The organism is Edwardsiella hoshinae NBRC 105699 = ATCC 33379 (genome assembly GCF_000474215.1).
Lineage (GTDB): Bacteria > Pseudomonadota > Gammaproteobacteria > Enterobacterales > Enterobacteriaceae > Edwardsiella > Edwardsiella hoshinae.
In genome coordinates this window covers 1-57200 of the sequence record NZ_BAUC01000034.1, presented here as the reverse complement: position 1 = coordinate 57200, position 57200 = coordinate 1, and the positions used below count along the sequence as shown (strand labels likewise).

Annotated in this window: 52 protein-coding genes and 1 tRNA gene (1 of these 53 running past the window's edge); 16 read left to right on the top strand and 37 right to left on the bottom strand. The window is 57.5% G+C overall.

From position 1 onward, the window contains the following. A protein-coding gene (locus tag EHO01S_RS13935) for a peptide ABC transporter substrate-binding protein (RefSeq protein ID WP_024524533.1) crosses the window boundary here: on the top strand, window positions 1-796 show its final stretch. Its footprint begins 836 nt before the window's first position; the window shows 796 of its 1632 coding nt (coding positions 837-1632); its start codon lies off the left edge, out of view; its stop codon occupies window positions 794-796. Window positions 797-847: 51 nt separating this feature from the next. On the opposite strand, the gene hemW is transcribed toward EHO01S_RS13935, so the two are convergent. The 11 genes from hemW to EHO01S_RS13880 form a co-directional block, all read right to left on the bottom strand. Beyond that, window positions 848-1978, bottom strand: coding sequence for a radical SAM family heme chaperone HemW (gene hemW / locus EHO01S_RS13930; RefSeq protein ID WP_024524532.1), 1131 nt, complete (start codon window positions 1976-1978; stop codon window positions 848-850). Beyond that, the gene (locus EHO01S_RS13925; protein ID WP_024524531.1) at window positions 1971-2564 is read right to left on the bottom strand and encodes an XTP/dITP diphosphatase; all 594 of its coding nucleotides are present in this window, start codon (window positions 2562-2564) and stop codon (window positions 1971-1973) included. Before EHO01S_RS13925 ends, hemW begins: the two co-directional genes overlap by 8 nt. A gap of 85 nt (window positions 2565-2649) precedes the next feature. After that, window positions 2650-2940, bottom strand: coding sequence for a DUF167 family protein YggU (gene yggU / locus EHO01S_RS13920; RefSeq protein ID WP_024524530.1), 291 nt, complete (start codon window positions 2938-2940; stop codon window positions 2650-2652). Further along, a complete protein-coding gene (locus tag EHO01S_RS13915) occupies window positions 2937-3491 on the bottom strand; it encodes a YggT family protein (protein WP_005296070.1) in 555 nt (184 codons plus the stop codon). The genes yggU and EHO01S_RS13915 overlap by 4 nt, the downstream gene beginning before the upstream one ends. 102 nt (window positions 3492-3593) lie before the next feature. Next, window positions 3594-4304 carry a YggS family pyridoxal phosphate-dependent enzyme gene (locus EHO01S_RS13910; protein WP_024524529.1) on the bottom strand — a complete coding sequence of 237 codons (711 nt, stop codon included), beginning with the start codon at window positions 4302-4304 and terminating at the stop codon, window positions 3594-3596. A gap of 194 nt (window positions 4305-4498) precedes the next feature. After that, entirely contained in the window at window positions 4499-4921 is a 423-nt protein-coding gene (gene ruvX / locus EHO01S_RS13905; RefSeq protein ID WP_024524528.1) for a Holliday junction resolvase RuvX, read from the bottom strand. Continuing rightward, on the bottom strand, window positions 4921-5484 hold the full coding sequence (locus EHO01S_RS13900) for a YqgE/AlgH family protein (RefSeq protein WP_024524527.1): 564 nt from the start codon (window positions 5482-5484) through the stop codon (window positions 4921-4923). Before EHO01S_RS13900 ends, ruvX begins: the two co-directional genes overlap by 1 nt. A 211-nt stretch (window positions 5485-5695) precedes the next feature. Next, window positions 5696-6646, bottom strand: a complete 951-nt coding sequence (gene gshB, locus EHO01S_RS13895) for a glutathione synthase (RefSeq protein WP_024524526.1) — start codon at window positions 6644-6646, stop codon at window positions 5696-5698. Between the two features lie 32 nt (window positions 6647-6678). Further along, window positions 6679-7410, bottom strand: a complete 732-nt coding sequence (rsmE, locus tag EHO01S_RS13890; RefSeq protein ID WP_024524525.1) for a 16S rRNA (uracil(1498)-N(3))-methyltransferase — start codon at window positions 7408-7410, stop codon at window positions 6679-6681. Window positions 7411-7516: 106 nt separating this feature from the next. Next, on the bottom strand, window positions 7517-8236 hold the full coding sequence (gene endA / locus EHO01S_RS13885) for a deoxyribonuclease I (RefSeq protein ID WP_024524524.1): 720 nt from the start codon (window positions 8234-8236) through the stop codon (window positions 7517-7519). Between the two features lie 119 nt (window positions 8237-8355). Next, window positions 8356-8871, bottom strand: coding sequence for a SprT family zinc-dependent metalloprotease (locus EHO01S_RS13880; protein ID WP_024524523.1), 516 nt, complete (start codon window positions 8869-8871; stop codon window positions 8356-8358). Between the two features lie 399 nt (window positions 8872-9270). Here EHO01S_RS13880 and cadB point away from each other — a divergent pair, with 399 nt between their 5' ends. Together cadB and EHO01S_RS13870 are read left to right on the top strand one after the other, a co-directional pair. After that, the gene (gene cadB / locus EHO01S_RS13875; RefSeq protein ID WP_024524522.1) at window positions 9271-10590 is read left to right on the top strand and encodes a cadaverine/lysine antiporter; all 1320 of its coding nucleotides are present in this window, start codon (window positions 9271-9273) and stop codon (window positions 10588-10590) included. 73 nt (window positions 10591-10663) lie between these two features. After that, complete coding sequence (locus EHO01S_RS13870) at window positions 10664-12814, top strand: lysine decarboxylase CadA (RefSeq protein WP_024524521.1); 2151 nt, start codon at window positions 10664-10666, stop codon at window positions 12812-12814. A 112-nt stretch (window positions 12815-12926) separates the two neighbouring features. Here EHO01S_RS13870 and EHO01S_RS13865 read toward each other — a convergent pair whose 3' ends face one another. The 8 genes from EHO01S_RS13865 to EHO01S_RS18935 all read right to left on the bottom strand — a co-directional run bounded on the left by EHO01S_RS13865 (window position 12927) and on the right by EHO01S_RS18935 (window position 21298). Beyond that, the gene (locus EHO01S_RS13865) at window positions 12927-14087 is read right to left on the bottom strand and encodes a glutathionylspermidine synthase family protein (protein ID WP_024524520.1); all 1161 of its coding nucleotides are present in this window, start codon (window positions 14085-14087) and stop codon (window positions 12927-12929) included. 3 nt (window positions 14088-14090) lie between these two features. Continuing rightward, window positions 14091-14762 carry a DUF1190 family protein gene (locus EHO01S_RS13860; protein ID WP_024524519.1) on the bottom strand — a complete coding sequence of 224 codons (672 nt, stop codon included), beginning with the start codon at window positions 14760-14762 and terminating at the stop codon, window positions 14091-14093. 207 nt (window positions 14763-14969) lie between these two features. Further along, window positions 14970-15707, bottom strand: coding sequence for an L-fucose operon activator (fucR, locus tag EHO01S_RS13855; protein WP_024524518.1), 738 nt, complete (start codon window positions 15705-15707; stop codon window positions 14970-14972). 54 nt (window positions 15708-15761) lie between these two features. After that, window positions 15762-16184 carry an L-fucose mutarotase gene (gene fucU / locus EHO01S_RS13850; RefSeq protein ID WP_024524517.1) on the bottom strand — a complete coding sequence of 141 codons (423 nt, stop codon included), beginning with the start codon at window positions 16182-16184 and terminating at the stop codon, window positions 15762-15764. Then, a complete protein-coding gene (gene fucK, locus EHO01S_RS13845) occupies window positions 16178-17641 on the bottom strand; it encodes an L-fuculokinase (RefSeq protein WP_024524516.1) in 1464 nt (487 codons plus the stop codon). Before fucK ends, fucU begins: the two co-directional genes overlap by 7 nt. A gap of 47 nt (window positions 17642-17688) precedes the next feature. Beyond that, window positions 17689-19470 (bottom strand): L-fucose isomerase, encoded by a 1782-nt coding sequence (gene fucI, locus EHO01S_RS13840; RefSeq protein ID WP_024524515.1) that lies wholly within the window; start codon window positions 19468-19470, stop codon window positions 17689-17691. 83 nt (window positions 19471-19553) lie between these two features. Further along, entirely contained in the window at window positions 19554-20858 is a 1305-nt protein-coding gene (gene fucP / locus EHO01S_RS13835; RefSeq protein WP_024524514.1) for an L-fucose:H+ symporter permease, read from the bottom strand. Window positions 20859-20917: 59 nt separating this feature from the next. After that, window positions 20918-21298 carry a hypothetical protein gene (locus EHO01S_RS18935; protein WP_148707563.1) on the bottom strand — a complete coding sequence of 127 codons (381 nt, stop codon included), beginning with the start codon at window positions 21296-21298 and terminating at the stop codon, window positions 20918-20920. Window positions 21299-21874: 576 nt separating this feature from the next. Between EHO01S_RS18935 and fucA the strand changes: the two genes are divergently transcribed. Both fucA and fucO read left to right on the top strand, forming a co-directional pair. Then, entirely contained in the window at window positions 21875-22522 is a 648-nt protein-coding gene (fucA, locus tag EHO01S_RS13830; protein WP_024524513.1) for an L-fuculose-phosphate aldolase, read from the top strand. Between the two features lie 10 nt (window positions 22523-22532). After that, window positions 22533-23681 carry a lactaldehyde reductase gene (fucO, locus tag EHO01S_RS13825; protein WP_024524512.1) on the top strand — a complete coding sequence of 383 codons (1149 nt, stop codon included), beginning with the start codon at window positions 22533-22535 and terminating at the stop codon, window positions 23679-23681. Between the two features lie 61 nt (window positions 23682-23742). Here the strand turns inward: fucO and EHO01S_RS13820 are convergent, their stop codons facing one another. Beyond that, on the bottom strand, window positions 23743-24312 hold the full coding sequence (locus tag EHO01S_RS13820) for an HdeD family acid-resistance protein (RefSeq protein WP_024524511.1): 570 nt from the start codon (window positions 24310-24312) through the stop codon (window positions 23743-23745). A gap of 506 nt (window positions 24313-24818) precedes the next feature. On the opposite strand from EHO01S_RS13820, the gene EHO01S_RS13815 reads away from it, so the two are divergent. Further along, window positions 24819-25736, top strand: coding sequence for a bestrophin family protein (locus tag EHO01S_RS13815; RefSeq protein ID WP_024524510.1), 918 nt, complete (start codon window positions 24819-24821; stop codon window positions 25734-25736). 189 nt (window positions 25737-25925) lie between these two features. On the opposite strand, the gene torD is transcribed toward EHO01S_RS13815, so the two are convergent. Genes torD through torC form a run of 3 tightly spaced genes read right to left on the bottom strand, consistent with a single transcriptional unit; the run spans window position 25926 to window position 30324 of the window. After that, entirely contained in the window at window positions 25926-26609 is a 684-nt protein-coding gene (gene torD, locus EHO01S_RS13810; protein ID WP_035370656.1) for a molecular chaperone TorD, read from the bottom strand. Next, on the bottom strand, window positions 26606-29152 hold the full coding sequence (gene torA / locus EHO01S_RS13805) for a trimethylamine-N-oxide reductase TorA (RefSeq protein ID WP_024524508.1): 2547 nt from the start codon (window positions 29150-29152) through the stop codon (window positions 26606-26608). Before torA ends, torD begins: the two co-directional genes overlap by 4 nt. Before the next feature lie 14 nt (window positions 29153-29166). Further along, window positions 29167-30324: a pentaheme c-type cytochrome TorC gene (gene torC / locus EHO01S_RS13800; RefSeq protein ID WP_024524507.1), complete on the bottom strand. Its 1158-nt coding sequence runs from the start codon at window positions 30322-30324 to the stop codon at window positions 29167-29169. Window positions 30325-30461: 137 nt separating this feature from the next. On the opposite strand from torC, the gene torR reads away from it, so the two are divergent. Further along, window positions 30462-31151 carry a two-component system response regulator TorR gene (torR, locus tag EHO01S_RS13795; RefSeq protein WP_024524506.1) on the top strand — a complete coding sequence of 230 codons (690 nt, stop codon included), beginning with the start codon at window positions 30462-30464 and terminating at the stop codon, window positions 31149-31151. Here the strand turns inward: torR and torT are convergent. Then, window positions 31148-32206: a TMAO reductase system periplasmic protein TorT gene (gene torT, locus EHO01S_RS13790; RefSeq protein ID WP_024524505.1), complete on the bottom strand. Its 1059-nt coding sequence runs from the start codon at window positions 32204-32206 to the stop codon at window positions 31148-31150. The two genes, torR and torT, sit on opposite strands and share 4 nt — an antisense overlap. Window positions 32207-32286: 80 nt before the next feature. Between torT and torS the strand changes: the two genes are divergently transcribed. Together torS and EHO01S_RS18930 are read left to right on the top strand one after the other, a co-directional pair. Next, the gene (torS, locus tag EHO01S_RS13785; protein ID WP_024524504.1) at window positions 32287-35085 is read left to right on the top strand and encodes a TMAO reductase system sensor histidine kinase/response regulator TorS; all 2799 of its coding nucleotides are present in this window, start codon (window positions 32287-32289) and stop codon (window positions 35083-35085) included. 118 nt (window positions 35086-35203) lie between these two features. Then, window positions 35204-35344, top strand: a complete 141-nt coding sequence (locus tag EHO01S_RS18930; protein WP_155964361.1) for a hypothetical protein — start codon at window positions 35204-35206, stop codon at window positions 35342-35344. Between the two features lie 124 nt (window positions 35345-35468). On the opposite strand, the gene EHO01S_RS13775 is transcribed toward EHO01S_RS18930, so the two are convergent. The 3 genes from EHO01S_RS13775 to EHO01S_RS13760 form a co-directional block, all read right to left on the bottom strand. Beyond that, window positions 35469-37121, bottom strand: a complete 1653-nt coding sequence (locus EHO01S_RS13775; RefSeq protein WP_035370655.1) for an alpha-keto acid decarboxylase family protein — start codon at window positions 37119-37121, stop codon at window positions 35469-35471. A 626-nt stretch (window positions 37122-37747) separates the two neighbouring features. Next, the gene (locus tag EHO01S_RS13770) at window positions 37748-39085 is read right to left on the bottom strand and encodes a uracil-xanthine permease family protein (protein WP_024524502.1); all 1338 of its coding nucleotides are present in this window, start codon (window positions 39083-39085) and stop codon (window positions 37748-37750) included. A gap of 486 nt (window positions 39086-39571) precedes the next feature. Continuing rightward, window positions 39572-39647, bottom strand: a tRNA-Phe gene (locus EHO01S_RS13760). Between the two features lie 482 nt (window positions 39648-40129). Between EHO01S_RS13760 and EHO01S_RS13755 the strand changes: the two genes are divergently transcribed. Further along, window positions 40130-40771, top strand: a complete 642-nt coding sequence (locus tag EHO01S_RS13755; RefSeq protein ID WP_024524501.1) for a YfdX family protein — start codon at window positions 40130-40132, stop codon at window positions 40769-40771. A 73-nt stretch (window positions 40772-40844) separates the two neighbouring features. On the opposite strand, the gene dicD is transcribed toward EHO01S_RS13755, so the two are convergent. The 5 genes from dicD to aspA all read right to left on the bottom strand — a co-directional run bounded on the left by dicD (window position 40845) and on the right by aspA (window position 46501). Beyond that, the gene (dicD, locus tag EHO01S_RS13750) at window positions 40845-41420 is read right to left on the bottom strand and encodes a division control transcriptional repressor DicD (RefSeq protein WP_024524500.1); all 576 of its coding nucleotides are present in this window, start codon (window positions 41418-41420) and stop codon (window positions 40845-40847) included. 14 nt (window positions 41421-41434) lie between these two features. Continuing rightward, window positions 41435-43180 (bottom strand): protein-disulfide reductase DsbD, encoded by a 1746-nt coding sequence (locus EHO01S_RS13745; protein WP_024524499.1) that lies wholly within the window; start codon window positions 43178-43180, stop codon window positions 41435-41437. Then, window positions 43156-43524: a divalent cation tolerance protein CutA gene (gene cutA, locus EHO01S_RS13740; protein WP_024524498.1), complete on the bottom strand. Its 369-nt coding sequence runs from the start codon at window positions 43522-43524 to the stop codon at window positions 43156-43158. Before cutA ends, EHO01S_RS13745 begins: the two co-directional genes overlap by 25 nt. A 125-nt stretch (window positions 43525-43649) precedes the next feature. Beyond that, window positions 43650-44951: an anaerobic C4-dicarboxylate transporter gene (locus EHO01S_RS13735; RefSeq protein ID WP_024524497.1), complete on the bottom strand. Its 1302-nt coding sequence runs from the start codon at window positions 44949-44951 to the stop codon at window positions 43650-43652. Window positions 44952-45064: 113 nt separating this feature from the next. Next, window positions 45065-46501: an aspartate ammonia-lyase gene (aspA, locus tag EHO01S_RS13730; RefSeq protein ID WP_024524496.1), complete on the bottom strand. Its 1437-nt coding sequence runs from the start codon at window positions 46499-46501 to the stop codon at window positions 45065-45067. A 364-nt stretch (window positions 46502-46865) separates the two neighbouring features. On the opposite strand from aspA, the gene EHO01S_RS13725 reads away from it, so the two are divergent. The 4 genes from EHO01S_RS13725 to EHO01S_RS13710 all read left to right on the top strand — a co-directional run bounded on the left by EHO01S_RS13725 (window position 46866) and on the right by EHO01S_RS13710 (window position 50188). Continuing rightward, window positions 46866-47333, top strand: coding sequence for an FxsA family protein (locus EHO01S_RS13725; RefSeq protein ID WP_024524495.1), 468 nt, complete (start codon window positions 46866-46868; stop codon window positions 47331-47333). A 252-nt stretch (window positions 47334-47585) separates the two neighbouring features. Continuing rightward, a complete protein-coding gene (locus EHO01S_RS13720) occupies window positions 47586-47879 on the top strand; it encodes a co-chaperone GroES (protein WP_005296032.1) in 294 nt (97 codons plus the stop codon). Window positions 47880-47944: 65 nt separating this feature from the next. Further along, entirely contained in the window at window positions 47945-49588 is a 1644-nt protein-coding gene (gene groL / locus EHO01S_RS13715) for a chaperonin GroEL (protein WP_024524494.1), read from the top strand. Window positions 49589-49840: 252 nt separating this feature from the next. Further along, window positions 49841-50188: a DUF4156 domain-containing protein gene (locus tag EHO01S_RS13710; protein ID WP_024524493.1), complete on the top strand. Its 348-nt coding sequence runs from the start codon at window positions 49841-49843 to the stop codon at window positions 50186-50188. Between the two features lie 120 nt (window positions 50189-50308). Here EHO01S_RS13710 and EHO01S_RS13705 read toward each other — a convergent pair whose 3' ends face one another. The 5 genes from EHO01S_RS13705 to epmB all read right to left on the bottom strand — a co-directional run bounded on the left by EHO01S_RS13705 (window position 50309) and on the right by epmB (window position 56067). Then, complete coding sequence (locus EHO01S_RS13705) at window positions 50309-51004, bottom strand: LutC/YkgG family protein (protein ID WP_024524492.1); 696 nt, start codon at window positions 51002-51004, stop codon at window positions 50309-50311. Continuing rightward, window positions 51004-52425 (bottom strand): LutB/LldF family L-lactate oxidation iron-sulfur protein, encoded by a 1422-nt coding sequence (locus tag EHO01S_RS13700; RefSeq protein WP_024524491.1) that lies wholly within the window; start codon window positions 52423-52425, stop codon window positions 51004-51006. Before EHO01S_RS13700 ends, EHO01S_RS13705 begins: the two co-directional genes overlap by 1 nt. Before the next feature lie 10 nt (window positions 52426-52435). Continuing rightward, the gene (locus EHO01S_RS13695; protein WP_024524490.1) at window positions 52436-53155 is read right to left on the bottom strand and encodes a (Fe-S)-binding protein; all 720 of its coding nucleotides are present in this window, start codon (window positions 53153-53155) and stop codon (window positions 52436-52438) included. A 48-nt stretch (window positions 53156-53203) separates the two neighbouring features. Then, window positions 53204-54757 carry an L-lactate permease gene (locus EHO01S_RS13690; protein ID WP_024524489.1) on the bottom strand — a complete coding sequence of 518 codons (1554 nt, stop codon included), beginning with the start codon at window positions 54755-54757 and terminating at the stop codon, window positions 53204-53206. 281 nt (window positions 54758-55038) lie between these two features. Then, the gene (gene epmB, locus EHO01S_RS13685) at window positions 55039-56067 is read right to left on the bottom strand and encodes an EF-P beta-lysylation protein EpmB (protein ID WP_024524488.1); all 1029 of its coding nucleotides are present in this window, start codon (window positions 56065-56067) and stop codon (window positions 55039-55041) included. A 42-nt stretch (window positions 56068-56109) separates the two neighbouring features. On the opposite strand from epmB, the gene efp reads away from it, so the two are divergent. Both efp and sugE read left to right on the top strand, forming a co-directional pair. Continuing rightward, window positions 56110-56676, top strand: a complete 567-nt coding sequence (gene efp / locus EHO01S_RS13680; RefSeq protein WP_024524487.1) for an elongation factor P — start codon at window positions 56110-56112, stop codon at window positions 56674-56676. Window positions 56677-56857: 181 nt separating this feature from the next. Then, window positions 56858-57175 carry a quaternary ammonium compound efflux SMR transporter SugE gene (gene sugE, locus EHO01S_RS13675; RefSeq protein ID WP_024524486.1) on the top strand — a complete coding sequence of 106 codons (318 nt, stop codon included), beginning with the start codon at window positions 56858-56860 and terminating at the stop codon, window positions 57173-57175. Window positions 57176-57200: the final 25 nt, after the last annotated feature.

Here is a 57200-nt window from a genome sequence, read left to right as displayed (position 1 = left end):
GTTCGCCGCCCTGCGTAAGACGTTGGGCGACGAGATCCGTATCGCCGACAAACTCGGCACCTATTATTACCACTTTAACACTCGCAAGGCGCCGTTCGACGATGCACGAGTGCGCTTGGCGCTCAATCTGGGGTTGGACAAGGCGGTCATCGCCGAAAAGGTGCTGGGTCAGGGGCAGCGCCCCGCCTGGCTGGTCAGCGCCGAGCACATCGGCGGAATGACGTTCCACGGCCCGGATTACGCCAACTGGCCGCGTGAGAAACGCTTCGCGCGCGCCAAGGCATTGCTGACCGAGGCGGGGTTCGGGCCGGATAATCCGTTGCGCTTCTCGCTGCTGTATAACACCTCCGAGGGGCACCAACGCATCGCCATCGCCGCCGCCTCGATGTGGAAGAAGAATCTGGGCGTTGAGGCCACGCTAAATAATCAAGAGTGGAAGACTATGCTGGATACCATGCGTAACGGCAACTTTGAGCTGGTACGATCCGCCTGGATCGCCGACTACGACGATCCGGCGTCGATGCTGAGTGGTTTTCGCAGCGGCGATAGCAACAACACCCCGCAGTACAGTAACCCCCGTTTCGATGCATTGCTGACGCAGGCGGCGGCCAGTCAGGATCAGGCGGAGCGTCAGCGGTTGTTCCAACAGGCCGAGGCGATCCTGGCTGAGGATGTTCCGGCGATCCCTCTCTATCACTACGTCAGCGTGCGGCTGGTGAAGCCTTATGTCGGCGGGTTTAATCCCGGCAATATGGATTATATCTACAGTAAGGATATGTATATCCGCGCCCACTGAGGGTGAGGGCGGCGGCCCGGTGTATGACGGGGCCGCCGGCAGAGAGGATGCTTAGAGGAACAGTTCCAGCAGTGAGTTGAGGAACAGCTTACCATGCGGCGTGATTTGCCAGTGATGGGGGCTTTCAGTGATGTAGCCCTGCGCCAGCGCTGCTTCCAACTGCGGGCGGATGGTCGTTTCGTCCACACCGGTATAGGCGGTAAAGTCGGCGCGCGGTGCCGGCTCCAGCAGACGGAAACGGTTCATGAAAAACTCGAATGGCCGATCCGCTAGCGCCACCTGCTGCTGCTGATCCAGGTAGTTGCCCTGCATATAGCCGCGCGGGTGGCGCGTCTTGGCGCGCCGCTCGATACGTCCATCGGCGAAAGTCAGCTTGCCGTGCGCTCCGCAGCCGATCCCCAGATAGTCGCCGAAGCGCCAGTAGTTGAGGTTATGCTGGCACTGGCGTCCCGCTAAGGCATAGGCCGAGGTTTCATACTGGTGGTAACCGGACTCACGCAGCAGACGATCGCCTTGCTCGAAGATCGCCCACAGGGCATCGTCGTCTGGTAGACGCGGCGGGCGCGAGCCGAATAGGGTATTCGGCTCGATGGTCAGTTGATACCAGGACAGATGCGGCGGATTCAGGGCGATGGCCTGGCGCAGATCGTCCAGCGCCTCCGCTTGGCTCTGGTGTGGCAGGCCATGCATCAGATCCAGGTTAAAGCTGCGTAGCCCCAGCTCGGCCGCCAGTCGGGCTGCGGCGATGGCTTCCTGCGGGCCGTGGATACGTCCCAGACGTTGGAGCTTGTCGGCACTGAAGCTCTGTACGCCGATGGAGATACGGTTGACCCCGGCGCGCTGATAGGCGCTGAAACGCTCGGACTCCACCGTGCCCGGATTGGCCTCTAGGGTGATCTCGGCATCGATCGCCAGGGGCAGGCGCGCGCGCACTCCGTCTAGTAGCTGTTGCAGTGCCGCACCGCTGAACAGGCTGGGAGTGCCGCCGCCGATGAACACACTGCGCAGAGTGCGTCCGGCGACGCGCGGCAACTCCTGATCCAGATCGGCCAGCAGGTGCTCGATATAAGCCTGTTGAGGGATCGTCCCTTTCTGCGCATGGGAGTTAAAGTCACAGTAGGGGCACTTCTGCACGCACCAGGGGATATGGATATACAGACTGAGCGGCGGCAGCTTAAGCATGGCGCATTTGATCCAGCAACTGTTGCAGCGCCTGGCCACGGTGTGAGATGGCCTGCTTTTGCTCGCGGCTCAGCTGAGCCGCGGTGCAGCTCAGGGCTGGGATGAAGAAGATAGGATCGTAGCCGAAGCCGCCTTCGCCGTAGGGCGCCGCCGCGATCTCGCCCTGCCAGACGCCATGACACACCAGCGGGGTGGGATCGTCGGCGTGGCGCAGGTAGACCAGCACACAGTGAAAGCGTGCTTGGCGCTGGCCGGCGGGGATGTCGCGCAGGGCGTGCAACAGTTTCTCCACGTTGGCGCGGTCGTTGGCATCTTCACCGGCGTAACGGGCGGAGTAGATCCCCGGCGCCCCTCCGAGGGCGTCTACCGCCAGGCCGGAGTCGTCGGCGATCGCCGCACATCCACTGATCCGGGCGGCATGGCGTGCCTTAAGGATGGCGTTTTCAATAAAAGTCAGCCCGGTCTCGTCGGCGCTGTCGATACCCAATTCGCTCTGGGCGACGATGTTCAGACCAAAGTCAGCCAGCAAGGAGGCCAGTTCACGGACTTTACCGGCGTTACCGGTGGCGAGTACCACGTGTTGCATGATTCGGATCCTATTGAGGACAACGGCAGGCCGAGGAGGCCTGCCGTTGTATCGTATCAATGTGCGGCGAGGGTGTTTCCCGCCTTTACTCGAGCGCTGCCGCCACCGCGTCGGGGATCTGTTGCGGTTGGTGGATGCGCAGCTGTTTATGGCGCCCCAACTCCCCCTTCTCGATGGTGATTAGGCTCTTGGCGACGCGAAATTGTTTAGCGATGAATTTTAGCAGGTGGGCGTTAGCCTGACCATCGACCGGCGGTGCGGTGATCGCCACCTTCAGCTCATCGCCGTGCAGGCCGACGATCTGATCACGACTGGCCTTGGGCTGGATATACAGCCGTAGGATCCAGTCATCCCCTTCACGGCTGACTGCACTCACAGCAGGAACCACAGCTGGCCGAATAGATCGATGCCCAAATAGTTGAGCAGGTACAGCACCAGAATCACCACCATGGCGGAGAAATCCAGCCCCCCCATTGCCGGGATGATGCGGCGGATCGGCGCCATCATCGGCTCGGTCAACTGATAGAGCACATAGTCCATCGGGCTGCGCCCCTGGCTAATCCAGCTCATGATGGAGCGGATGATGATCACCCAGAACACCAGATAACCGGCGGACTTGACCACCGAGATCAGGCCGAATAGGAGGTTATAGGGACTGAGAGAGAGCGAACCGCTCTGGATCAGTAATAGCAGCGGATACTTGACGGTCATCAGGATGAACGCCAACAGCAGCGAGGCAGAGTCGATCGGCCCCAGCGGCGGCAAGATGCGACGCAGCGGCGCTACCACAGGTTGGGTCAACTTGACGATAAATTGCGAAAGCGGATTGTAGAAGTCGCTACGCGCCCACTGCATCCAGATGCGCAGCAGTAGCACCATGACATACAGATCGAGCAGGGTTTTGACCAGAAACGTCAGTGTTAGCATGAAAAGCCCTTTTTCCGTCGGTAGTAAAGCTTACCCGCCGGGGCGGTGCGCCGGGCGGGGTGATAAAACAGGCTGTCGTTGGCAGCCTGACGTCGCCGTGAGCTAGGCGTTGCCGTAGTCACGGGCGCCGAAAATCGCGGTGCCGATGCGCACCAAGGTGCTGCCGGCGGCGATGGCGGCCTCCATGTCGTGGGTCATCCCCAGCGACAGAGTATCCAGCAGTGGGTAACGCTGTTGGAGGGTTTGCAGCGCCTGTGCCATACGACGGCAGACAGCCAATTGTCGTGCCGGATCGTCCTCGGGTGCCGGGATGGCCATCAGGCCACGTAGGCGTAGGTTAGGCAGTTGACTGATGGCGTCCGCCAGAGCCTCGACCTGCTCCAGGGTGACCCCGGACTTGCTCTGTTCGTCGCTGATATTCACCTGGATCAACACGTTGAGCGGCGGCAGCGTCGCCGGGCGCTGCTCGTTGAGGCGTTGGGCGATTTTTACACGATCGATAGTATGGATCCAATCGAAATGCTCGGCGACCAGGCGGCTCTTGTTGGACTGGAGCGGCCCGATGAAGTGCCAAGTTAATGTGTTGCCACCGGGGTGTTGGCGGTAATGCTGGATCTTACTGACCCCTTCCTGCACATAGTTCTCGCCGAAGGCACGTTGGCCAGCGGCAATCGCGGCGTCGATGTCGGCGATAGGCTTGGTTTTGCTGACCGCCAGTAGCGTGATCGCGTGCGGATCGCGTCCGCACTGGGCGGCCGCCTGGGCGATACGCTGACGGACTGCGTTGAGCTGGTGTTCAATGGTACTGTTCATGATGCCTCGTCCCGGGGAGTGGGAAATCGTGCCGGCCGCGCTAAGCGCCGGTAACCCTCGCGTAGTGTAAAGCAAAACGGCGCCGCGCTGCACGTTTCGCGCCGTTGCCGGATGTGGCGACCCATCGTTCATAATAGATGGGGACGGTGTAGCGAGAGTCAATCCCTGGGCGCGCGGCGCGGCAGCGGTGGCGTTTAGCCGACGTGATTGTCGAACCAGCTTTCGAGGATCAGCGCGGCAGAGGCGGCATCGACCCGCCCCTTCTCCAGGGCGCGGTAGCCCCCGCCGGCGAACAGGTGGGCGCGGGCTTCTACCGTGCTTAGGCGCTCGTCATGCAGGGCTATCTGTACGCCGAAGCGGCCATGCAGCCGGTTGGCGAACTTACGCGCCAGTTGCGTTAGCGCTTGTTCGCTGCCATCCATGTTCAGCGGCAGGCCGACTACCACCAGATCCGGTTGCCATTCACGCAGCACCTTTTCTATCTGCTGCCAGTCGGGAATGCCGTCGTTGGCTTTAAAGGATTGCAGCGGGCGGGCGCTACCGGTCAGCTCTTGGCCGATGGCGCAGCCGATGCTACGAGTGCCAAAGTCGAAGGCGAGTATGGTACGGGGATTCATCAGGCGTGTCCTGCATTGCAAGGCATATTACGGATATCCACGCCCAGCTTTTTCGCCGCACAGATCCAGCGGTCTGCCAGCGGGGTGTGGAAGAGGATCTGGCTGTCGGCTTCCACCGTCAGCCAGGCGTTATCGAGCAGTTCCTGCTCCAACTGCCCCTTGCCCCAGCTACAGTAGCCTAGGGTGACCAGGATCTCCTCAGGTTGGCGATCGGTGCCTAGGGTCTCCAGCACGTCGCGTGAGGTGGTCAGCATACAACCGGGGCCGATGTCGGCACTGGAGCCGAAAGCATCGCTCGGACTGTGCAGGACGAAGCCACGATCTTCTGCCAGCGGGCCGCCGGCCAGTACCGGTTTATCCAGGCGGATGGCGGCATCGCGCGGGGTGGGCTCGATGTCGAGTTTCTCCAGCAAGGTGGCGAGGGTGAGCTGCTCCAGGGGTTTATTAATGATCATGCCCATGGCGCCATCCTCATTGTGCTCGCACACATAGATGACGGTGCGTTTGAAGCGACTGTCCTGCATGGAAGGCATAGCAATCAGAAAATGGTGCGCTAGTTTCATGGTGATATTTTCAACTCGCTGTTTTTGTAGGCGTCAGTATGCGAATTTTTGCCGCGCAAGTCACGGGGGGAGCGGCGGGTATTCGATGCCGCGCATGCTATCGGGTGCGGAGCGGCAGTACGCTGATGCGGGGCGAGGCGAGAATGAGATAATGGCAAGAGATCGGGACGAGCGACTCACTCGCCCCGAACGGCCCCACAGGGAGCTAGGATCAGCGCGTCGCCAGACGTGCCTCGATGGCGTCCATTAGCATGCCGGTGATAGAGACCGGGAAGACTGCTTCGATCTCGCGGGCGCAGGTCGGGCTGGTGACGTTGATCTCGGTTAGACGGTCGCCGATGATGTCCAAGCCGACGAAGATCAGCCCCTTTTCCTTGAGGATCGGCGCGACCTTACGCGCGATAGCCCAGTCGCTCTCGCTCAGGGGACGTGCCTCGCCATGGCCGCCAGCCGCGAGGTTGCCGCGTGTCTCGCCGAGCTTCGGAATGCGCGCCAGGCAGTAGGGCACCGGCTCGCCATCCACCACTAAGACGCGCTTGTCGCCTTCTTTGATGGCCGGCAGGTAGTTTTGTGCCATGCAGAAACGCTGGCCGTGTTCGGTGAGGGTTTCGATGATCACCGACACGTTGGCATCATCCGGCTTGATCCGGAAGATCGATGCTCCCCCCATGCCATCCAACGGCTTGAGAATGATGTCGCCGTGGCGAGTATGGAAGTCGCGTAACTGATCGGCGCGGCGGGTGACCAGCGTGTCCGGCGTTAGGTCGGCGAACCAGGCGGTGAACAGCTTTTCATTGCAGTCCCGTAGGCTTTGCGGTTTGTTGACGATCAGCGTGCCGAAGGCTTCGGCACGCTCCAGAATATAGGTGGCGTAGATAAACTCGGTATCGAACGGCGGATCCTTGCGCATTAGGATCACATCGAGCTCGGCCAGGGCGATATCCTGTTCGCTGTCGAAACGATACCAGTTGGCCTTGTCATCGTTGACGCTGAGCAGACGGGTCTGCGCCCGCGCCTCCCCCTGGTGTAAGTAGAGATCGGCCATCTCCATGTAGTGCAGTTGGTAGCCGCGGCGCTGTGCCTCTAGCAACATGGCGAAGCTGGTGTCTTTCTTGATGTTAATGGATGCGATGGGATCCATCACAATACCGAGCTTAATCATACTATTCTCCTGTCTCCTTCGCGGATTCTGCCTCAGCCTAAGTCGCCAAAGCGGACCTGAAGTGCGGTAATGGCGGTTAACGCCGTCGTCTCGGTGCGCAGAACGCGCGGCCCCAATAGAATATCAGTAAAGTGGTAGTCGGCGGTCATGGCAATCTCATCCGCCGACAGGCCGCCTTCCGGGCCGATCAGCAAACGTACCCGGTTGAGGGAGTGCGGTAGGGTGTTGATGCTGGCGCTAGCGCGCGGGTGCAGGTTGAGCCGTAGGCCATCGTCTGGCTCGGCACACCACGCCTCCAGCGTCATTGCTGGGCGGATCTGCGGCAGGCTATTGCGCCCGCACTGCTCGCAGGCGGCGATGGCGATCTTTTGCCATTGCTGTTGCTTTTTAGCTAGACGCTCCGCGTCCAGCCGAACCCCACAGCGTTCGGAAATCAGCGGGGTAATGACGTTGACCCCCAACTCGATCGACTTCTGGATAGTGAACTCCATTTTTTCGCCGCGTGACATCACCTGTCCCAGATGCAGGTGCAGCGGCGACTCACGGCTCTCCTCATGCACCGCCGTCAGGCGTACGCGCACGCTCTTCTTATCGGCGCTGACGATCTCGGCGTCGAAGACCCGGTTGCTGCCATCGAACAGCTGTAGGGCGTGACCGGGCCCCATGCGCAAGACGCGGCCAACATGGTTGGCGGCATCGTCGCATAGGCTGACTTCGCCGGGAATGCTCAGGGGCTGCGGGTGGTAAATACGGGGAATGCGCATGCAGGATCCTCAGACAGGGTAAAAAGGGCGTGCCTTGGCACGCCATTCACGACTGAGCGTGATTATATACCCGTCATGCGCCGAGTGGCAGCGCTGGCGCGGACGATCACGGTTTGCTTGCGGCGCAAGCTTGTTGGACATAAGGGTTCGGGTTGCCCTGCACTTTGGCGATGCGCGCCTCACGCTCACACTCCCAGGTGCTGACCGGGTATTGGCGGTTCCATACCTCGAATAGATGAGTCTGCTGCGCGGAGAGCCGGATATGGTAGCGATCGCGCATATAGAAGTAGGTTCGGGCGATGGCGCCGCGCGCGCGTTCCGGCGGCTCAGCCTGCTTGTTTTTAAAGTCGACCTTCATCGTACACTGGCCGTACTGCCCCTCGCCACCTCGCCACTGGCTGAAGGCGAAGTTGCTGCGATCGCCGTTGACTTCACCGATGGCGGGTTGCAGGTTATGCAGGTCGGTTTCGATGCGCACATAGTCTGGATTCTTGGCGCAGTTTTTTCGTCCTCCCTGCTGCCAGCACTGAAGTTGGTGGCCAAATTGCCAGGCGGGCATCACATGTTCCCATTCGATGCGCTCGGCTCGGTGGGCATTTTTCCGCACCTGGTAGCCGCAACTAGCCAGATCGGGTGTACCTTTTTTGCCCTGCCATTCGATACGGCAACCGCAGTAGAAGGTGCCGGGCGCATCATGGTTGATTTTGGCGGCGACGGCCTTGGCCTGAGTGAAGTTGTTGATCTTGTCCGTCTGAGCTTGGCTGCCCAGTGGTAGCAGCACGGCACCCAGCAGGGCGGCGAGAGAGAGTAGGGTTTTGCCTGACATCTTCTAAAATCTTGTCACAGTGAGAAAGTCAGCAGGGTAGACAATACAAGACGCTCGGGCAACCCTTTGCGCCTACTGCCCTCGATTTTGGAAAAGTACGGGAAAGTTTTTGGCGTGATTCAGCGTGAAACGGGAGTCGGGCTCCAGCGCAGGGTCTCACCACATTGGCGGCACTGGTAACGGGATTCGCCGCGCTGGACGCGGTTATGGCGGCGCAGCGTCAGTTGATGTAATTGGCAGCGACAACGGTAAGGGAACGTCGGCCCACGCACCGAGTCGACGGTGAAGCGATGGGTGCGGCGCGGCTCGGCATCGAGGATCTCGGCCATCATCCAGCGCCATGCCTTGCCATGCGGCGCTACGCGGCCAAATTGGCGATACACCAGCAGATGGGCGAGTTCGTGCGGGATCACCTCGGCGATGAAGCTATGGCCATTTTCCAGCAGCAACACCGGGTTGAGGCGGATTTCCCATTGTTGGGGCCAGGCGCTGCCGGCGCTGGTACCACGTTGACGGTAGTTGACGCTGGGTAAAGGCCATGCGGCGTCTAGCCGTTGTTCGGCGAGAGCCAATTTGCTGCGCAGAGTGTGCATGACCGATTGCTGTAGGGCGATGGGAATACGCGCGTTGTTCATGGCGGCCAGCATAACGGCAGCAACGGGGATGTTCAAGCCTGGCGCGTGGTCTCTTATTGGCGACGGATAGATTAATTAAATTAAAGTATTCGTCTGCGTCGAGCTTACTCCCCCTCACGAATATTAATCTTTTAGCAATATCGCGAGAGAGCAGAGTGAGTGGGTAAATATTATCTCAATGATTATAAAGTATATTTATTTCCATAAAATATCCAAGGGTATTTTCAAATGTAACAATATGAATTTTAAATAAAAAAAGGCGAGTAAATTTATTGTTTCTAACGGGAAAATATTACTTCCTTTTCTATAATTATCAGCGGAGCCTGGCGGTTTGCTGACGCGCGCTCCAGTGGGCCAATGTCATGTATGGCCAATCATCATCACAGGGGAGCGCAGACTATGGCTTCTGCAAAAAAAATTGGGCTTATCGCCTGTACCGGGGTGGTTGCCGGCAACATGATGGGCAGCGGCATCGCGTTGTTGCCCGCGAACCTGGCAAGTCTCGGGTCAATCGCAGTATGGGGCTGGTTGATCGCGCTGGTTGGCGCTATCTCGCTGGCTTATGTCTATGCCCGTTTGGCGACCAAGAACCCGCAGGAGGGGGGGCCGGTGGCCTACGCTGGTGAGGTCGGCGCGGCATTCGGTTTTCAGACCGGGGTGTTGTATTACCACGCCAACTGGATCGGTAACTTGGCGATCGGCATTACCGCCGTCTCCTATCTTTCGACCTTCTTTCCCGTACTGAACCAGCCGATCCCGGCGGGGATCGCCTGTATCGCCATCGTCTGGATTTTCACTTTCGTCAATATGCTGGGCGGTGCTTGGGTGAGTCGCTTGACCACTCTCGGCCTGGTGTTGGTGCTGATCCCGGTTATCGCTACCGGGATCGCCGGCTGGTTCTGGTTCGAGCCGAGCACCTACATGGCAAACTGGAACACCTCCGGCGGCACCGACTACCATGCGGTCATCAAGAGTATCCTGTTGTGCCTGTGGGCGTTTATCGGGGTAGAATCTGCGTCCGTCAGTACCGGGATGGTCAAGGACCCGCAGCGTAACGTTCCGCTGGCGACCATGATGGGGACTTTCCTGGCCGGGGTGGTCTACATTGCGGCTACCCAGGCGATCGCCGGGATGTATCCGGCACATGAGATGGCAGCCTCTGGCGCTCCCTTTGCCATTAGCGCCTCCACCATGGTAGGCAGTTGGGCCGGTCCGTTGGTCTCTGCCTTTACCGCTTTCGCCTGCCTGACGTCGCTCGGTTCTTGGATGATGCTGGTCGGCCAAGCGGGCGCGCGTGCGGCCCATGATGGCAACTTCCCTAAGATCTATGGCGAGTTGGATAAGAATGGCTTGCCGAAGAAGGGGCTGTTCCTGGCCGCGATCAAGATGACCATCCTGATGGTGCTGATCACCGTGATGAACGCCAGCGGCGGTAAGGCCTCCGATCTGTTCGGTGAGTTGACCGGTATCGCGGTGCTGTTGACCATGTTGCCCTACTTCTACTCCTGTATCGACTTGATCCGTTTCGATGGTGCCAATATCAAGAACGTTCTCAGCCTGTTGGCCTCGATTCTTGGTTGTGTGTTCTGTTTTATCGCCCTGATGGGGGCCAACTCGATCGAGCTGTCCGGTACCTTTATCGTCAGCCTGATCATCCTGATGTTCTACTCACGCAAGCTGGGCTCCGCGCAGGAGAAGGATATCGCCCCGCGTAGCTAGACGTGACCGTTGTTAACCGACCGGCGGCGAGGAGGTCGCCGGTATTGCCAGTCAATTGGCCAGGAGAGTTCACATGAATATCATCGCCATAATGAATGACATGAGCGTGTATTTTAAGGAAGAGCCGCTGCGTGAGTTGCAATTGGAGTTGGAGAAGGCCGGTTTTCGCATCGCCTACCCGCATGATCGTAATGATTTACTCAAACTGATCGAAAATAACGCCCGCCTATGCGGGGTGATCTTCGACTGGGATAAATACAACTTGGCGTTGTGCGAGGAGATCAGTGCACTGAACAAGATGCTACCGATCTACGCCTTCGCCAATACCTACTCGACGTTGGACGTGAGCATGAGTGACTTGCGTCTCAATGTGCGTTTCTTCGAGTACACCTTGGGCAGCGCGCAAGACATTGCGCTCAAGATCCGCCAAAGTACCGATCAGTACATCGATGCCATCATGCCGCCGTTGACCAAGGCGTTGTTTAAGTATGTCCATGAGGAGAAGTACACCTTCTGTACGCCGGGGCACATGGGCGGTACCGCGTTCGAGAAAAGCCCAGTGGGCACCCTGTTCTACGATTTCTACGGTGAGAATACCTTACGCTCCGATATCTCCATCTCGGTGGCCGAGTTAGGCTCGCTGTTGGATCACAGCGGCCCGCATCGCGAGGCAGAGGAGTATATCGCCCGCACCTTTAATGCCGATCGTAGCTATATCGTCACCAACGGCACCTCGACGGCCAACAAGATCGTCGGGATGTACTCTTCACCGGCCGGCGCCTCGATCCTTATCGATCGTAACTGCCATAAATCGCTGACCCATCTGATGATGATGAGTAACGTGGTACCGCTGTACCTGCGCCCGACGCGTAACGCCTACGGTATTCTGGGGGGGATTCCGCGCCAGGAATTTAGCCGTGAGGCCATCGAAGAGAAGGTACGTAATACGCCTAATGCCAGTTGGCCGGTGCATGCGGTGGTCACTAACTCCACCTATGACGGCCTGTTCTATAACACCGACTATATCAAGCAGACACTGGATGTGAAGTCGATCCACTTCGACTCCGCCTGGGTTCCCTACACCAACTTCCATCCCATCTATCAGGGTAAGGCTGGGATGAGTGGTGAGCGGGTGCCGGGCAAGGTGATCTATGAAACCCAGTCCACCCACAAGTTGCTGGCGGCTTTCTCCCAGGCCTCGATGATCCATGTGAAGGGGATCATCAATGAGGAGACGTTTAACGAAGCTTACATGATGCACACCTCCACCTCGCCGCACTATGGCATCGTGGCCTCGGCCGAGATGTCGGCGGCGATGATGAAGGGTAACACCGGTAAGCGCCTGATCGCCAATTCCATCGAGCGCGCTATTCGTTTCCGTAAAGAAATTAAGCGACTAAGAACCGAGTCCGAAGGATGGTTCTTCGACGTGTGGCAACCGGATAACATCGATGAGGTCGCCTGCTGGCCGCTGAACGCGCGCAACGACTGGCACGGTTTCAAGAATATCGATGATGACCACATGTTCTTGGACCCGATCAAGGTGACCTTGCTGACCCCTGGGATGAAAGCGGATGGCACCATGGATAGCTGGGGGATCCCGGCATCGATCGTCGCTAAGTACTTAGACGAACATGGCATCATCGTCGAGAAAACTGGGCCGTATAACCTGTTGTTCTTGTTTAGCATTGGCATTGATAAGACCAAGGCCCTTAGCCTGCTGCGTGCCTTGACTGACTTCAAACGCGTCTACGATCTTAACCTGCGGGTGAAGAATGTGTTGCCGTCGTTGTACCAGGAGGCGCCGGAGTTCTATGAGAACATACGCATTCAGGAGTTGGCGCAAGGGATCCATACCCTGACCAGTGACTCCCATTTGCCGGATCTGATGTACAGCGCTTTCGACGTGCTGCCGACCTTGGTATTGACGCCGCATGACGCTTTCCAGGAGGAAGTGCGCGGCAACATCGAAAGCTGTCCGTTACAGCAGATGATCGGTCGGGTCAGCGCCAACATGATCCTGCCGTATCCGCCGGGCGTTCCCTTGATCATGCCGGGTGAGATGATCACCGAGGCCAGTAAGCCGGTGTTGGATTTCCTGCAACTGTTGTGTGACATTGGCGCTCACTATCCCGGCTTCGAGACCGATATTCATGGCGTACAGTGCAACGGGCGGGGAGAATATGAAGTGGTGGTACTGAAGAATTACGGCGACAAGACGTAAAGGTCGGCCAATACCAGAGAAAGCGAAGGCACCGCCCGCCGGCGGTGCCTTTTTTATTACCGTCTATCTCATCGCGGTAGGTGGGCGAGGCGCTCCCGTAGGGAAGCGCCTGTTAGTCCAGGATGATATGTGGGTAGTAACGCGACAGATCCTGCGTGATGCGGCTATGATCTTCACGCAGACCGATCCCCGCCGGGCTGTCGTTGACCAGCCAGCTACCGATCAGGGTGTAGCTGTCCCCGAACTTGGGCAGCGGGTGATACTGCTGCACAATCATCCCCTCTTCGCCATAGGGGCCATCGACACGCTCGATCTCTTGGCCGTTTTCGATGATGCGGATGTTGGCGCCTTCGCGGGAGAACAGTGGTTTCACCACATAGCGATCCATCGGCGGCTGGCTGCCGTCGGCGAAGTAGGCCGGCAGCAGGTTGGGGTGGTTGGGGAACATTTCCCACAACATCGGTAGCAGAGCCTTGTTGGAGAGAATGCTCTTCCATGCCGGCTCCAACCAGCGCACTCCAGCATCCTCCAGCTTGGTCGAGAACATCTCGCGTAGCATGAATTCCCAGGGATAGAGCTTGAACAAGTTACTGATCACGTGATCCTGGCCGTCGGTAAACTGCCCTTTCTCCCCGAGGCCGATCTCATCCATATACAGGAACTCGGTGGCCAATCCGGCCTCCGCGGCGCAATCTTGCAGGTATTGCACCGTGCCACGATCCTCTTCGCTATCCTGGCAGCAAGCCATGTGCAGCAACTGGAAGCCGTAGTTGGCCTTCAGCTCGGCGAAGCGGGCGATCAGCTGTTCTTGCAGGCTGTTGAATTGGTCGGCATTGGCGGGTAGCTTGCCGGCGCGGATCTGATCTTCTAGCCAGATCCACTGGAAGAAGGCGGACTCATACAGCGAAGTCGGCGTGTCGGCGTTATTCTCTAGCAGCTTGGCCGGTCCTTGACCGTCATAGGCCAAGTCGAGGCGTGAATAGAGTGATGGCTGGCCCGAGCGCCAGGAGGCGCGTACGAAGTCCCAGGTGTGTTTGGGGATCTGGAAGCGGGTCAGTAACGCTTCGCTGTCGACCACGCGCTCCACGACCTGGAGGCACATCTGGTGCAGTTCGGCGGTGGTCTCCTCCAGCGTCTCGATCTGTGCCAGGGTGAACTGGTAGTAGGCATCCTCGCACCAGTAGGGTTCGCCATACAGGGTGTGGAACTGAAAACCGAATTCGTTAGCTTTGGCGCGCCAGTCTGGGCGCTCGCTGATGGCAATGCGTTTCATCGATTAACCGCCCATGCTGCGTGAGCCGGTGCTGCTGGCACTGCTGCGTTGCAGGCTGTTTTGCTTAGCGACGGTTTCACCGAAGCCGCCACGAGTGATGGTGGTGGTGGTCGCCGGCTTCGGCGCCATGGCGGTCTTCGGCACCGTCATGGTGCGTCCGCCGGCGGTAGCCGGGCCATAGCTTTTGCCACTGGCGTCGACGAACTGGCCGTTAGCTGGGCTGGCGGCGCTGCGCGGGGTGAACAGTGGTTGTTGGTTGAAGCCTCCGCCCATTAGACGACCCATCATATAGCCCGCCATCAGCGGCATCCAGAAGCTGCCACTGCTCTGTGCCGCTTCGGCATTGTTGCCATTGCTGGTTGGTGCCATGCCGGCCTGTGCCGGTGCCTGGGTGCATTGCCCCTCGCCGAATTCGGCGATGCAATCCTCACGGCTAGCATACTTCGGCGCGGTCTTTGCCGCCTCCTTCAATGCGTTGTCGTAGGACTCCTTGCACTGCGCGCTCATTGACGGATTAGCCTTGCTACAGTCGTCGGCGTTTTGATACAGCGACACCGTCTCATCGCTCTTCTCGCAACCGGCCAACAAGAAGACCGCGCTGACGGCCAGCGCCAGCGGTGCCATGCGCCAGTGTTTGCGGAAGGCGCCGCGGTTAATGTGTTTGGTCCGTTTCATGGTGTGGTTCTCCGTTGCGGGCTAAGCAAAAGCCATGCCCGTATTACCCAGATTGCCGATAGCATAGGTGAAAGCTGGTTATATTTAAAGCGCGCGGCGGCGCGCGGGCGCGGATTTACATACTCTGAAGCGAGAATGTGCCGTGGCTCGCGCTTTATACTGGGCTTGGGGGGCGGTACGCGGCGTTGTTTCCCATGCCTGGCCGATTCAGGCACGGCTATCGTCGCCCGGCCGCTCACCATCTTGGGTGTCGGAGATCACCTGGGCGACCTCATCCAAGGTGCCTATCTGGATCTCGCCGGCGCGGTTGAACTTGCTCTTATCGATTAGCAGCAGCGATTGGGCGGCGCGTTTAAGTAGCAACGCCTTGAAGTCGGCGTTGTAGGCGTTGGATTCCCACAGTCCGCCGCGTCCATCGATCCCTTCGCAGGAAAAGATAAACAGATCGATCTCCAATGACTTGAGCTGGGAGAGGATCGCCGGGTTGACGTAGCAGGCGTACTTGCGTTGCAACAGGCCGCCGGAACTGATCAACTGGATATGTTGGCGCTTGGCTAACTCCTGGCAGATGCGCAGGCTATTGGTGAATACGGTGATGTCGATATCGGGCAATTGGCGGGCCAGATAGTAGCAGGTGGAGCTGGCGTCGAGAGCCAGGGTCATGCCTTCGTCGATCCACTCCAGCGCCTGGCGGGCGATCTCCGCCTTGCCGGAGAGGTGACTCTTTAGCCGAGCATTGAACGGGTCGCCGCTGTCCTGGGTTTCCCCTCCTAGGCTGGTGGCGCGTCCGTGGCGGCGCACGATCTTGCCTTGTTGCTGGAGGGTGTTTAAGTCGCGACGAATGGTTTCGCGGCTAACCTCCAGTTGTTGGGCCAGTGCCTCGGTACTCAGCGTACCGTATTGGGCCACCAGTTGAATGATGGCTTGATGACGATCGTATTTCATCTTCGACTCCCGAATGAGGCCGCCCCGGTGCTCCGGGGCGGCGACGGGGAGAGATTACGGGGTCACGCCCTTTTTTAACAGGATATTGCCGTACTTGGCGCGCTCTCCTGTGATAACGATCGCAAACGCTTGCTGCGCGCGTTGATAGAAGGCGAAGCGATCGATGCGTGTCACTGGTTGTGGTGGCGTATCACCGAACAGGGCCGCCAGATAGCGCGCCTCGACGCGCGGATCGAGGGTGTCGCCCTCGACCGCCGCCATCATCACCAGTGGTGGCGCATAGCTGTCCAGTTCGAACAGCGGAATGATCGCCGCCAACAGATCGCTGACGCTCAAGCCGTCGGCACGGATCACCTGCGGCCCCATGGCGTGGGCCGGGAAGTGGGCGTCGGCGAAGATGATCTCATCGCCGTGGCCCATTTCGGCCAGGGTTTTTAGCAGTGACGGCGAGATCAGCGGAGAGATGTTTTTCAGCATGGATGACTCCTGGTGGGCGAGGAGGCGATCTGCGATTGGTAGTACGCGCGCTGTTCGCCCGGAATGTAATCGTGATAGGTCAAGGTGACGGCGGCGCGTGCCTGTTCCGCCGAGGCGTAGTAACCGGCACCACGCCAGGCGAATAGGGCGGCGCCGAGGACAGTGGTTTCGGCGTTGGCCAGCACACGGACCGGCATATCGAGGATATCGGCCTTGATCTGGTTCCACAGGGCGTTGCGGCTGCCGCCGCCGACCAACAGCAGGCTTTGCGCTTGGAAGCCACCCAGTGTTTGTAGGGTATGTAGGTTGTGACGTAATTGCCAACCGAGGCTCTCTAGCGCGGCACGGTAGAAGTGGCCGCGGCCGCTATGGAGACTCACCCCCCGCCAACCGGCCTGGCCGTCGGCTTGGAGCAGGTGGCTATTCATGCGTACTCCGTCGCAACCGGGGGCGACGGCGGCCGCCTCGGCGATCATCTGGGCATAGGCCTCTTGGCGCGGCACCTCATGCCAGTAGAGTTGGCGGATCCACTCCAGTACTCCAGAGGCCAACCATTGCAGACCAGGGTTGAACAGGCCAGGGCAACTGTCCAGTTCGCAAGTGGAGCCGGCGTGACGCGGCAGCAGGGCGGTATTGACCTGAGGGGTACGTACCATCAAGATTTCCCAGGTGCCGGAGGAGAGCACCGGTTGCTCCAGCCCCGCGCCGGAGCCGAACAGGGCGAATTGGGTGTCGTGCCCGGCGGCGATCACCGGGATACCCGCCGGTAGGCCGAGCCGTTGCGCCATGCTCGGCAGCAGGAGACCTATACGCTCGCCGGCGGCGACCATGCGTGGAAACAGATCGGTGCGTAGTCCGGTACGGCGCAGGATGGTGTCGCTAAACACCTCTTGGCGCACATCCAGCAACTGGCTGGTGCCTGCCATGGTGCGGTCAGTGGTGAATTCGCCGGTCAGGCGCTGGTTGATCAGCGAGGAGATAAACAGCCAGGCGTGCGCCTTTTCCAGTAGTGCCGGGTGATGGTGTTTGAACCACAGTAGTTTGTACAGCGTATTAAAACTGAATTGACCGATGCCGGAGAGGGTCTGTAATTCTTCCGGCGAGATGTAGCGCTCAATGCCCGCCATCTCTTCGGCGGTGCGTGGGCATTTCCAACTGATCACCGGGTAAAGCAGCGCGCCGTGGCGATCGACCAGGGCACCGTCGACGCCGAAGGTGGTGACGGTCAGCGCCTGGATGCGCGTCTGAGCCAGTTGGGGGGCGATCTGGCGGCAGCAATCGGCGAAGCGTTGCAGAATGGCTTCCAGCGACCAGACATGCCAACGCGCGTCCTCATCGCCGACTTGGCTGGCGTTAGCCTGTGAGGCTTGGGCCACCACCTTGCCCTGGGGATCGACGGCGATGGCGCGCACATTGGTGGCACCGCAGTCCAGGACCAAAACAACATCATGAGTCATACCGCCTCCTTGGCAAAAGGTGGGCGGCATGATGCCGCCCGGTTGCATTAGGCGCGCTTGTACAGCGGGCCGTAGTTCTGGCAGGCGCGGTAGTCCTGGCCTTCGCTGTCCATGCCGTGGGCGGCCCAGGCTGAGGGACGGTAGATGGCGTCGTCGGCGACGTTGTGCATGCATACCGGGATGCGCAGCATCGAGGCCAGGGTGATTAGATCGGCCCCGACGTGGCCGATGGTCAACACCCCATGGTTGGCGCCCCAGTTAGCCATCACCGAGTAGACATCCTTGAATGGTCCCTCACCGGTTAGGCGCGGCACGAACCAGGTGGTCGGCCAGGTGGCGTTGGTGCGATTGTCGAGGATGTCATGCATCTCCGCCGGCAGCTCGACACTCCAGCCTTCGGCGATCTGTAATACTGGGCCGACACCTTTGATCAGGTTGACGCGGCTCATGGTGAACGGCACACCGCCGCGGGTGAGGAAGCGCGAGGAGAAACCGCCGCCGCGGAAGTATTCATGGATCGCCGGACACCATTCGGTGGCCGCCAGGCAGGCGTCAGCTTCTTGCTGGCTGATCTGCCAATGTGGTTTGATGGTGGGGTGTCCCGCGGCATCCTGTTGGCGACAAGTGCCATCGAGTGCGGCGGAGCCAGAGTTGATCAGGTGGATGATGCCGTGCTCGGCCAGACCCTGTAGCGGTTGGCCGGTGACGCGCTCGACTGCCTGCGGCGACCAGTAGGTGCGGACGTCGGCGAAGACCTGGGCGGTGCCGGTCAGCATGTGACCGAACAACATCGCTACACCGTTGAGGCTGTCGTTTTCGGTGGCCACCACCAGCGGACGACGTACGCCGTTCCAGTCGAAGGCGCTGTTGAGCAACGCCTCGGCGGTGTCGCCGTTAGGGTATTGATCGGTCCAGTGACGTTGGCCCTGGAAACCGGCGGCCACGGCGTTATAGCCCAGCGCCTCCTCCTGCCAGCCCAGCTCGGCCAGCTTCGGGTTGCCCTGCATCATGTCACGGATGCAGATGGCCATCAGTAGGCTTTCACGCAGTACACGGCGGCTATCCTCGGGGGAGCGGCGATACTGTTCGGCGTTGAGATCCGGGCCATAGCGGAAGTGATGGTCGGCCCAGTCGAGCGCTAGCGCCAGCTCTTCCGGGTCGTAGATTTGATTATCGATGCGGCGGCGCAGCTCGGTCATATCGACGGCCTGTACCTTCATGCCCAGCCAGGATTCAAAGAAGTCGTGATCGACGATGGAGCCGGCGATGCCCATCGACACGCCGCCCAGTGACAGATAGCTCTTACCCTTGATCCCGGCGACAGCCAAGCCGGCGCGGGCGAAGCGCAACAATTTCTCCTGCACGTCGGCCGGGATGCCTTCGTCGTCGCTATCTTGCACGTCATGACCATAGATGGAGAAGGCGGGGATCCCTTTCTGGCTGTGGGCGGCCAGGGCGGCGGCCAGATAGACGGCACCCGGGCGTTCGGTGCCGTTGAAGCCCCAGATGGCCTTCGGCCGCAGCGGATCCATGTCGATGGTCTCGCTGCCATAGCACCAGCAGGGGGTGACGGTAATGGTCAGACCGACGTTATGGCGGCTGAACTTCGCGTCACAGGCGGCGGCTTCAGCCATGCCGGCGATGCAGGTATCGGCGATCACGCATTCGACCTCGGCACCACATGGATGGCGCAGTTGCTCACTGAGTAGACGGGCGGTGGCCTGTGCCATCGCCATGGTCTGCGCCTCAAGGGATTCGCGGACGCCCATGCGGCGGCCATCGATGGCCGGACGAATACCAATCTTAGGCAGGGTATGTTGCTGGTTCATGCTGTTACCTCGTAGTAATCGGTTAATGCGCAATATCGGGGCGGCACCGCCGTGGGGATGCCAGCCGAGCCAATGTGCTGGACTTAGGCCTTATGGCCTTTAAAACCAAAGTGAATCAAATAGATGAAGCCAAGCAGCGGGATGAGGAAGGCCATGCGGATACCGGCCATGTCGGAGATCTGGCCCATCAGGGCGGTCAACACTGCGCCGCCGAGGATGGCCATGATCAGGCAGCTGCCACCGAATTGGGTGTCTTTACCCAGACCATGCACCGACAAACCGAAGATGGTCGGGAACATCAGCGACATGCAAGCGGAGACCGCCACCAGGCCATAGACCCCGGTGAGGCCACCGACGAACATCACCAGCAGCAGGCTGACGGAGGCCAGGCTAGCCAGCAGACCGAGCAAGATAGCCGGCGAGACGAACTTCATCATGGCGGTACAGACGAAACGGAAGGCGGAGAACAGCACGATGGAGAGCAGCAGGTAGCTGGAAGCCTCGGCCTCGTTGCCGCCGACCTCGGCCATCACATAGCGGATAGTGTAGGACCAGCAACCGATTTGGGCACCGACATAGAAAAACTGGCCGATCACGCCGCGTACAAAGTACCCCTTACTGAGCAGTCGGCTAAAGCTCTCCTTTAATGATCCATCGCTGGCGCTGCTGTCGTGGGCGACGGGCATGCGGGTAAAGGCGATGGCTAACCAGACCATGATGATCACCAGGGCGACCACCACATAGGGGCCCATCACGGCGGAGAGTTCGGCGGATTGGATGGTAGCCAGCGCGTCGGGATCCATGATGGCGCGCTCGGCGTCGCTGGCCGGGTTGAGTTGCGCCAGGATGTAGAACTTGCCGATCAACACGCCGGTGATGGAGCCGATGGGATTAAAGGATTGTGCCAGGTTGAGGCGACGAGTCGCTGTCTCTTGCGGTCCCATCGCGATGATATAGGGGTTGGCGCTGGTCTCCAGAATAGACAACCCGCCGGCCAGAATGAACAGGGCCATCAGAAAGGGGCCGTAGGCCATGATCTGGCTGGCGGGGTAAAACAGCAATGCACCGCTACAGAACAAACCGAGGCCGAGTAGCACGCCCGCCTTGTAGCTGAAACGTTTGATGAATAGGGCGGCGGGTAGCGCCAGACAGAAGTAGGCCCCGTAGAAAGCGGTTTGCACCAGGCCGGATTGCATATCGGTGAGGGTAAAGACCTTACGGAACTGTGCGATCAGCACATCCGTCATATTATTGGCTAGCCCCCATAGCGCGAAGCAGCTGGTTAAGAGAATAAAGGGAAATAAGATAGTCTTAGGCACGACGGCGATGCGGGTGGCCGTCGAGGCAATGTTTGTTGCGCTAGTACTCTTGGTCGTAATATCGGACATGACTAACACTCCACATTTGTATCGGATAGGGATGTTTTAATTATTCGGCGGCGATGAGGTTAATCGTCCGCTGTGGTGTAATCGGTAGTATTGCGCCCCGCTGGAATCAGGCGGGCGCTGTGGCTTAAGCAACGCTTATCTATGATGCCGCGTAGTGGCGAAATAGTGAGGCGTGCTATGGCCGTGACCAGAAAAGAGATGGTTTTTTCGCCAAATATATTCATGGCAGCTCGGCATGCATTTAGTAAATTAAAGTACAAGCGTGTGCCGGCGATATTATTTCTCCGCTTATCCTGAGAGAAAGCACCAAGGTTAGAAATAAAGGAAATAATATGCGCGCTTATCAGTGATGGACTATGGCGTGGCGCGTAGCTCCCTGGGGGGAGAGGGAAACGCACGCTGATTCTATAATTTACTGATAATAAATCGCGTATACTCATCTCATCCTCGTCTGTTCTGGCGGGGAAGTGGGTTCTTCTCTGCCATCTGCACCGTTCATGGGTAGGCGGTATCCATCCGCTGACAAATGCGCCCACATCATGCCCTGTTGCCGTAACGCAATGCTATTCTCAAAATAAAAAAGCGCCGAAAATATGAAACCAATCACATTTAATTCGCCTGGCGGGGGAAGTGTGAAGCCAGTCACCCTATCGCGATTAAATAGATGACCGTTTGTGCTGGTATTTAATTTAAATACACAGGGAGAATGACCGAATAGGCATTTTTTATTTAAAACGGGCAATTGTTAATAAATCAATCGGCTTGCCCGTTTAGTCCATGAATCGCTGAAACGGACATTTTTTCATGACTTATTTGTCGTGAATTTCGCTGTGAGCAGGGAATAGTCTTGAAGCCGGTCACAAAATAATACCTAGCGGTTTCCCGCACCGATATTCAGGAGAAATATGGGTGGCAGATATTAAGAGAAATTAGTGCGACAGTCACAGCGGCCTGCGTATCGAACGGGCAGGCTCGGGCAACAGATCTGTTCGCTATCACCCTGAGAGAGGTTAACCATGGAAAGAGAAACACTGGCGCGTGCCATTATCGATACCTGCCTGGAGATGACGCGTCTTGGGCTGAATCAGGGCACGGCGGGTAACGTCAGCGTGCGCTATCGTGACGGCATGCTGATTACCCCGACCGGTATTCCTTATGAACAGCTGCGTAGCGAGCAAATCGTCTATGTCGATGGGGCGGGACGCCATGAAGAGGGCAAACTCCCCTCCAGCGAATGGCGTTTCCATTTGGCCGCCTATCAGGCGCGCCCGGATGCCAATGCGGTGGTACATAATCATGCCATCCACTGTACCGCCGTCTCGATCCTGAACCGTCCTATCCCGGCGATCCACTATATGATCGCCGCCGCCGGGGGAAATACCATCCCTTGCGCTCCCTATGCCACCTTCGGCACTCAGGCCCTATCAGAATATGTCACCGAGGCGTTGAAGTACCGTAAGGCGACGCTGCTACAGCACCATGGTTTGATCGCCTGCGGCGAAAACTTGCAAAAGGCATTGTGGTTGGCTCATGAAGTCGAGGTATTAGCCCAGTTGTATCTTACCACCTTGGCGATCGCCGATCCGGTGCCGGTACTGTCTGACGAAGAGATCGCGGTGGTCTTGGAGAAGTTTAAAACGTACGGCTTACGCATCGAAGAGTGAGGGAACGGACATGGCACATCGCATGATCTTGAACGAGACCGCTTGGTTTGGCCGCGGCGCCATCGCCGAATTACCCAGAGAGATCCTACGCCGTGGTTACCGTAAGGCGTTGATCGTCACCGATCGTACTCTGGTCGCCTGTGGTGCCGTCGCCCGCGTTACCGCTCATCTGGACCGCGCCGGTTTGCCCTATGCGTTGTTCGACGGAGTGGTGCCCAATCCGACCATCCGGGTAGTGCAGCAGGGCTTGGCGGTATTCCGTGAGTGTGATGCCGACTATCTGATCGCCATCGGCGGTGGTTCGCCGCAGGATACCTGCAAGGCGATCGGTATCATCAGCAATAACCCTGCCTTTGAGGATGTGCGTAGCCTGGAGGGGCTATCACCGACTACGCGGCCGAGCGTGCCGATCCTGGCGATACCGACTACCGCCGGCACCGCCGCCGAGGTAACTATTAACTACGTCATTACCGATGAGGAACAACGGCGTAAGTTTGTCTGTGTCGATCCGCACGATATTCCGCAGGCGGCATTTATCGACGCCGATATGATGGACGGCATGCCGCCAGCATTGAAGGCGGCGACCGGGGTCGATGCTCTGACTCATGCCATCGAGGGGTATCTTACTCGCGGTGCCTGGGCGTTGACCGATGCCCTACATCTCAAGGCTATCGAACTGATCGGCGGTGCTTTGCGCGATTCGGTGCGCGGCGATGCCGAGGCCGGCGCAACGATGGCTCTGGGGCAGTATGTGGCGGGAATGGGCTTCTCCAACGTCGGCCTCGGACTGGTACACGGCATGGCGCATCCGTTGGGGGCGTTCTATAACACGCCGCATGGTGTGGCTAACGCTATCCTGTTGCCGCATGTGATGCGTTATAACGCTGCCGCCTGTGGCGAGAAATTCCGCGATATCGCTCGGGCGTTAGGTGTCGCCTGTGATGGGCTGAGCCTGGAGCAGGCACAGAGGGCGGCGGTCGAGGCGGTCGAGGCATTGAATCGCGAGGTGGGCATTCCCCCCGCGCTGCGTGAGGTCGGGGTGTGTGAGGAGGATATTGCGCAATTGGCCGCGGCGGCGCTGGCCGATGTGTGCACCGGGGGCAATCCGCGTAGCGCGACGCTTCAGGATATTGAGCAACTCTATCGCCAAGCTTATTAAGTTTATACCTAGCAATGAAACGGGGCGCCTTAGGGCGCCCCGTCGTCGTGTCTGTCGAGCGTTAACGTGCCTTCAGCATCTGGGCGACCTGGAACAGGCTAAAGGAGCTGAACAACATCTCAATGCCGACGATCATGGTTACCAGCAGGATGGAATCTTGAGGTCCGGCGCTGATCAGCATCCAGGCGATAATCAGATCCAGCAAACCGATGACAACCTGTAGCCAACCGCCGCTGGCGCCTTTGAGTTTAAAGCCGGCCACCAGGCGGGCGATCCCCCCCAGAGCGAACAGCGTGGCGACCAGTACGGCGACGGTGAACAGGCCGATCTGTGGGCTACGGATAAAAATGAAGCCCATCACCAAATAGGCGATCCCCATCAATACACCGCCGACCATCGGCCAGAAGTTATTGGCGCGGTTGGCAACCATGCCGATGATCAGGCCGACGCCACTCAACATCATCAAGATACCCAGTATGGCACTTAGGGCATCGCCGGAGGTGAGCGGGCGAAACAGGCAGAACAAGCCGCCGAGCAGCAACAGCAGCGAAAGGATCACTAACGCGATGCGTTGTTGTTTGAGAAAGCGTGGATCCAGTTGCAATAGATGGTTGCGATCGAAGTAAATCATGGTAACTCCCTAACCCGTCGAGCGGGCGTTCCTAAGCACGGGGACGCGGCGCCGCGCGTAATTTACCTGACATCGTCCCAGCGACGACGGCAGGGTGACTCGATTTCCACTCCCTGGCGTGCGGCATCGATTGTCGCTGCACCTCAGGACTCTACCTAGTAATAATCCATGATCGGAATCACTGCAAAAAATGGCTGTGATTAGTGAGGCCGAGTGTTGTAACGCTAGCTGAGCGCCTCGCTTTGTGCGGGGGGAACTGTGCAAAGTGGATGACTGGCAAGCATGCTTTCCAGCGGGAGATGGCCGATAAAACGCCGCTTTTCCTCTGTTTTACCGGCAGATGGCGCTTTTTTGCCCGAGCGGGGAGACGAGGCGCGGCTAACGGTTGCTGCCGTGATGATCACAGGCGTACACTGGCGCGCCGCCGCCCCGTACCGCGCAGGGACGACGACCGTAGGGATGTTCCCCCGTCATGTGCGCGGTGTCGTTTTTCCGAGTAATTCAGTATGATCGTTAGACCCCCGCAACACTGGTTCCGGCGCTTGTTCGTCTGGCATGGTTCGGTGTTGCCGAATATTCTTTTCCGACTCAGTCTTAATTTCATCGTCTCTTGCCTGGCGGTGTTGTGCTACCACTGGCATGAGGATTTCAACGTCAATCTGACCTTGGGGCCTTTTAGCCTGCTGGGGGTGGCGATTGCCATCTTCCTCGGTTTTCGCAACAACGCCAGTTATGCCCGCTTCATTGAGGCGCGGGTATTGTGGGGCTCGTTGCTGATCACTACCCGTTCGTTGATGCGCCAAGCTATTAGTCTGATGCCGCATCCCGGCGGAGAGCATCGCCGATTCGCTATGTTGCTGACCGCCTTTACCTATGCGCTGAAACACCATCTACGCCACGAACCGATGGCGATGGAGCTAACCCGGCTGTTGCCCGCCCAAGACAAGGCGGCGGTACTGACGAGTTACTCCCCCTGTAACCGCCTGTTGCAACTGATGGGACAGTGGCTGGGGGAGCAGCGCCGGCGCGGTTACTTGAGTGATATCGACTTCCAGACCATCGATACCAATCTCAACCAGCTATCGGTGATTTTAGGTGGCTGTGAGCGTATCTCGAATACGCCGATCCCCTTCGCCTATAGTCTGATCGTCCATCGCACCGTCTATGTCTTCTGTGCGCTGCTCCCTTTCGCGCTGGTTACCGATCTGCACTATATGACGCCCTTGGTTTCGGTCTTTATCTCTTACACCTTTATCGCCCTGGATGCCCTGGCGGAAGAGCTGGAGGATCCGTTCGGTACCGAGGCTAATGATCTACCGTTAAACGCCATGGCCCATACGGTAGAGTCCAATCTGCGCGATATGATCAACGATCATACCCATCTGGCGCGCGTCTGCCCCGACAGCCACTGTCGCCTCGACTGAGGGGGGAAGTTCGTTAGCGACGTGCCTGGCATGAGCGGCTGGGCACGAAGCAGGCTCACTTTTTCCGGGTGATGAAGTTTTCCCCGCTATTTTCGGCGCAGTGGCTCTACCCGCAAGCTCGCCAGCTAAGCGCATGAGAAATAAAAAAACGGGCAGAATAATCTGCCCGAAATGGTTTTTTATAATTTTTTATAATGATATCGCTGGTGTTGCTGAATCTTTCCTCGCCTCACTTGCGCTCCCTGCGGCGGCGTCGAGCCGTACCAGGGCCAACAGTAATTGGCTCAGTGCGGCATACAAGCCGAAGGGATCGTGCTGGCGACACAACTCATCGAACTCCGGTAACCAGGTGAGCAGCAGCGTCAGCGTGCGCTGCCGCAATGGCTCGCCTTGCGCTGGCGACGCCTCTGCTGGCGTCAGGCTGGCGAAGTGCAGATGGCTGAGTAACTCCAGGAAGATGGCCAGGTGATCCTCAGGCTCGGGAAAGTCGGCGCTGAGCTGCATTCCCGCTTGGCTCAGCAGGCGATGCATCTCATCACAGGCCGATTGGCAGAAACGCGCCCTCTCGCCTTGATAGCAGGAGGCGTAGGGCAACGCCGCCCGCTTCTGCGACAGTAGGAACAGACCGGCGAAGTCCGCTGCCAGTTCGAGGCGGGCATCGGGGCGATGGGCCAGCGCGTTTAGCGCTTGGCGCAGCGCGTTTACCGCTGGCGCGAGCGTCGGCTGTTGCGCCAGCATGGCGAGCCAGTCGCGCGTCTCGGATGACTGGAGATGCGCTAACTGAGTCTCATCCTGCTCGCGGGCGAACAGCCCCGCCAGCCAGGCATACAGGCAGGCATAGTGCTGGGCAGTCAGCGGGGTGGCGACGTTCATGCTTGGCTCTCCGCCGGCATCGGCACGTAGTGGCATTGCGCCACCATCTCCTGGGGTCCATTAAAGGCGCTGACCGGCTCCAGCGGGCCACGGTACTTCTCGATTTCGACGATGGCGGTGTGGGCGCTGGTGGCTTGCGCCAGGCGTGAAGAACCGATGTCCAGTGTCAGCACGTTGGGGTTGCCATACTTACACAGCGCCCCGGCTACGCCACCGCGATCCGGATCGTACCACGCGCCCTCGTGGATGCGGATCACCCCTGGAACATAGCGGTCGGAAACCACGGCACCGGCCAGCACTTGGCCACGATCGTTGAATACCCGGACTACGTCGCCGTTGCGGATCCCGCGTGCTTGGGCGTCCTGTGGGCTGATGAATACCGGCTCTCGTCCCGCCACGCTGTAGTGCGCGCGCAACGTTTCCGATTCACACAGTTGTGAGTGCAGGCGGAAGTCGGGGTGTACCGATTGTAGGTGTAACGGGAAACGGGCCGAGCCGGGACCGCCGTGGGAGCGTTCCACCTTTTCGAACCACATCGGGTGGCCTTGGCAGTCACGGTAATGCAGGTCGGCGATACTCTTGGAGTAGATCTCGATTAATCCGCTTGGGGTACCGAGCGGCTCCAGATCCGGATCGTCGCGGAATGCCTGATGGCGTACGAACAGCTGCGGATCGCCGAACTCCACGTAGCCGCTCTGGTTCCAGAAGGTGTCGAACGCCGGCAAGTGAATGCCACGCCCTTTCCCTTGTTGTGCTCCCTCCTGATAGATGCGCTTGATCCAGCCCATCTCATCCAGCCCTTCGCTGAAGGCCTGTTCACGGTTAAAACGCCGGCAGAGATCACGGAAGATGTCGAAGTCATTACGCGCTTCGAACTGCGGCGGAACCAGTTGCTTCATCGCCAGGATGCCGCGATTAGAATGGTTGCCGTACTGATCCAGATCGTTGCGCTCGAACTGGGTGGTCGCCGGCAATACGATGTCGGCGAAGCGGCAGGTGGCGGTCCATTGGTTGTCAATCGCCACCACCGTCTCCAGCGTCTGCCAGCCAGCGATCATCCGGTTGATCTGCTGATGGCGATGGAACGGGTTGGTGCCGGCGAAAACACACATCTTCAACGGCGGTAGTTTCACCTGCTTGCCATTCCAGTCGATGGTTTTGCCTGGCTCCAGCATGGCGTCGATAAAGCGTGCGATGGGAATGGTGCTGCTGTAGCCACGGTAGTCGCTGTTATTATGCAGCGGCGGCGTGTTGGTAGCGCCGGAGAAGCCGCTAAGGATGACCCCTTTACGGCTTGGGGTGCCAGCGCCGTTGTAGTGCCAACCGAAACCGAATCCGCCCCCCGGTAGGCCGATCTGGCCCAGCATGGCGGCCAACACCACGATCATCCAGGCCCATTGTTCGCCGTGTTGCATGCGTTGGACGCACCAGCCGGCGATGATCTGAGTCCGCCCCGCGGCCATCTGGCGTGCCAGGGCGCGAATGGTCTCGGCATCGATACCGGTCAGTTTGGCGGCCCATTCGGCATCCTTTGGCTGGCCGTCCTGCGTCCCTAACAGATAGGGCAGGAACTGGTCGAAGCCGACGGTATAGTTATCCAGGAAATGGGCATCGTACAGTTTTTCGGTATACAGGGTATGGGCTAGCGCCAGCTGCAACGGTACGTCGGTCTGCGGATTGACGGCGATGTGCTGCACCTTGTCGCGTCCCAGGTAGTCGTGAGTGGAGGAGACGACCGTATCGATGCTGATCACCCGGATGGCGCCGTTGGCGACCTTCTCTTTCAACTGAGCATAGTATTGGTAGACGTCGTGATCCGGGCACCACCAGTTAGCCTGCTGGTTCTTCACCAGATCGGAGCCCCACAGTACGATAGTCTGGCTGTTTTCCAGCACCAACGGCCAGGAGGTTTGCTGTTCGTAGACCTCCATCGAACCGACCACCCGTGGCAGGATTACTTGCGCCGCACCGGTGGAGTAGTCTCCGCCGGTCGAGACGGAGTTGCCGTGCAGCGCCAGCGCACGCCCCATCATGCCGGCGGCATTGTGGAACATGCCGGTGGACTGCCAGCCGCTGCCGCTCAGTAGGGCGCTGGGGCCGTACGTGGTCTGGATACGCTCCAACTCTTGGTAGAACAGATCTAACGCCTCATCCCAACTGACACGTACGAAGCGGTTGTCGCCGCGTTGGCGCGTATCGCTGAGGTGGCGCTTGCGCATCCAGTCGATGCGTACCATCGGGTAGCGGATGCGGGCGGTGTTATGCACATGGTCCGGCAGCCCCGCTACCATTTTGGAGGGGTATTTATCCAGTTCGAAAGGCTTGGCGGCGACGAAGCGCCCATCCACCACCGTAGCGCGGATGGCGCCCCAGTGGGAGCCGGTCAGTATCCCCTCCTGGGAGCCAGAGGCGGCGCCCGCGGTGGTCGCCCGCGCATCGCGGGCGACCAGCAGGGAGGGACCTAACAGGCCGATGGCGGTCAGACCGCCCAGCTGTGACAGAAAACGGCGGCGCGATACGCTGACACTTTCATTCTTGTTCATCGAGTCTCTCTCCCTTAGTGTTTCTGATCGGCGCCGCCGGTATCTGAGGCGTTCATTTGCAGATATTTGAGCAGGGTACGCTCTTCACGTTTATCCAAGCTGGTGAAGCCGATCATGCCGTTGAGGGTGCCGATCCAGCCGTTGGCGTCGAAATGCGACTTATCCGGCGCGCCATGACATTGGTTACAGGTGCCGTTGTACAACGCGTCGGCATAGGCCCAGATCGGCTTGATGTTGTTGACCAGATCGCCCTTCTGTACCCAGGCAGTGGTTTGCAGCTTGCTCCACTCTACGCCGGTGGCGGCGACGGTGGTCTTCTCCAGCGTTTTAGCGCGTTTTTGCACCTGATCGCGGATGGAGGAGACGAAGATGCGCTTGCCCGGCAGTAGCGACAGAACACGTTGGCGGCCGTTGGTTTCGGTCCAACCCTCGATCTGCACCTGGAGCCAATCGCCGTCACGCTTCAGTACGGTGACTTCGGAGGCGGGCAGCAGAGAGCCGGCTGGCTCTTTGTCGCCTTTCGCGGCGTAGATCGGCTTCATGTCCAGGGTGTACAAGGTGTTGCCTTCGTCGCTGGCATTCTGGCGCAGTTCGGCGAACTGTTTACGGAAACCACTGCTCATGTCCGGCAGTTGATGGGCGATGCCCTTGTGGCAATCGATGCAGGACTGGTTATCCTTGGCGGCGATGGCCATTTGTTTGGCGGCTTCTGGATGCTGCTTGGCGTGATCCATCGCGTCATAGTTATGGCAGGAGCGGCAGGTGGCCGAGTTGTTCTCTTTCATTCGCTTCCATTCGCGCTCTGCCAGTTCGGCGCGTTTGGCCTCGAACTTCTCCGGCGTGTCGATCGAATGGGCGATGAAGGTTTGGTAGATGTCGTTGCTGGCTTCCAGCTTACGTTTCACCATTCCGGGGATGTCGGGGGGAATATGACAGTCGTGGCATTCGGCGCGTACGCCGGAGGCATTCTTGAAGTGAACGGACTGCTTATATTCTTGGTAGACCGGCTGCATGCTATGGCAGCTGACGCAGAATTCAGTGCTGCTGGTCATCTTGATGCCGACGTGCGGCAGGATGATCAACGCCAGGCCGATGACGATGCCCAGTACCAGCAACGCCAGTACCGACCAGCGCGTACTAGGGCGGTTCAGCCTGTTCCAGAGTTTTTTCATCGCAATATCCTGTCATGATGAGGAAAGGAGGGTCATGCGCGATCTTATTGATTAAATATGAACAGGGTCACTGGTCAGCATGAACGCGATACGTCAGAATATGAACAGATATGAACAGATAACGGTGAGCCGTGGCGATGACACACCACATTGTGATTGTTGAAGATGAACCGGTGACCCAGACGCGGTTACGCGATTATTTCGTCCAAGAGGGGTATCAGGTTTCGGTGACCGCCAGTGGCGCAGGGTTACGCGAGCTAATGCTACTGCAACCGGTGGATGTGATCCTGCTGGATATTAACCTGCCCGATGAGAATGGCTTGATGCTGACGCGCGCGCTGCGTGAGCGTTCGACGGTGGGGATCATCCTGGTGACCGGACGCTGCGATCAGATCGACCGTATCGTCGGGTTGGAGATGGGCGCGGATGACTATGTCACCAAGCCGTTGGAGCTGCGTGAGCTCGTGGTGCGGGTGAAGAACCTACTGTGGCGCATCGATCTGGCTCGCCAGGCACAACCCGCGGCGGATAACTGCTACCTGTTTGCCGACTACTGCCTGAATGTATCGCGTCATACGCTAGAGCGCGCTGGCGAACCGATCCGCCTGACCCGCGCGGAATATGAGATGTTACTGGCTTTTGTCACTAACCCCGGCGCGATTCTGAGCCGCGAGCGTCTACTGCGCACGCTCTCATCGCATCGTGTCGATAACCCTGACTTACGCACGGTGGACGTGTTGATCCGCCGGCTGCGCGCCAAACTTAGCCCCGAGCTCTTCGTCACGCAACATGGCGAGGGATACTTTCTGGCGGCTGAGGTAAGTTAGCCGGCGCCATTACCCTGCCGGGGGGAGGCGGGCTGGTACAGATAGACCGGGCGGAAGCCGAGCGGTGAGAGGGAGCGGCGCACTAACTGACGGCTGACGTTATGCTGGGTGAGCAGCAAGATAGGCGGGCTGATGTTATCCGGTACCGGTTGTCCTCGCAAGACACGCAACGCCTGTTCGACGGCCAGCTCACCCTGCCATACCATCTGGTCGCTGGCGGCGGCTAAGATGCGTCCGCGCTTCAGTCCACGATAGACCTGATGTGACAGGTAGAAGGAGACGATGGTTAGCGGTGTGGCACGGTTACGCCGCTCACCCATCGCTACTTCGGCGGCGATGGCGGTGCCGGCGACGACATCAATGTCGGGATGGTGTTCCAGCATGTCTTGCAGTAGGTTGCGTTGTACCTCGATATCATTGTCGCCATAAGCGACATCCACGATCTCCAATCGGCTGCCCGCCAGGGCGGCGCGAAAACCGGCGCTCATCTCACGGCTACCACCTGCGTCGCGGGGACCGGGCATTAGCAGCACTTTCAGTGGTCGTTGCCCCAGTTGGCGTACCAGATAACGGCCCGGCTGATAGCCCATCTGAAACCAGGGAACGCCGACCCGGGTACGGATGGCGCGATCATGCAGAGCGTTGACCACCTCGATCAACGGCGTCTCTCCCGCCAGCGTCGCCAAATCGGGGAAGTGCTCGACGCTGCTGCCGAGCAAGATGGCATCGGCTCCCCAGTCGCGGCATAGGGCTATCTGTTCACGCTGTGCCGCCAACTGGCGGTAGCCGCTGGCCTCGAATACTTTCAGGGTGACGCCGAGGCGCGCTGCCGCGCGCGCCATGCCGTCGTTGATCGATAACCAGTAGGCATCCTTCAGGCTGGGGTAGAGCGCGCAGAGCTTGGGCGTTGTCATGGCGGGGGGCGCGGATAACGCCGCTTGCCGGATCGCGTCGGCCTGACGTTCGTTGCGCCAGTGGCGTAGGGTGTCGTCGGCCCGCGCGTTGGCGAGGGGCAGGCAGAGCAATGCGAGGATCAGGGATCGCCGTAGGGACATAATGGCCTCATACTGGGTAAGTCTTTATGCTAGAGCCATCTCGGCGATGAACTCAATGTTTTTTACGACGTGGAAACGTGATGGGCAATCCTTCTCTTACCCGCCGGCTCTGGCTGGCCTTTGCGTTGATGGCGGCGCTGACGTTGGGCAGTGGACTGGTCGGTTGGTTCAGTTTGCGCTATGTCGGCCAAGTCGAACGCGCCAATACCCAGGCGCTGTTACCGACCATGAACATGGCTCGTCAGTTGAGCGAGGCCGGGGCCTATGAACTTTTTTCCGCGCAGAGCCTCGGTAATGCGGACAGCGAGAGTGAGTGGTTGGCACAAGGGCGGATGCTCACGGCGCAGAGCTTGAAGATCAGCGATCTCTTGGAGCAGTTGCGCGTGCAGGGGTTTGACACCAGTGCCATCGCCCAGCAAGAAATGGCGATCACGCAGTCGTTGGGGGAGCAGGGGGAATTGGTGGGACAGCGCCTGCAATTACGTGCGCGCCAGCGCCAGCTCAGCATGCAAATCGCCGCGGCTGCCGGGCAGATCGCCGACTTAGCCAAGGGGCAGGCGAGTAACGCCGCCACGGCAGCGGGTGCGACTCAGGCCGGGATTTACGATCTGATCGAGCAGCATCGTCAACAGGCGGCGGAGCGGGCGCTGGATCGCCTGATCGACATCGATCTGGAATACCTCAACCAAATGAGTGAGCTACGCTTGAGCGCGTTGCGCGTGCAGCAGATGATCATGGCGCTAGAGAGCGAGAGTGGCCGTTTGGCCTTGACGGTGCAGGAGGATCGTCTGGCTCAGGCGCTGCGCATCCTCCAGCGCCGCCAACAGCGCGTTGAGGATCCGCGTATTCGGGCGCAGATCGCCCAAGCGCTGACTCAGGTCGCGCACTATCCCACCTTGGTAGCGTTATATCGCCAGGAAAATGACATTCAGGCCCGGCTTCAGGCGTTGTCCCAGAACAATCTGGATCTCTTTACCCACTTTAGCGCGGAGATCGGCCGCCAGGTCAGCGACATCGAGCAGCGTAACGCCGACTCGTTGGCGCGACTCCAACAGGCACGTCGTCTGGGATTGACGTGGTTGACGCTGTTGGGGGGAGCGGCGTTGTTGGCGCTGTGTCTGATACTATGGCGAGTGGTCTATCGTTCGGTCTCGCGGCCGTTGGCGCGCCAAACGGCGGCGTTGCAGCGGCTATTGGATGGCGATGTTGACTCGCCGTTCCCTAATCGTACCGGGGTGCGTGAACTGGATACCATTGGGCGCTTGATGGAGGCGTTTCGCACCAGCGTGCAGGCGCTACGCCATCAACGTCAGCATCTGGCCGATCAGGTACAGAGGCGAACCGCTGAGTTACAGGCGCTGGTGGTCGAACACCGGCAGGCGCGGGCCGCGGCGGAGCAGGCGGACAGCGCTAAGTCGGCCTTTCTGGCGGCGATGAGTCATGAGATCCGCACACCGCTGCATGGTATTCTCGGCACCGCTCAACTGTTAGCCGGGCAGTCGCTCTCCCCGCGTTGTCGGGACTATGTGCAGGCGATCAACGACTCTGGCGAATCGTTGCTGGCGGTGTTGAACGATGTACTGGATTACTCGGCAATCGAGGCTGGCAGCCATAGCGTGGCGTTGAGCGATGAGCCCTTTGCGCCGCGTCAGTTACTGGATAGTGTGTTGCGTTTGGTCGAGGGGCGAGTGCAGCAGCGGCCACTGCGCTTGGAGCATGACTACGCCGACGCGTTGCCGGCATGGTTGCAGGGCGATCCGCGTCGCATCCGCCAGATCGTCATGAATCTGCTAAATAACGCCTTACGTTTTACCGAGCATGGCGTGATCGCGCTTCAGAGTGGTTGCGATCAGACACACTGGTGGATCGCGGTGCAGGACAGTGGCTGCGGTATTGCGCCGGCACAACAGGCCGCCATTTTCCAACCGTTTGTGCAATTGAGTGCCCGGCGTGGCGGCACCGGCTTGGGACTGGCTATTTGCCGAGGCCTAGCCCAGGCGATGGCGGGCAGCCTAACGGTGAGCAGTGCTCCCGGCGAGGGGAGTCGCTTTTGTCTTACGCTACCGCTGCGCCGGGCGGCGCGTCCACCGCAGAGTGATGCGGCGCGCTCATGGTCATTACGAGGACGGCGCATATTATTGATCGAGGATAACCCGCTTAGCCAACGTATCAGCGCTGAAATGTTGCAGAGCGCCGATGTTCAGGTCACGGTCGCCGCCAGCGCGGGCCAGGCGTTGGCGATATTGGCGCGGGATGCCGCCTTTGATGCGGCGCTGGTGGACTTTGACCTGCCGGATAGTGATGGCCCGACATTGGCGCAGCAGATGGTAGCCGAGTATCCTAAATTGAAGCGTATCGGCTTTAGCGCTCATGTGTTAGATGAGGCACAGCGACGGCGGATCCTGCCGCTGTTCTGTGGGTTGATTCAGAAACCGGTACCGTGTGCCGAATTGTGCCGCCTGCTGGCTCATTATCTGGCGGGGGATGACCCCTCTGCACCGAGCGACACGACGCAAGTGTCGGGGCAGCCCGACGAGCCGGTACTGGCCTTGGCGCAGCTGGCGCAGGATGTGGCCGCGTTTGGCCGGGAACGCCTGGAAGAGTGGCTAACGTTGTTCCGTGAACATTCGCTCCCCCTGCTGGCACAGATAGTCATGGCGCGTGAAGGTGGGGACAGCGAGCAGGTCGCCCGTCTGGCACATCGTCTGAAAGGGAGCTGCGCCAGCTTAGGCATGAACCAGGCCGCCGAGGCGTGTTTGGCGTTGGAGCAAGCCCCGTTGACGGCGTCGTTACCGGACTTGGCGGTGCAGCACGGTTTGGCGGCGCTGGCGGTATGGTTAAATGAAATATCAGAACAGGATGGCAGTAATTCGGCATAATAGAACCTATTTTTAACATTCAAGGGTGGCGAATCAGACACCGGTACTGCATATCACCGAGTGATGTCGTCAAGGAGTGACGACGAGCGATGTGCGGATAAGAGGAAAGGAGCCAGTGATGTGGCAGGCAAAAGCGCGGGACGTCGCCTCGACGACGAGGCGGTGGCGACTCAAGCTAGGATGGGTGATTTTTTTCTTGTTGTTACTCGGAGGGGCGGCATTGGGCGGTATGTTGCTGTTGATCGCACAGGCGTTGTAACAGCGTAGTAAACTTAGGCCGGCGGTAACGCCGGCCTATATCGTTTGGCTTGTCGCCTTATCGTTGGCGGCCAGCCAAGGTTACCCTGCGTGCGCCTTGGCAACCGTGATAGTCAGCGCGATATTTAGCCGGCGTGGTCGTGGTATAGCGACGCCATGGCGTGATGCATCTTCTCGGCTAGTGGAGGGGCAACATACTCGCCGGTGATCACCTCGATATAAGCCCCCCGGTCACATTGTTCGGCGTGGCGAATTGCCTCATCCAACGCTTCACAGGTAGTGACCCGCGCGCAGAACCATCCTTGACACCCCAACGCTTGGGGAAGTTGCGCGTACTGCCAGGGTACCAGATTGTTATAGCCAGCCTCCCCATCTTGACATAGCAGGCGTTCGATCAGATAGCCATCGTTGTTCAAGATGAAGATGATCGGTTTTACCCCGTGGCGGGCGAATTGGCTGATCTCTTGTACCGTTAACTGATGCGCGCCTTCACCGCTGAGCAGGAGAGTGCGTTGCGTCGGCGAGGCGAGGGCGCAACCAAGGGCCGCCGGTGTCGCCCAACCGATGGCACCCCAGAGTGTCTGATTATGGAAGCTCGCTCCAGGCGGCAGCAGCGCAAAGCTGAGCCCCATAGAGACCGTCCCGGTTTCCGCTACCACGATGTCATGGGGACGCAGCATCTGTTGCCAGCGGGCATAGAGGTAGGACGCATTGATGGCGCCGCTGGCGTTGACTGCTGCCAGAGGCTGTGGCTGCGGTGCTTCCGTTGGGCGAGGCAACGGGCTGACCTGCTGGACGACGGCATTCAGAACATCCTCCATTCGAACCTGGAGGTATTCGGTGGCGCCGATGCGCACCGACTCTGGCATGAGTGTGATGCAGCGCGTAGGATCGAGGCGAGCGGTAAAGCCCCCGCTGTTGAAGTCGGATAGCAAGGTACCCATCAGCAACACGCAGTCGCAACTTTCTACGAAATCGCGTACCTCTGGGTTGAGTAGCTGGCCGTTATACATGCCAATGTAGTTTGGGTGTGATTCATCCAGCACGCCTTTGTCCATAATCATGGTCGCGAAGCAGAGATTTGCTGCCTCAATCAGGTTTTGCGCCGCTTGGCGTACCTGATGACGGGTAAGGTAGATCCCGGGTAATGCGCAGGCCTGCTGGCTCTGCTTGAGCCGCTCGACGATCCGTGCACTCACCTCGGCCAGTACCTGAGGATCGCTATGCAGCGGCGTGCTGAGAGGAACGGTGCTGGTGTTAATCGGCATGACGGCATAGTCGCAGGGAATGCCGATATAAACCGGTTTACGGTAGCGGAGCGCGGCGTCGATTAGGCGAGCGAGCTCCACGACGCAGTTTTCCGGCGTCAGAATGGCGCTGGCGCAGACGAAGGCCGCACTGGCGTGCGCGAAATGGCTAAAGTCTCCGTCGCCGAGCGTGTGGTGCACTAATTTTCCCGCCGCTTGTACTGCGCTCGCTGGCATACCGACCAGATGAAATAGAGGGAGTGATTCGGCGTAGGCACCGGCAATGCCATTAAGGGCGCTGAGCTCTCCTACCCCGAAGGTGGTGCTTAGGGCCGCCATACCCTGGATCCGCGCATAACCATCCGCCGCATAGGCGGCATTCAATTCGTTGCAGTTTCCGACCCAGCGCAGGCGGGGATCGGCACAGACGGCATCCTCAATCGGAAAGGCATAGTCGCCGGGAACGCCGAAAATATCTCGAATACCTAAGTCGTATAACCGTGAGAGCACATACTCAACCACACTTGTCATGATCCTGTCCTATAACGGAGAAGCCCTATAGTGAGTGTAGTCACAGTATTTGGCGAACGGCGGGTTAATGGCAAACGGCATATCGCCTATGGACGCGTTCTGTTACGTTATTCGGCGCAGGGTTTACAACGGAAAAATAATCCATAAATAAACTCAGACTATTTTTGTCAGGATATGATCGGCGGCAGAGCGCGTGATAGGCCTTCGCCTACTGAACTCGTGACATTACAGACCAGACGGATATGGAATGAATATTATATAAAATCATCAAGATCATATCCTGGATGGGGTATTCATGGCACATTATGACGCGGCTTATCTGCGCGATATGATCCATGGCAAATGGTTGATCATCGCTTTAACTGATGGCTGACGTCGGAAGTAATTGATAGCATGTCAATGTGCCATCTTTCGCCATTGATGCGCGTAGCTGTTGTTGACGGGACTTCTCCAGACTGTCGCGCTCAATGCGTTAAGTAGAATTTTACTGGTTAGCGCATCTCTTGCTGGCGTGCACTGATATCGCTGATTCTAGCCATCTGGTTAGCATTCTATGTTGTTATTTTACCAATGGTAGATATTTCCTGCTGGTAACGGAGGATTCCGCTGACCAGCAGGTCGCCGCATCACAGGTTTTCTTTTTTACTAACGACACTATTAAAATTAAATAAAAGATTTAGAACGATAGCCAGGACAAAGGTTACTATCACCCCTTGGGAAAGAATAATCTGTAATGTTTTCGGTAACTGAGCCAGAGCTTCACCTTGCCCATTAAACATCAGTCCAACACTGACGGAAATTCCCACTACCATCATATTGCCCATTTTGCTCATATCGACAGATTTTGCGAGTGTGTCTATCCCCGCCACCGTAATAAAAGCAAAAATAACCAGTGTCGCCCCGCCGAAAACGGATGCAGGGATCATCGTGGCAATCGCAGAAAATTTTGGAATAATACTGAGAATGATTAGAATAATGCCACTGCACGCAGTTACATAGCGGCTACGCACACCAGAAATAATAATCACTCCGGCGTTGTTAATAAAAGATGTCAGCGGCGTACAGTTAAATAGTCCGGAAACTGTCACTGCGACCCCCTCGCCACGCATGGGAGCGTTCAGTGCATTACCTTCCATAGAGCGATTACATAGGCGCCCGACTGTAGAGAAGGTACCGACAGAATCCAATGTTGCCATAAAAGTACCGAGGAACATCAGAATAATGGCCGTCAGGTCAAAGTGAATACCGTAATGTGCAGGACGGACGAACGAAAACCAACTGGCATTACTCAGCGGGCCGAAATTGACCATATCCATTCCTACCGCAACCAGTGTGGCTACGATCAGGCCGATAAGAATCGACATCTCCCGCAAAGCACCTTTCCCAAAACGATTCAACAACACAATTAATGCAATGGTGAGTACACCGAGAAAAATACCAGCCGGATCGCCGTAGGAGGCTTCGCCAGGATAACCGACAATGCCGGAAAAAGAGACCGGCAGCAATGAAACGCCGAGCATAATAAGATAGCAACCGATGACTATTGGTTTGAATAAAAACGCGATTTTTCCGTATAGTGGCGCGAGGAAAAACAGGAGTATCCCGGAGACGAGTGTCCCGCCGAAAACATAAGATAGCGATTCAATCCCGCCACCAAACTGTGAAGCGATAATAAAAACCGGGGGCATTGCCACAAATGAGGTGCCGAGGATTAGCGGGAGACTGACACCGACATATTTGGTGATGCTAAGTGATTGTATCAGGGTCCCGACACCGGAGACAAATATTGCGGCGGCAATCAGTAGAGTGGTGTCTTCCTGCGACAGTTTTAAAACTTGAGATATTACTATTGGTACAGCAATGGTACCGGTAAACATGGCGAAAATGTGCTGAACCGCATAGGGGAACAGTTTTCGCATCGGCATCATTTCATTGACTTCATCATTTTTTGTATTTGTTTTCATAGTGTAATCTCTTTGACCTGTTTTGTTTTTTATCTGAATAATCACGCAATCGGTTACGCAGAATAAAAAAAGCAAGAAATGTGCCAGCGAATAAGCATTATTCACTGAGATAAAGCGTGAGTGTGTTCACAAAGTATTCTGAAAATGATGAGGTAGGACATATCATTGATGATAATGATACGAAGTGATTGTATAGCGTGAGAATAGAAAGTGCGGATATGATTGCTACCGAGCTTTTAACTTAGCAAGAACGAATGGGCGTTGACCTGGCGAGCCCTTGTCTGGTTGGTCGCGTACTTGCGGAGCGAGGAAAGTGGAGCAAAACTGAGGAGCTCGTGGATGTCATCATTGAGCAGGATAATGATGACTCAGACGTAGAACGCATGAAAATGCGGCGCCATGACCGATGAGGCGGAAACGTAAGCAGAAATCTACCGTAACCAGAAAAGCGAAAACCCCGCCATCAGGCAGGGTTTTCAGAATAAATGGTGCCCGGACTCGGAATCGAACCAAGGACACGGGGATTTTCAATCCCCTGCTCTACCGACTGAGCTATCCGGGCAACGGGGCGCATTAAACCGTATTGCGTCCGGTACGTCAACGATTTTATCGCGTATTCGCGTTGGATGGAGAGAAAAGCAGCAATGCCGGGTCCTGAGCGCCGCTTCGCTAGGCTCATATGGATCTAGCGAAGTGGTTTGGCGCAGAGGATGGCGACGTTCCTGTTGCCTCGTTGGCGCTAACCGCGGCTTCTTGGTATCTGAAGAGGGCCGAGAGCGTTATTTAGTTAAATTCAGTAATAAATAACGCATTAAAAAATAGTGAGTTAGCGTGCTATGTAATGAAGATTAAATTTCACCAAGGCCATGTACGCGCAAGAAAACAGAGAGTGTGGCGTTTTTTTGCCGCTGAGTGTTGGCGTCAGGAGTGGAATTGACATGATCCCGGTGAAGTCTATAACTAAATGGGTCAGCGGGAGGAATGCGTAGACCCCCTCCGCTGTAATGAATGATTCAACCAGTATGGGATAAACGGGCCAAGATTATGAAACGTATTTTGACAGCAACAGCACTTTCTCTGGCGATGTTTTCAACCTTTACCTGGGCTGCCGATGCCGCACCTGCTGCGCCGGCTAGTACCACCGCTGCGGCAGCCGGTCTGTCCGCCCAGCAGGTGCAGGATGTAGCGAAAGTAGCACAACAGGGCTTTACGGCGATGCGTGATATGCAGTATGCGCGTGTGGCGCTGTTCCGTGGCTATCCGGATGTTGCGACGAAGCTGACCAATCAAGCCGCTGGCTTGTTGGCCGACGATAGCACCGATTGGAAAGCCTTTATTAAGAGTGATAAGAAGGCGCCGTTAGCCGGTGATAATTATGTGATCATTAATGCCTCTATTGCCCTGGCTGAGGATTTCGTGGCGACGCCGGAGAAACAGAAGGCCATCGCCAAAGCGAACGAAAAACTGAGCAAAGGTGATCGTAAAGGGGCGTTAGACGAGTTGCGTCTGGCTGGGGTCGGTATCACTGAAACCCAGTATTTGATGCCGCTGAAACAGACCCGCCAGGCCGTCGCTCATGCACAAAGTCTGCTGAAGGCCGGCAAATACTATGAAGCGAACTTGGCGCTGAAAGGGGCTGAAGAGGGTGTCGTGACCGATAGCGTAACGTTGGTTAACGGCAACTGATAGTCGCCAGCGCGCTGCGCTTCTGGCGCGGGTTGTCTCAGCCACCTCCTCGGAGGTGGCTTTTTATTGCGGTTTAACCGAGCGCGTCGTGTCGACGACAGTGGGCGATGTGTAGGATGTCTTGTGCCAATTGCCGGGCGATGTCGATATCTTGTCGCAGGTGACTGAGCAGCAGTCGGCTCAGGCAGCCCTCTTGTACCAGTTCTATTTGCTGGGCAAGCAGGGGGGCGTCATCGATGTCGCTCTCCTGTAGTAAGCGCAGAGTAAAGTCGAACGAGGCCTGTTTTTGCCAGGCGGCTAATTGATGAAGTGGATGATCGCCGTGCGGGTAGTGGATGCAGGCGGCGATAAACAGGCACCCGGGAAAGCGCCCCTGGTCGGCATACTCCGCCAGTACGGGATAGCGGGCCAGGATCTTATCGTCATTGCTGAGTTGCTCATCTAACGCGATCCGGCGTCGCCAGGCATCAATCTGCTGGCCATGAAAGCGTAGGCAGTCGTACAGCAGCGCCTCATCATCGGGCCAGTAGCGCCGCGCCAGCTCCAGGGGGAGCGTCGCCTGGTCGATCAGATTCTCTAAGGTGGCACCCGCTAGCCCGTGCTGTTCTAGGCGTTGTAGTGCCAGAGTCAGGATCTGTTCCCGTGCTATCATCGTCTCCTCCGTCATCGCCCTTTTTGCGGCAACTGCCGCAAATGGGCGAGGAAGCGTTCGGCATCCATAAAACCTGTCACCCGGGCCTGATCTAGCGGTTGTCCATCGGCCGTGAAGAACAGGATTGAGGGTAGCCCTAACACATTAAGCTGTTGCAGCAGCGCATTATGTTGCGCCGTGTTAGCGGTCACGTTCGCCTGCAATAGCAGTGTACCGGCCAGTTGTTTGCGCACCGCCTCATCGCTGAAGGTGTACTTCTCGAACTCTTTACAGGCGGAGCACCAGTCGGCATAGAAGTCCAGCATCACCGGTTGCTCGTTCGCCTTAGCCCGAGCCAGGGCGCTGGCCAGCTGTTCCGGGCTATCGATGGCCTGAAACGCCAAGGCTTGCGCGGGGGAATTAGCGCTCTGCGGCGAGGAGGCGAAAGCCCACTCTTGCAAGGGGCGGGCGATGACTAGCGCGGCGCCGAGCAGCACGATTTGCCACAGGCGGACACCCCGTCGCTGACTGTGTAGCGTCAGTGTGAAGCCCCACAGCAAGAAGGCGATGCCAAGCAGGCTCCACAAGCGCCAGCCCCAGACATCACCCAATACCCGCTCCAGCAGGAATACTGGCAGCGCTAGGATGACGAAGCCAAAACCTTCTTTGACGTGTTGCATCCACGGCCCGCTGCGTGGCAGTAGGCGGTTGCCAAACAGGGTGATGGCGATCAGTGGGATCCCCATCCCCAGCGCATACAGGTAGAGCGTACCACCACCGATCCACAGATTACCGCTCTGGGCGATATACAGCAGGATAGCGCTGAGTGGCGCGCTGGTGCAGGGGGAGCAGATCAGGCCGGCTAAGGCACCCATGACGAAAACGCCCAGCAGCGAGCCTGCGCGTTGGCGATTACTCCATAGCGTCAGGCGTGTCTGTATGGCCGAAGGCAGTTGTAGGGTGAAGGCCCCGAACATCGAGAGTGCCAGTAAAATGAACAGGAGTGATAAGCCAACCAGTACATAGGGATGCTGGAAGGCGGCCTGGAATTGCAGCCCCGCCGCTGCGACGATCATCCCAAGCAGAGTATAAGTAATCGCCATACCCTGTACATACACTAGCGCCAGCAAGGCGGTATGCCCCCAGCTGTGGCGCTGTTTCTGTCCCAGAATTAACGCTGAGATCAACGGGTACATCGGCAGCACACAGGGGGTGAACGCAATGCCGATACCGATCAGGAGCGCCCACAGCGCGGGGAAGGGCAGCGTGGGTACACTTGGTGCCGCGGCCGGATCTGCCGCTTGGCTGCTGGGTGGCGATATGCTATCCGCCGGTGCGGATGTGTGAGTGGCGCTGACAGTATTGAGTGGAATACGCCGTGTTTCCGGGGGGTAACAGAAGCCAGCGGCGGCGCACCCTTGGTAGGTTACACTGATCTCGGCACCGGATGTGGCGCTGAGCAGCGGCAATGTGAGATCGAGTCGCTCGCGGAAGATGGCAGTTTCGCCCTGAAACTCGTCGTGATGCGGGGTCCCTGCGGGCAATTGCCAGGCTCCCAATTGCGCCTGATGAGGGGTGATATGGATCTGTTGGCGATAGAGGTAATAGCCGGGTTGGATCTGCCAGTGTAGGGTCAGGCGAGCGCCTTGTTGCTGAAAATTAAAGGCGAAAGCCTGATCCACCGGAACAAAGCGTGGCTGCCCGCCAAACAGAGAGGCTTGGGCTGGCAACTGGGTGAGAATAAATAGCGCAATCAGCGCAAGGATGCGTTGAGCCATAATAGATAGTCTTGCTCTCCTGCCAACACGGGAATGACCAGCAACTCCGGTGTTTGGTAGGGGTGATGGTGTTTCAGAAAGGCGAGCAAGGCGTGCTGGTGACGCCGTTTGCTCTTGATGATCATCTGTACCTCGTACTCCTGTTCGAGCTTGCCCTCCCAGTGGTACATCGAGGTGGCGCCAGGCAGGATGGTGACACAGGCGGCTAACTTTTCTCCGAGGAGGTTGGCGGCAAGCTCCTGTGCGCAGGCTTCATCCGGCGCGGTGCTGAGCACCACGATAGCATCGCAGTGCTCAGCAGGAACCACCGCAGAGGCGGTAAGGGGAGTTACGGTCTGGGACATAACGAACCTCGAGGCATTGCCGGTTGATGATGATTTCGACACTATACCGTGAGGGGGGCGGGCTTGTCAGGGGCAAAAATGACAACGGGGCGCAGTGCGCCCCGTTAACGTGATGTGGTGAATAATTACAGCATCACGCTACCCAGTACGAAGCCGAAGCAGACTGACAGGGCAACACCCAGGGTCCCCGGAATGAAGAACGGGTGGTTGAAGACCAGTTTACCGATGCGCGTAGTACCAGTGTCATCCATCTGTACCGCAGCAACCAGTGTCGGGTAGGTTGGCAGGATGAACAGGCCAGATACGGCGGCGAAAGAGGCCACGGCGGTCAGAGGAGAGACGTTCAGTGCCAGAGCCATCGGCATCAATGCCTTAGCAGTGGCGGCCTGAGAGTACAGCAGCGCGGAAGCGAAGAAGAAGATCACCGCCAGCAGCCACGGATGGTTCTGGATAACCGTACCGGCAGTCTCTTTGATCCAATCGATGTTAGCGGAAACGAAAGTATCACCCAGCCATGCGACACCCAGGATACAGATACAGGCGCTCATACCGGCCTTGAAGGTGCTGGAGTTCAGCACGTTATCGGTATCAACGCGGCAGATGATGGTGGTCAGGGTAGCCACGCTCAGCATGATGATCAGGATAGCGTTGGTGGTATTCATCAGCGGTTTTTCCACCAGACCCAGGCTCGGGCTGTTGACGATGGCATAAACCACGACGGCGATAACGCCCAGCAGGAACAACCAGACGGAGGTCTGAGCCCCTTTCTTGATCTCAATCTGCTTGTCGCCACGCAGCGTGATCAGACCTTCTTCCAGACGCTTGCGGTAGATTGGGTCGTTAGACAGTTTGGAGTCGAAGCACCAGGAGATGATCAGAGACATGACCAGTACCGCCAGGAAGGTGGACGGTAGGACGACCATCAGCAGATGCAGGTAGCTGACACCATGGCCTTCCATGACGGAAGACATGTACACCACGGCGGCGGAGATCGGTGAGGCAGTAATCGCGATCTGAGCGGAGACCACTGCGGTAGACAGCGGACGGCATGGCTTAATGCCTTGCTCTTTGGCAACTTCGGCAATAACCGGCAGTGCGGACAGAGAGATGTTACCTGTACCGGCGAAGATGGTCAGCAGGTAGGTGACAACTGGCGCCAGAATGGTGATGTGTTTCGGGTTTTTACGCAGAACTTTTTCGGTCTGATGGACCAGATAGTCCATACCACCGGCTACTTGCATCGCGGAGATGGCGGCGATAACGGCCATGATGATGGAAATAACGTCGAACGGAATTTTACCTGGGGCAACGCCGATGGCGGCGAGCACTAAGACCCCGAGACCGCCGGCGAAGCCGATCCCGATCCCTCCTAGTCTGGCCCCCAAGAAAATCGCCAGCAGAACAATCACCAGTTCTAGAACTAGCATAGTGTTTCTCCTTAAAGTGTAATGATAATAATTCTTATTTTTTCTCTACAATAACAATAAAAAGGCACGACTGACCAGGGGACCAGACGTGCCTACAATAAGCGATACGTTAATTATTTTTCGCTTTCGTCGGTGTAGCGCTTAGCTTTGTATGCCGGGTGCATCAGGTTCTCAACAGAGAAGATGTCGTCCAGCTGCGCTTCAGTCAGCAGGCCGCGCTCCAGCACGACTTCGCGTACACTCTTACCGGTTTCGGCACAGATCTTACCTACGATGTCGCCGTTGTGGTGACCGATGAACGGGTTCAGATAGGTAACGATACCGATAGAGTTGAAGACGAATTTTTCGCACGTTTCTTTGTTGGCGGTGATGCCGTCGATGCATTTCTCACGCAGGTTGTAGCAACCGTTGGTCAGCAGAGAGATGGATTCGAACATGGCCTGACCGATAACCGGCTCCATTACGTTCAGCTGTAGCTGACCAGCTTCAGCGGCCATGGTAACGCAGGTATCGTTACCGATGACTTTGAAGCACAGCTGGTTAACGACTTCCGGTACCACCGGGTTAACTTTAGCCGGCATGATGGAGGAGCCTGCTTGCAGTTCCGGCAGGTTGATTTCGTTCAAGCCAGCACGCGGACCAGAGGAGAGCAGACGCAGGTCGTTACAGATCTTAGACAGTTTGACCGCGGTACGCTTCAGGGCGCCGTGAACCATGACGTAAGAACCACAGTCAGAGGTGGCTTCGATCAGGTCTTCGGCCGGGACACACGGCAGACCGCTGACTTCGGCCAGTTTCTGTACGGCCAGTTTCTGGTAGCCTTCCGGCGTGTTCAGACCGGTACCGATAGCGGTAGCACCCAGGTTGATTTCCAGCAGCAGTTCAGCGGTACGATGTAGGTTTTTCACTTCTTCGTTCAGCAGAACGCTGAATGCGTGGAATTCCTGACCCAAGGTCATCGGTACAGCGTCTTGCAGCTGAGTACGGCCCATCTTCAGGATGTTTTTGAACTCTTCGGCCTTACGGTCAACGCCTTCACGCAGGTTGGTGATCGCGTCGATCAGCTTCATGATGGAAGCGTAAACGGCGATGCGGAAACCGGTCGGGTAAGCGTCGTTGGTGGACTGGCACTTGTTCAGATGGTCGTTCGGGTTCAGGTACTGGTATTCACCTTTCTTGTGACCCATCAGCTCCAGACCGATGTTAGCCAGGACTTCGTTGGTGTTCATGTTGACAGAAGTACCAGCACCGCCCTGGAATACATCTACCGGGAACTGATCCATGCACTTGCCGTTATTCAGAACTTCGTCACAGGCCTGGATAATGGTGTCAGCAATTTTACGCGGAATAGTTTGCAGTTCGCGGTTAGCCATCGCTGCCGCTTTTTTAACCATAACCATACCACGAACAAATTCAGGAATATCGCTGATTTTGTTGTTGCTGATATAGAAGTTTTCCATCGCACGTAGGGTGTGGACGCCATAATAAGCGTCAGCAGGAACTTCACGGGTGCCTAATAGATCTTCTTCAATACGGATGTTATTTGACATGAGAACCTTCTTTCATTGATGCCGAATAGTAAATTAGCTAATAAATTAATTTTCTTTAAGGAACAACAGAGAGAATTCACCGTTCTCTCTTTTATGAACACGATCATATGCTGCCGGGAGGGAAAAGTATGAACCTAGATCACTATATGGTGCATCTTATCCCTTTGATTATCATATCTGTGATAATACTCACAGTTAATGTAAATAACCCACACGAGTTAGGGGGTGTCTGGTGATGAAAATAACATCATACAAATTATATTGACGCTTTTTTTGACGCCAATATAATTTTATTTTTAAAGTAGTCGTTTTTTATTTACATTCGTGTAGATAGTGAAACAGTCGTTTAATTAGGAGACATCCTTTGCGCTGGTTGCCTTTCATACTGGTATTTTTATATGTCTATATAGAAATATCGATCTTCATCAAAGTTGCGGCTGTTTTTGGGGTCGCGTTGACACTCTTGCTGGTGATCTTGACTTCGTGCCTCGGGGCCTCGCTGGTGCGTAATCAAGGCATGAAGACCCTGATGCAGATCCAGCAGAAGTTGGCACAAGGGGAGAGTCCCGCCGCCGAGATGATCAAGAGTGTGTCGCTGGTGATGGCGGGCTTATTGTTGCTCGTTCCTGGATTCTTTACCGACTTCCTCGGGCTGCTCTTGATGTTGCCGCCGGTGCAGAAGCATCTGGTGCTGAAACTGTTGCCTTATTTTCGTTTCTATCGTGGCGGCGGTGGCCCGGGAGAGGGCGGCGGTGGCTTCGGCGGCGGACAGACCTTCGACGGTGAGTTCGAACGCAAAGATGACGATCACCGTCATCTGGATCATAAGTAAGCCTCGCTAGACGTGCCCGCCATCCTCGGCGATTACCTCTCCGGCCTGTCATCGTGACAGGCTGTCATCACGCCACGGTTGCATCTTTGACCTTCGCAGGTTAAAAAAAAGCGAATTTTTTTGCCATTGCCCCCTTGAAGGTGGAAAACGGCGCCCCAATCTAGCAAAACATGAGTCCGAAGCGCGGTGTAAATCCCCGTGCCCGGCTTTCAACCCTAAAACGATATGGACTTTCTCAAAGGAGAGCTATCAATGAAAATTCGTCCATTGCACGACCGTGTGATCGTCAAGCGTAAAGAAGTTGAGTCTAAGTCTGCTGGCGGTATTGTTCTGACCGGTTCCGCAGCGGGCAAATCCACGCGCGGTGAGGTGATCGCCGTGGGTCATGGTCGCATTCTGGAGAATGGCGATGTGAAACCGCTGGACGTGAAGGTCGGTGATACCGTGATTTTCAACGATGGTTATGGCGTGAAGGCCGAGAAGATCGACAATGAAGAAGTGTTGATCATGTCCGAAAGCGACATCCTGGCCATCGTCGAAGCGTAATCGCCGCATTGGCAAGCGCTCGCACTATCACTATCCAATTTGAACGAATTTAAGGGACAAAGATAATGGCAGCTAAAGACGTAAAATTTGGTAACGACGCCCGTGTAAAAATGTTGCGTGGCGTGAACGTACTGGCAGACGCAGTAAAGGTCACCCTGGGGCCGAAAGGTCGTAACGTTGTTCTGGACAAGTCCTTTGGTTCTCCGACCATCACCAAAGACGGTGTATCCGTTGCGCGTGAGATCGAGCTGGAAGACAAGTTCGAGAACATGGGGGCCCAGATGGTGAAAGAAGTGGCTTCCAAGGCGAACGATGCTGCGGGTGACGGTACCACCACCGCTACCGTACTGGCACAAGCCATCGTTAACGAAGGCCTGAAAGCCGTTGCCGCCGGTATGAACCCGATGGATCTGAAGCGTGGTATCGACAAAGCGGTTAGCGCCGCCGTTGAAGAGCTGAAAGCGCTGTCCGTACCGTGCTCTGATTCCAAAGCGATCGCTCAGGTCGGTACCATCTCTGCTAACGCAGATGATACCGTCGGTCAGCTGATCGCCGAAGCGATGGAAAAAGTCGGTAAAGAAGGCGTCATCACCGTTGAAGAAGGCACCGGTTTGCAGGATGAGCTGGATGTGGTTGAAGGTATGCAGTTCGACCGCGGTTACCTGTCTCCGTACTTCATCAACAAGCCGGAAACTGGCGCTGTAGAGCTGGAAAGCCCGTTCATCCTGCTGGCTGACAAGAAGATCTCCAACATCCGTGAGATGCTGCCGGTGCTGGAAGCCGTGGCTAAAGCAGGCAAACCGCTGCTGATCATCGCTGAAGACGTTGAAGGTGAAGCCCTGGCTACCCTGGTGGTCAACAACATGCGCGGCATCGTAAAAGTGGCTGCGGTGAAAGCACCGGGCTTCGGCGATCGTCGTAAGGCGATGTTGCAGGATATCGCTACCCTGACTGCCGGTACCGTGATCTCTGAAGAGATCGGCATGGAGCTGGAAAAAGCGACTCTGGAAGATTTGGGTCAGGCAAAACGCGTTGTCATCAACAAAGACACTACCACTATCATTGATGGCGTGGGCGAAGAAGCGGCTATCCAGGGCCGTGTGGCTCAGATCCGTCAGCAGATCGAAGAAGCTACTTCCGATTATGATCGTGAAAAACTCCAGGAGCGTGTGGCTAAACTGGCAGGCGGCGTAGCCGTCATCAAAGTTGGCGCCGCAACTGAAGTTGAAATGAAAGAGAAGAAAGCACGCGTTGAAGATGCCCTGCACGCGACTCGCGCCGCGGTAGAAGAAGGCGTCGTTGCCGGTGGTGGTGTTGCCCTGGTACGCGTAGCCGCTAAACTGGTTGATCTGAAAGGCATCAACGAAGAGCAGAACGTCGGTATCAAGGTCGCTCTGCGCGCTATGGAAGCTCCGCTGCGTCAGATCGTGGCCAACGCCGGTGAAGAGCCGTCAGTGGTTACCAACAACGTCAAAGGCGGCGAAGGTAACTACGGTTACAACGCGGCGACTGAGCAGTATGGCGACATGATCGAGATGGGTATCCTGGATCCGACCAAGGTAACCCGTTCTGCGTTGCAGTATGCCTCTTCCGTAGCCGGTCTGATGATCACCACCGAGTGCATGGTGACCGACCTGCCGAAAGAAGAGAAAGCTGACTTAGGTGCAGCCGGCATGGGCGGCATGGGCGGCATGGGCGGCATGATGTAATCCCGCTAGCGACGCCGTTGATTAACGACCCCCGCTTTGCGGGGGTTTTTTCTATCTGGCGTATGATATGGCACGAAATTTTGTCATATCATTGTGGCCTAAGCGCGTGGGTATACACTACTATGCAGTGGCATACCGGGATCCCTAAGGGTGTCTTAACCCACCAGCGTAGCCGCGCAACACATTCATTAAGTGTTGGCAACGGATTCTGGTATTATTCGGATAACATTTACACATCAAATGGGGAATAAGATGCGGATTAAAGGGTTACTGGGTCTGGCAGCCGTCATGCTGCTGGCTGGGTGCAGTTCCATGACTCAGCTGTCTTCCGCCGGCCAGCAGGTAAAATTCACCGATACCAAGCCGGGTGCCGAATGCCAACTGCTGGGTGAGGCAACGGGGACGCAGAGTAACTGGTTGTCCGGTCAGGGGGGCGAAACGAGCTCGATGCGTGCCGCCGCTAACGATCTGCGTAACAAAGCCGCCGCGATGGGCGGGAATGTGATCTACGGGGCTGTTAGTCCCAGCGAAGGTTTCTGGTCCAGCTTCGCGCCGCTGGATAGCAAGATGAGCGGCCAGGTCTATAAGTGCCCGAACTGAGTCATCGGGTAGCTCGAAGAGTTTAAGCCGCAGCCTGAGAGCTGCGGCTTTTTTGTCGCTGCCATCCTCCTCGGCATAGCCGAGAGGGATGGCAGGCATGGGCGCATGACGGAGGCGTGGTTAACAGTCGTCGATGATCAGGTAGGCGGCATTGATCGGACCGTGTACGCCGACTACTTTAATCAGCTCGATATCGGCGGTCGAGCTAGGGCCACCGATCAGGTTGATGCACGATGGCATACGTTCCCCGCGTAGGGCTTGCTGGTGCAGCTGGCTGGCCAGTTGCGCGACGCGCGGCAGGATAGTGCTCTGGCGCAGGACAAAGATCGACGATTCCGGCAGCAGGCTGAGGGCGCGTCCGCGTTGTGCGGAGGAGAACAACACGACGCCACCGGATTCGGCCAGGCCGTATTCTGCGAAGACGATGCCGACTTTGGCCTGCTCTGCCAGACGGAGATTCTCCACCCCATTGACGGGGTCCCAGAGCGTCGCGGGGCACTCACGCAGCAAGTATTCACGGATTCCCAATTGAGCTAAGCGCTCATCCCCGCTGACGATGGCCGGAGTGCGGCCATAACGCTCGCAGAGGCGCAATGCAGCCTGAGGGGCTTCGCTTGCGCTACAGCGTTCGCAGTGCGCCAGCATGACATGGCTGGCGACCTCGATAAAGGTATCGCGGCGTTGTGCCAGTGTCAGCTCCGTCAAGCGAGTTTGGGCATAATCGTTGATCGGTTGTGGGCGAGGCTGCGGGGTGTGGCGCACCTCGCGTCCGAGCTGGCTCGCGATGTTTGCCAGGAATGTGTCGCGGTTATTCATTATTTCTTCTCCTGCGCCTGATGCTGCTTAAACCAACTACGGAAGCTCTCGCCATCGGCTTGCGGCAGATCGCGCGCCTCGGTCCACTCGGCCAGAGCACCGACATTGATCGGCGCTTTGCCGCCTTTGATAAACCAACTGGCGGCATGTGCTCCGGCAATCATGCCGACCTTCCAGATGGCGGGGTGACTATTGGCGTAAGTGAACAACCGAGTAGCGCGTTGTTCGGCGCGCGGGGGCAGGCCCGCTTCCACCATGGTGCGGCGGTGGCGCAAGATCAGTTGAGAGAGGGGGATCTTCACTGGGCAGACGCTGTCGCAGGCGGTGCAGAGCGAGCAGGCGTAAGGCAGATCCTTGAAAGCGGCATAGCCGCCAAGCAACGGTGAGATCACTGCACCGATCGGGCCGGGGTAGATCGAACCATAGCCGTGTCCGCCGATGTGACGATAGGCCGGACAGGTGTTCATGCAGGCGCCACAGCGAATGCAGCGTAGCACCGAGCGGAAGGGAGAGCCAAGCACCGCCGAGCGACCATTGTCGACGATTACCAAGTGAAACTCTTGCGGGCCGTCGAGCTCATCATCCAGGCGTGGCCCAGTCAGCCAGGTATTGTAGCCAGTTAACCGGGCACCGACTGCGCTGCGCGCCAGCAGGGTGATCAACACATCCACCTCTTCAAAGGTCGGTGCGATACGCTCCATTCCCATCACGGCGATATGGGTCGGTGGCAGGGTGGTACACATCCTGGCGTTACCCTCGTTGGTTACCAGGCAGACCGAGCCCGTTTCGGCGACAGCGAAGTTACAGCCAGTGACGCCGATCTCGGCGCTGAGGAAGTCTTGACGGATCTTCTGGCGGATGAAGAGTGTCATCGCCTCTGGCGTTTCCGGGCCGTCATAACCCAGTCGTTCATGTAGTACCCGGCGGATCTGGTGACGATCCTTGTGGATCGCCGGCACCACCACATGAGAGGGCGGATCCTGATCGAGCTGGAGGATATATTCGCCGAGATCGGTTTCCACCACCTGAATACCCGCCTCTTGTAGCACAGCGTTCATGCCGATCTCTTCGGTGACCATCGACTTGGCCTTGACCACTTTCTTGGCATTTTTCGCTTGGGCGACGTGTAAGATGTAGCTTGTGGCATCTTCTTTCGTCTTGGCGAAGTAGACATGACCGCCGTTGGCCTGTACCTTTTCTGCGAGCTGATACAGGTAGGCATCGAGGTTGTCCAGAACATGGTCTCGGATCTGTTCTGCGCGTTCGCGCCATGCCTCCCAGTGGCCAAGCTCATCCACCATTTTCTGTCGGTTGGCGCCGATACGCGCCTGGGCGTTGGCCACCGCCTTGCGCATCACGCTATCGTCCAGTTGGACGCGGATGCGCTCCTTAAATTTCATTGCGCTGGTTTGTAGCGACATAGCATCCTCCTTAACGGCACATCAAGACTTCGGCGATGTGCATCACCTTGACCGGCAAGCCTTCGCGCTGCATGCGGCCGCCAATGTTGATCAGGCAGCTGATATCCGCGCCGATCAGGTAGTCCGGTTGGGCCGTCATCATATGGCTGACCTTCTCCTTCACCATCTCGCCGGAGATCTCGGCCATCTTGATGGAGAAAGTGCCGCCGAAACCGCAACAGGTCTCGGCATCGGGGAAGGGTTGCAGCTCCAACCCTTGCACATGCTTGAGCAGGATCAACGGCTCATCGCGCACTTTCATCTTACGTAGCAGACTACAGGAGGGATGGTAGACCGCCCGTCCCGGTAGGCGGGCACCCACATCCTGGATGCCCAGGGTATTCACGATGAAGGAGGTTAGATCCACCATCCGATTAGCGACCCGCTCGGCACGTAACGCCCATTCGGGCTCGGCGCTCAGGTAGCTGGGGTAGCTTTTGACGGCGTAGGTGCAAGAGCCCGCTGGCGAGATGATCGGATCGTCATTCTCTTCCAGCGCGCGGATCAGGTTTTTCATCCCGGGGATGGCGTCGGCGACATAGCCACCGTTGATGGCTGGTTGGCCGCAGCATCCCTGTTTTTCTGGGAAATGCACCGTACAACCCAACTGCTCCAGCAGCAGCACCGAGTCGCGCGCCATGCGCGACTTGAGGACATCGCCCAGACAGGTGACAAAGAAGTTAACGTTCACGACGAAGGCTCTCCATTGTGTAATAGTAAAACATTTAAATTCAATAAATTAAGCCATGAAAAAGTAGTAAACCAAGCCGATCTTCACCCCGAGGATCACGATGTAGGCGCAGCAATACTTCAGGGTACCGGACATGATGGCGCTGCCTTGTCCCTCCATACGGGTGGCCGAAACGGCGATGGCGATGCTTTGCGGCGAGATCATCTTGCCGCCGGTTGCGCCGGAGGTATTGGCCGCTGCCAGCCATAACGGATCGACGTGTAGCCGCTCGGCCGCCATGGTTTGTAGTTTGCCGAACAGTACGTTGGAGTTGGTGTCGCTGCCGGTGACGAAGGTGCCCAAAGCGCCGATGATCGGGGCGATGAACAGGTAGCCGCCGCCGGTGACGTCAACCAGGGTCTGTGCCAAGGTGGCGATCAGGCCACTGACGTCCATAACCGTCGCCATGGCGACGATGGCGCAGATGGCGATGATCGAATTCTTCAGTTGCTTCACGGTGGCGACGAAGACATGCAACATCTGGCCAATGGTGGCCCTCTGTATGAGGCCACCGAGCAGGGTGGCGATGATGATCAGCACGCCCGGGGTGGCGATCCAGTCGATTTTTAGGCGCAATGCTTGGCCATCGGCTAACGGGAAGCTGATCACGCTGGCGACTTGGGCGACCGTCGCACGTAGGGTTGGCAACAGTGGTGAGCAGAGCAGAATGAAGATAAAGATCAGGATATAGATGGCACAGGCGCGTAGCAGCTGCACGGTGGAGTAATGGCACTCCCCAGACAGATGCGTGCTATCGATGCGGTACTCGGCAGCAGTCTCAGCACGCCGGGCTTTGGCCATCAGGGTAACGGCGATCAGGCTGACCAGGCTGCCGGCGAAAGCGGGCAGCTCGGCACCCAGCTTGATGGCCACGATATACTGAGGAACTAAGGTGGCGATGCCACACACCAGCGTTAGGCCAACCATACCACGCAGTGCGCGGATCCCGCCGCCGATGATGGCGACGATGACGAAGGGCAGCAGGATGTTAAACAACGCTAACTGAGCGATGATGGTCGCGCTGAGGGCGGTGACGGGCAGATTGACCTGTTCGGCCAGGATCGATACTGGGATGCCGACGGCACCGAAGGCGGTGGGCACCGTGTTGGCGACCAGGGAAGCGATGGCGGCCTTGAGCGGGTTAAAGCCGAGTGCGATCAGGATACCGATGGGGATGGCGACGGCGGTGCCATAGCCCGCAGCGGCCTCGAGAAAACCGCCGAAGCACCAGGCTATCAGGAGCACTTGGATACGCTTATCGTCGCTGACTGTGGCTAATACATGACGCAGGACATCCATGCTACCGGTCTTCAGCATCAGGTTGTAGCTGTAGATGGCACCGAGGATCACGATGATGATCGGCCACAACCCCTTCAAGGCACCATAGAGTACTGCCGAGCCGAGTGTTTGTAACGGTGTATGCCAATACAGCCCGGTGACCAGCAGCGTCAGCGCCAGGGTGAGTAGCACGGCGTAGTGAATGGGGGTTTTGATTTTGAGGATCAGAATAATCATAACGACGAGAGGTAAGATCCCCAACAGGAATGGTAGGTAAGCAGGCATAAATTTCCCTATCTAACTCAGGTTACTATTATTGGTATGATGATTTACTGCGCTGTGTTTATAACGTAAATAACTGGTTAATGCACGTAGCTGGATCGCTTCAATTTAAATAAAGGTTAAAAGTTATCGCGATATTGGTAGATTTATGTGGTGAGTTTAGGGTTTATTGTTATTCGATGGATTAAGGCGAGAGAAAAGACGCAGCAGCCCGCATCAAGCGCGGCGGGCTAGATCAGCAGGTGAGCGGTCGGCGCATAATGCCGGGCTCGATTGCGGGGGGATTAGCGTTGACGCAGGTGCAAATCAAGCTGGGTTTTGCTCGGTTCACCACCGATTTCGCGCGTTAGGCGCGGAACCAGGTAACCCGAGACCCGGGCCAGTAATCCCCGCATCAGGACGCGAGCTTCGTCGTCCGGAACCATAAAGTGAGCCCCTCCCTGTACCCGGTCCAGTACATGCAGGTAATAGGGCAGGATACCGGCGTCGAACAGCGCATTGCTCAGCGCGGCCAAGGTCTCGGCATGGTCGTTGACACCCCGCAACAGTACGCTCTGGTTTAACAACGTCACCCCCGCCTGTTTCAGGCTCCCCATAGCGGTGCGTAACTCATCATCGATCTCGTTGGCGTGGTTGATATGTGTGACCAGCAGCATCTGGAGCGGAGAATCGGCCATGCGCTGACACAGTGCCTCGGTGATACGCGCCGGGATCACTACCGGTAGGCGGCTGTGAATGCGTAACCGCTTGAGGTGCGGCAATGACTCCAGTTGTGTGAACAACCAGTCGAGTTCATGATCCTTGGCCATCAGCGGATCACCGCCGGAAAAGATGATCTCATCCAATTCCGGGTGCTCGCGGAGGTACTCTAGCGCACGTTGCCAGTTGGCGCGCGTCCCTTGATTCTCCTGGTAGGGGAAGTGACGACGGAAGCAGTAACGGCAGTTAACGGCGCAGCCTCCTTTAACTAGCAACAGGGCTCGGTTGTGGTATTTATGCAACAGGCCGGGCACCACGCTATGCTGCTCTTCCAGCGGATCGGTCGAGAAACCGGGGGTTTCGATAAACTCGGCGGCATCACTCATCACCTGGCGCAATAGGGGATCCCGGGGATCGCCATGACGCATGCGGCGGATGAAGGCGCGTGGTACCCGCAAAGGAAACAGACGGCGTGCCTCACAGCCCGCGCGCCATTCTGGGTGGTCGGCGAGGCCCAGTTGAGCCAGTAAGTCGGCGGGGTCGGTGACAACGTCGGCAAGTTGTTGCAGCCAATCTTCTCTCGGCTGCCCTTTTTGGGTTACAATATGTGCCATTTTTTTGGCTAAGCTACCAAGTAAATTATTCAGAGGGCCTTTATGGCAACGTATTCTAGCAACGATTTCCGCTCCGGTCTTAAAATCATGATGGACGGCGAACCTTACGCCGTCGAATCCAGCGAGTTCGTCAAACCGGGTAAAGGCCAGGCCTTTGCGCGCGTTAAGCTGCGCCGCCTGCTGACCGGCAAGCTGATCGAGAAGACCTTCAAGTCTACCGATAGTGCTGAGGGGGCTGACGTCATGGACGTGAACCTGACTTACCTGTACAACGACGGTGAGTTCTGGCACTTCATGAACAACGATACCTTTGAGCAGCTGGCTGCCGATGCCAAAGCGGTTGGCGATAACGCCAAGTGGCTGCTGGATCAGGCCGAGTGCGTGGTTACCCTGTGGAACGGCCAACCGATCGCCGTCACTCCGCCGAACTTCGTCGAACTGGAGATCGTCGATACCGATCCGGGTCTGAAGGGCGATACCGCGGGGACTGGCGGTAAGCCGGCGACCCTGAGCACCGGCGCGGTGGTTAAAGTGCCGTTGTTTGTTCAGATCGGGGAAGTGATCAAGGTGGATACACGCTCTGGCGAATATGTTTCCCGCGTGAAGTAACTTCGCGTCACGACAAAAACCGCGCCTGGCGCGGTTTTTTTTCGCCCCCGGCCTGCGGGGGCTTGGTTTTATCTCAAGGGCGGGGTAGGCTCGCTGAGCCATTTACGGCTCCTTCTGTCACGGGACGTCCCGTGCAGACCACGCCTCTCAGGGACGTCCCGGGTATTCGTTGGATCTTATCATGTCTTGGGTAGTGTTGTTGCTCGCCGGCCTATTAGAGGTCGTGTGGGCGCTCAGCCTGAAGTATTCACATGGATTCACCCGCTTGTGGCCCAGTCTCGTCACCGTAGTGGCGATGGTGACCAGTGTGCTGCTGTTGGCGCATGCGATGAAAACCTTACCCGCCGGTACGGCGTATGCCGTTTGGATCGGTATCGGTGCCGTCGGTACGGCGATGATGGGGATGATCCTCTTGGGGGAGTCGGCCAGCCTGTTACGCTTACTGAGCCTGGGATTGATTGTCTGTGGCATGTTGGGATTGAAGCTGAGTAACGTCTGAACGCGCCATAAAAAAGCCTCCCGGA

What these genes read in the sequence shown, in the direction of transcription:
- torD (WP_035370656.1), bottom strand. Translation starts at nt 26,609, where the DNA reads ATGAACGTCGCCACCCCGCTGACTGCCCAGCACTATGCCTGCCTGTAT.
- epmB (WP_024524488.1), bottom strand. Translation starts at nt 56,067, where the DNA reads ATGGCACATATTGTAACCCAAAAAGGGCAGCCGAGAGAAGATTGGCTG.
- fucK (WP_024524516.1), bottom strand. Translation starts at nt 17,641, where the DNA reads ATGACTCATGATGTTGTTTTGGTCCTGGACTGCGGTGCCACCAATGTG.
- ruvX (WP_024524528.1), bottom strand. Translation starts at nt 4,921, where the DNA reads ATGAATCCCCGTACCATACTCGCCTTCGACTTTGGCACTCGTAGCATC.
- fucR (WP_024524518.1), bottom strand. Translation starts at nt 15,707, where the DNA reads ATGAAATACGATCGTCATCAAGCCATCATTCAACTGGTGGCCCAATAC.
- EHO01S_RS13745 (WP_024524499.1), bottom strand. Translation starts at nt 43,180, where the DNA reads ATGGCTCAACGCATCCTTGCGCTGATTGCGCTATTTATTCTCACCCAG.
- EHO01S_RS13870 (WP_024524521.1), top strand. Translation starts at nt 10,664, where the DNA reads ATGAATATCATCGCCATAATGAATGACATGAGCGTGTATTTTAAGGAA.
- torC (WP_024524507.1), bottom strand. Translation starts at nt 30,324, where the DNA reads ATGAAAAAACTCTGGAACAGGCTGAACCGCCCTAGTACGCGCTGGTCG.
- EHO01S_RS13910 (WP_024524529.1), bottom strand. Translation starts at nt 4,304, where the DNA reads ATGAACAGTACCATTGAACACCAGCTCAACGCAGTCCGTCAGCGTATC.
- cadB (WP_024524522.1), top strand. Translation starts at nt 9,271, where the DNA reads ATGGCTTCTGCAAAAAAAATTGGGCTTATCGCCTGTACCGGGGTGGTT.
- torA (WP_024524508.1), bottom strand. Translation starts at nt 29,152, where the DNA reads ATGAACAAGAATGAAAGTGTCAGCGTATCGCGCCGCCGTTTTCTGTCA.
- EHO01S_RS13705 (WP_024524492.1), bottom strand. Translation starts at nt 51,004, where the DNA reads ATGAATAACCGCGACACATTCCTGGCAAACATCGCGAGCCAGCTCGGA.
- gshB (WP_024524526.1), bottom strand. Translation starts at nt 6,646, where the DNA reads ATGATTAAGCTCGGTATTGTGATGGATCCCATCGCATCCATTAACATC.
- hemW (WP_024524532.1), bottom strand. Translation starts at nt 1,978, where the DNA reads ATGCTTAAGCTGCCGCCGCTCAGTCTGTATATCCATATCCCCTGGTGC.
- EHO01S_RS13690 (WP_024524489.1), bottom strand. Translation starts at nt 54,757, where the DNA reads ATGCCTGCTTACCTACCATTCCTGTTGGGGATCTTACCTCTCGTCGTT.
- cutA (WP_024524498.1), bottom strand. Translation starts at nt 43,524, where the DNA reads ATGTCCCAGACCGTAACTCCCCTTACCGCCTCTGCGGTGGTTCCTGCT.
- EHO01S_RS13900 (WP_024524527.1), bottom strand. Translation starts at nt 5,484, where the DNA reads ATGAAACTAGCGCACCATTTTCTGATTGCTATGCCTTCCATGCAGGAC.
- EHO01S_RS13775 (WP_035370655.1), bottom strand. Translation starts at nt 37,121, where the DNA reads ATGACAAGTGTGGTTGAGTATGTGCTCTCACGGTTATACGACTTAGGT.
- torR (WP_024524506.1), top strand. Translation starts at nt 30,462, where the DNA reads ATGACACACCACATTGTGATTGTTGAAGATGAACCGGTGACCCAGACG.
- fucA (WP_024524513.1), top strand. Translation starts at nt 21,875, where the DNA reads ATGGAAAGAGAAACACTGGCGCGTGCCATTATCGATACCTGCCTGGAG.
- EHO01S_RS13880 (WP_024524523.1), bottom strand. Translation starts at nt 8,871, where the DNA reads ATGAACAACGCGCGTATTCCCATCGCCCTACAGCAATCGGTCATGCAC.
- EHO01S_RS18935 (WP_148707563.1), bottom strand. Translation starts at nt 21,298, where the DNA reads ATGAGTATACGCGATTTATTATCAGTAAATTATAGAATCAGCGTGCGT.
- EHO01S_RS13915 (WP_005296070.1), bottom strand. Translation starts at nt 3,491, where the DNA reads ATGCTAACACTGACGTTTCTGGTCAAAACCCTGCTCGATCTGTATGTC.
- efp (WP_024524487.1), top strand. Translation starts at nt 56,110, where the DNA reads ATGGCAACGTATTCTAGCAACGATTTCCGCTCCGGTCTTAAAATCATG.
- torS (WP_024524504.1), top strand. Translation starts at nt 32,287, where the DNA reads ATGGGCAATCCTTCTCTTACCCGCCGGCTCTGGCTGGCCTTTGCGTTG.
- fucO (WP_024524512.1), top strand. Translation starts at nt 22,533, where the DNA reads ATGGCACATCGCATGATCTTGAACGAGACCGCTTGGTTTGGCCGCGGC.
- EHO01S_RS13710 (WP_024524493.1), top strand. Translation starts at nt 49,841, where the DNA reads ATGCGGATTAAAGGGTTACTGGGTCTGGCAGCCGTCATGCTGCTGGCT.
- EHO01S_RS18930 (WP_155964361.1), top strand. Translation starts at nt 35,204, where the DNA reads ATGTGGCAGGCAAAAGCGCGGGACGTCGCCTCGACGACGAGGCGGTGG.
- EHO01S_RS13925 (WP_024524531.1), bottom strand. Translation starts at nt 2,564, where the DNA reads ATGCAACACGTGGTACTCGCCACCGGTAACGCCGGTAAAGTCCGTGAA.
- EHO01S_RS13720 (WP_005296032.1), top strand. Translation starts at nt 47,586, where the DNA reads ATGAAAATTCGTCCATTGCACGACCGTGTGATCGTCAAGCGTAAAGAA.
- sugE (WP_024524486.1), top strand. Translation starts at nt 56,858, where the DNA reads ATGTCTTGGGTAGTGTTGTTGCTCGCCGGCCTATTAGAGGTCGTGTGG.
- EHO01S_RS13755 (WP_024524501.1), top strand. Translation starts at nt 40,130, where the DNA reads ATGAAACGTATTTTGACAGCAACAGCACTTTCTCTGGCGATGTTTTCA.
- EHO01S_RS13865 (WP_024524520.1), bottom strand. Translation starts at nt 14,087, where the DNA reads ATGAAACGCATTGCCATCAGCGAGCGCCCAGACTGGCGCGCCAAAGCT.
- fucI (WP_024524515.1), bottom strand. Translation starts at nt 19,470, where the DNA reads ATGAACCAGCAACATACCCTGCCTAAGATTGGTATTCGTCCGGCCATC.
- EHO01S_RS13815 (WP_024524510.1), top strand. Translation starts at nt 24,819, where the DNA reads ATGATCGTTAGACCCCCGCAACACTGGTTCCGGCGCTTGTTCGTCTGG.
- aspA (WP_024524496.1), bottom strand. Translation starts at nt 46,501, where the DNA reads ATGTCAAATAACATCCGTATTGAAGAAGATCTATTAGGCACCCGTGAA.
- groL (WP_024524494.1), top strand. Translation starts at nt 47,945, where the DNA reads ATGGCAGCTAAAGACGTAAAATTTGGTAACGACGCCCGTGTAAAAATG.
- fucU (WP_024524517.1), bottom strand. Translation starts at nt 16,184, where the DNA reads ATGCTGAAAAACATCTCTCCGCTGATCTCGCCGTCACTGCTAAAAACC.
- endA (WP_024524524.1), bottom strand. Translation starts at nt 8,236, where the DNA reads ATGTCAGGCAAAACCCTACTCTCTCTCGCCGCCCTGCTGGGTGCCGTG.
- rsmE (WP_024524525.1), bottom strand. Translation starts at nt 7,410, where the DNA reads ATGCGCATTCCCCGTATTTACCACCCGCAGCCCCTGAGCATTCCCGGC.
- fucP (WP_024524514.1), bottom strand. Translation starts at nt 20,858, where the DNA reads ATGTCCGATATTACGACCAAGAGTACTAGCGCAACAAACATTGCCTCG.
- EHO01S_RS13820 (WP_024524511.1), bottom strand. Translation starts at nt 24,312, where the DNA reads ATGATTTACTTCGATCGCAACCATCTATTGCAACTGGATCCACGCTTT.
- EHO01S_RS13735 (WP_024524497.1), bottom strand. Translation starts at nt 44,951, where the DNA reads ATGCTAGTTCTAGAACTGGTGATTGTTCTGCTGGCGATTTTCTTGGGG.
- EHO01S_RS13860 (WP_024524519.1), bottom strand. Translation starts at nt 14,762, where the DNA reads ATGAAACGGACCAAACACATTAACCGCGGCGCCTTCCGCAAACACTGG.
- EHO01S_RS13700 (WP_024524491.1), bottom strand. Translation starts at nt 52,425, where the DNA reads ATGTCGCTACAAACCAGCGCAATGAAATTTAAGGAGCGCATCCGCGTC.
- EHO01S_RS13770 (WP_024524502.1), bottom strand. Translation starts at nt 39,085, where the DNA reads ATGAAAACAAATACAAAAAATGATGAAGTCAATGAAATGATGCCGATG.
- torT (WP_024524505.1), bottom strand. Translation starts at nt 32,206, where the DNA reads ATGTCCCTACGGCGATCCCTGATCCTCGCATTGCTCTGCCTGCCCCTC.